Here is a 57,671-nt window from a genome sequence, read left to right on the forward strand (position 1 = left end):
CGGCTAGTTCACGGTAAGTTAAATAGCGATTATTTTCCTCTGGCACACGACGCCATGAACCAAGATGTACTTCATAAATAGAAATCGGACGATCGCGTTTGGTATAGAGATGTCTTTGACCGCCCCACTCTTGATCGCCCCATTGGTAGCGATCGTTATTAAAGACACAGGATGCTTGTTCGGGCGGTACTTGCGCAAAAAAGCCGTAGGGGTCGGCTTTATGTGGCAATAGCGATCCATCACCAGCACGCAGCTCGTACTTATACTGTGCATTCTCCGCAACACCGGGAATAAAAATCTCCCAGAGACCGCTGGGAACATGCTTACGCATCATATGACGACGGCCGTCCCAAAAATTAAAATCACCGACAACAGATACTCGGCGAGCATTAGGTGCCCAAACAACAAAGCTACAACCGGCTACACCATCTCGGTCGCACAGATGAGCCCCCATAAACGAATAAGCTGATTCGTGTGTGCCCTCACCAAAAAGGTAGAGATCTTGCTCGCCGATACTCGAGCCAAAACGATAAGGGTCTTCGAGAATTTCACAATGTTCGCCGTAGCAAACACGCAATTTATAATGGGGAATTACGTCAAGCCGAGCCACGTTCGAAAAGAATCCAGTGGTGTGAAGTTTTGTTAGAACTAAAAGCGTTTTTTCAGCCTTCTGGTCCAAAACTTCTACACTGTCGGCGTTGGGAAGAAAAGCGCGAAAAGCATAATAACCGGGGCTTACTTGATGGCAACCGAGATAGGCGAAGATGTCTTCGCAATCAGAATCGACTATGGACTGAATGACGTCGTGTGAAAGGGTATCCATCTTAGGATCGTATCTCCAATTTGTTATAACTTAAGTGTGTAAACCGCAGCGCACATTACGGCCCGCGCATAATTTATAGCGCACCGCCCGCTAGCAAAGGTTGCTTCTACGTACGCGGTCAATCAATTGCAATGTTTCAACCACCTCAGGAGAAGTAAAAATAGTACTGAGTGGTACAGCTATCTTACGCTGCCAATTCGGATATTCCTGATAGGTGCCGGGTACATTTACTGGAGCCGCCATCAACAGCAAATCCTCGAGTTGAATTACATATAGGCGCGACGAAACGCTCGCGACGCAAACTAAAATTGCGCTTATTAACTGAAAATCTGCGCCGCGTTCCATATTTCTATCTTGCCACGCGTCGGGTAAGTTACCGAGTTCACTTAGAAGATTAAAAACCATATGCTTTTCATGGCTACGCTGCTCAACCATCATTTGATAGTCTACGCCTTCCTCGAAAATATTCAGTCTATCACGCAAGCGTAAATCTGAACCGTCCCACCAACTGCTTAGCGTCGGTACATCGTGATTATTGACCATCGCCAATGCGTGGCGATCATAGTTAAAGGGAGATTTAAACGCATCGAAATGCTCCCGCTCAAAGTAAAACACTCTATTAGTGAAGATCTTTGCCGCGGTAATCGCATCTCTAAACTCTTGCGGTACGACACCCAAGTCCTCTCCGATTATAGTGCATTTATTTAGATGGCTCTCCAAGCATAAAATAGCCAACATATCTTCGAATGGATAATAAACGTAGGCGCCCTTATCCGCGGTAGAGCCTGGTGGACACCACCAGAGGCGCATGAGGCTCATGGCATGATCAATTCGCAATGCCCCGCAAGCGCTCATATTCTCGCGAAGAATCTCGATAAAGTGTGAATAGCCCGTCGCGCGCAGATGCGCTGGGTCCATAGGGGGCAGCCCCCAATTTTGGCCCTGCTCCGCGAGTGGATCAGGCGGCGCGCCAACAGATGCTCCTCGGCAGAATTGTAAAGGACGACTTGCGGCCTCAGCGCCACCTCCATCAGCACCTACAGCTAAATCACGAACTAAGCCTACCTTCATACCCAGACTTACAGCAAGGGCTTGGCAGGCTCCCAGTTGCAGGTGAGCCATCCATTGGATGTATACGTGAAAAAGTACGGCGTGTTGATTATCCTTCAACGCTGTAATGAAAATATCACTGTCCGCTCCGGCGGCAAGCACCTCAGGGCTAATATCCGCAAGGTAACGGGCGCCCTGCCAGCGATTATGGACAGCCTCGTAGAGCGCAAATTCCTGCAACGCAATGCCGCTCTTCGCTTGAAACTGCTGTAATTGTTTTGCCCTAACAGATTCTTGCTGCCACTCCTCCGACAAAAAACGGTCGAACATCAACTCAAAAACCTGATATTTAAGCTGTTTAACGGCTGTGTAGTCGACATTTTCGGAGTCGCGTACCTGCGCCAACAACTGTATAAATTGCGATGTTTTCAGCTTTTTAGTCACACTTGCCGAATCAGCAAAATCGAGTTCAATAGTTGGATCAATATACAACGGATTTATGAAGCGGCGATCTGACGGACTGTAAGGGCTACAATGATTTTGGATGTCTGGCATCAAAGCATGCACGGGGTTTAAACCTATCAGGTCAACGCCCGCCGCAACACCTAACTCGATAAGCTCTCTCAAGTCACTAAAATCGCCAATCCCCCAATCCTTACTCGTACGCAACGTGTACAACTGAACAATAAACCCCCAAAGCTGGTCTGGGCTTGCAACCCAAGCCGGCTGATAAACCGCACTAGGGGCAAGTGCTAGAGTGCAAGATATTCCTGCAATAGCCGGCTGTATAGGCGCTTCGTTCGTCGCAGGCATTGTTACCCTGACCGCGTAATAACCGAGATCTAAGTTGCCGACTAATATCTGCCGGCGAGAATAGCGAACAGCTTCGTATTGATAATCACCAACTTCACGCATATCACTGGGCAAGCAAGTCCCTGTGTCAACTAACCTACCTCCGCGATCAAACAATTCCCAAGTCAAAGTTTGCGATAGGCGCGCCGGATGAAGATTAATATAGAAGCTCGGCACTACACTTTCATGCAACACGCAGGTTTGCAACTCAGGGAAAAAATGCTTCCAAGGCCCGACATCTAACTCAAACGCCGCATCCGCGATAATCTTAGGCGTCGAAGCATCCAGCCCCATAGCGGCTAGTAATGCGAGCCTATTGCTCAACGGAACCTGTACGTGTTCGCCCCGATAATTGTTGTAGTCTGCGGCAATGCCGCGCCAATAAAATAACCGATCAAGATCGCTCATATAAAGTCCGTCTCAAAAATTCACACGTTAACCGAAGCAACAAGACTGCCAACAAGTACGTATTTTTAACATTGACGTAAAATGACAAGACAAAGCGTACAAAAATTAATTGGCATCGAGATAGATGCCCTCTGCGCTATTGGAATAGTAGCAAACTGTGGCTAATCGAGGTGCATACTCAGATCAAACAGAGCCAATAAAATCGGCTGGTATTGACGAGCATCACTATTACTGGGCAGTAAACAGCGCATGAAGGTAAAAATGCTGCGGTTTGGGGCGCGGCGGGATATACCGCTGGCCAAACAAAGAAAGGGAGTGGAAAATAAATAGGCCAAAAATATACGACAAAAAGCCCGCTACGAAAGTAACAGGCTTGTATCTCATAACTAATCTAAACTCTGCAGAGACAGACCCCTGCAGAATTTAAGCTTACTCGGCGGCGTCTACTACTTCGCCAACCTGCGGGCGATCAACCAACTCGACATAAGCCATAGGCGCTTTATCGCCAGTACGGAGTCCGCACTTCATAATACGCAAGTAGCCACCTGGGCGGCCTTCGTAGCGTGGGCCAAGCTCGTTGAAAAGCTTTCCTACACTAGCTTTACTGCGTAAACGATCAAACGCCAAACGACGATTTGCCACTGAATCAACCTTCGACAAAGTAATCAGAGGCTCCGCAAACCGGCGCAGCTCTTTTGCCTTTGGCAAGGTCGTTTTGATCAACTCGTGCTCTACCAATGAAGACACCATATTGCGAAACATGGCCTTACGGTGAGAACTATTTCTATTTAACTGACGTCCACTTTGACGATGACGCATGACTCAAACCCTTTAACCGATTGCTATCTCAGCAAACTTTTCTTCAGTGATACCCTGCTAAAAAACGCTCCGGGTACCGCGATAATTTAGTCGTTGTTTTTAAGACTGGCAGGTGGCCAATTCTCTAAACGCATACCTAAAGACAAACCACGTGACGCGAGAATATCTTTAATCTCAGTAAGAGACTTTTTACCTAAGTTCGGTGTTTTCAACAATTCTACTTCGGTGCGCTGAATAAGATCACCAATGTAGTAAATATTCTCTGCTTTCAAACAGTTCGCCGAACGTACGGTTAACTCTAGATCATCCACCGGACGCAGAAGCACGGGATCGATCTGATCTTCCTTCTGCTCTGGTTCAGCTTCTTTCTCGCCTTCCAAGTCTACGAACACAGCTAATTGCTGCTGCAGAATAGTCGCGGCGCGACGAATAGCTTCTTCAGGATCAATAGTACCGTTGGTTTCTAAATCCAATACCAGCTTATCGAGGTCTGTACGCTGTTCAACACGCGCGCTCTCAACCGTATAAGCCAAGCGGCGTACAGGGCTGAAAGATGCATCGAGCTGCAAGCGGCCGATTGCGCGAGTTTCTTCTTCATCGGAACTGCGCGCATCAACTGGCTGATAACCGCGACCACGACCGACTGTCAAGCGCATATCGAGCGTTACATTGCCGGTAATATTGGCAAGCACAAGCTCAGGATTAACAATCTCTACTTCATGATCTAACTGAATGTCACCTGCAGTCACAACGCCAGGGCCCTGCTTAACAAGAGACAATACAGCTTGGTCTTTACCGTGCATAACTACGGCTACGTTCTTAAGATTTAACAAAATCTCAATCACATCTTCCTGAACACCTTCAATCGCACTGTACTCGTGCTGAACGCCAGCGATCTCAACTTCAGTAACCGCACAACCCGGCATTGAAGACAACAATATACGACGTAGAGCATTACCGAGTGTATGGCCAAAGCCACGCTCCAGCGGCTCAAGCACTACTCTTGCTCGAGTCGGCGCTACCTCAGTAACGTCGATATGACGTGGAGTCAAAAATTCATTAACCGCACTCTGCATAGAAACACCTGTAAGTGGTAATTTTCCTAATGAGATAAACCTGCTCAGTAAAACTTACTTAGAGTAAAGCTCTACGATCAAGTTCTCGTTAATATCGGCTGGCAAATCAGCACGATCAGGTACGCGTTTAAACACACCTTCTTTCTTGTCGGTATTCACATCTACCCATTCAACATCCGAACGCTGCGCCGCAATACCCATTGAGTTTTGGATACGTAACTGAGCTTTCGCCTTTTCACGGATAGATACAACATCGCCTTCCTTCACTTGGTAAGAAGGGATATTCAAAGTTTTACCGTTTATCAAAATTGCTTTGTGAGAAACCAGCTGGCGCGATTCTGCACGAGTAGAACCGAAACCCATGCGATAAACAACGTTATCAAGTCGGCATTCCAACAATTTCAAAAGGTTTTCACCTGTTGCGCCTTTACGGCGTGCAGCTTCTTTGTAATAGCTACGGAATTGCTTCTCAAGTACGCCGTAAGTACGACGAACTTTTTGCTTCTCACGCAACTGGACACCGTAGTCGGATAAACGACCGCGACGCTGACCGTGTTGGCCTGGAGCTGCTTCTGCTTTACATTTTGACTCTAATGGACGTACGCCGCTTTTTAAGAAAAGGTCAGTGCCTTCACGACGAGATAATTTACAAGTAGGACCTATATAACGTGCCACTTTTGTTCCTCCTTATACTCGACGCTTCTTGGGTGGACGACAGCCGTTGTGTGGTATCGGCGTCACATCAGTAATATTGGTAATTTTGTAGCCAACATTATTCAACGCACGAACAGCCGACTCGCGACCGGGGCCAGGGCCCTTCACTTCAACATCCAAATTTTTCAAACCATACTCTTGAGCGGCTTGACCTGCGCGCTCCGCTGCAACCTGTGCTGCGAAAGGAGTACTTTTACGCGAACCACGGAAGCCTGAACCACCTGCAGTTGCCCACGACAGAGTATTACCCTGACGATCTGTAATCGTTACGATAGTGTTGTTAAACGAGGCGTGTATATGTGCGACGCCGTCAACAACGGTCTTTTTGACCTTTTTCTTGGTCGTGCTTTTACCACTTGGCTTAGCCATAGTAATAGTTTCCCAAACAAATTAGTGGAAAGTTGAACCGCAGCTTACTTCTTAATAGGCTTGCGCGGACCCTTACGAGTGCGAGCGTTGGTCTTGGTACGCTGACCACGCACTGGCAGATTGCGACGATGACGAAGACCACGTACACAGCCCAGATCCATCAAACGTTTGATGTTCATGGACAGTTCACGGCGTAAATCACCTTCTACTGTCAGCTTTGCAACTTCGTTGCGGATCGAATCCACTTGGGCCTCATCGAGGTCTCCAATCTTGGTAGATTCTGCGATACCTGTAGCCGCACAAATTTGCTGGGCTGAGGTTTTGCCAATTCCAAACACATAGGTTAGGGAAATAACGGCATGCTTATGATCTGGTATATTGACACCAGCGATACGAGCCATCCAACTTACTCCAACTAGACAAGATTTTCAGTGTTAACAGCAGCTTTGGCCACCCCACAGCCCCAAAAGGCGCGCAAGAATAGCCGCAAAACCACTAAATTGCAATAGTGTAGACGTTTCCATCTACACGACAGTTAACACCTCCGATTTATCAGGAACTGAATTCCCGAATGGCTTTAGGTAATAGCTACCCAACACCCTTTAAACACTACAGAAAAATTAGCCTTGACGCTGCTTGTGACGCGGCTCAACACTACAAATTACACGAAGCACACCCTTGCGACGTACAATTTTGCAATTACGGCAAACTTTCTTAACTGATGCACGAACTTTCATTATGATTACCTCAAAAATAAACCGGGAGCCTAGCGGGCGCCCCGCCCATAGGTTTGCAAATTAGCTTTCTTCATCACAGACTCGTACTGATGCGACATCAAGTGCGACTGTACCTGCGACATAAAATCCATAACCACAACCACAACGATCAGTAGTGAAGTGCCACCAAGATAGAAGGGTACGTTCGCTGAAACCATCAAAAACTGAGGTAACAGTGCGACAGCAGCGATGTAAATAGAACCAACTACAGTCAATCGGGTTAAAACATTATCAATAAACTTTGCTGACTGATCACCTGGACGAATACCCGGAATATAGGCACCACCACGCTTCAAATTGTCGGCGACTTCTTTAGGGTTATAGATCATCGCCGTGTATATAAAACAGAATGCTACGATCAAAAAACCGAATATTACAAAGTTAAGCGGTTGTCCCGGACCGATCATCAGAGCGACTTCTTGGAGAATCTCTGCAGCCTTGCCTTCACTCGCATTACCAAACCACTGCGCGATAGATGCTGGGAACAGTAATATGCTGCTCGCGAAGATTACCGGGATAACACCAGCCATATTAATCTTGAGCGGTAAATGGCTTGTCTGTGCTGGGCCTTGCCCCATACGACCCGCTTGCTGGCGGCGCGCATACTGAATTGTAATACGGCGCTGGCCGCGCTCCATTCGAACTACAAACCACACGATCGCTATCGCGGCGAATAAAAGAGCCAATAGCATCAAAATATGCAAGTCGCCTTGACGCGCACTTTCAAATGCCTGCCCTACTGCAGCTGGCAGTCCAGCTACGATACCAGCAAAGATCAACATTGAAATGCCGTTACCGACACCTCGCTCAGTAACTTGCTCACCGAGCCACATCATAAATACGGCACCGGTTACCAACGAAGTTACAGCGATCAAGTAGAAGCTAACCTGATGGAGACCTGCATAAGCCATGCCTTGGCCAGCCATACCAGCCACCATCACAAACGCCTGAACCAACGCGAGCAGGACGGTTAGATATCGCGTGTACTGGCTAATCTTACGCCGCCCCGCATCACCTTCTTTTTTTAGCGCTTCTAAAGTCGGCGATACCGAGCTCATCAATTGCATTATGATCGATGCAGAAATGTACGGCATAATTCCAAGAGCAAGGATACTCATGCGCTCTAACGCACCGCCAGAGAACATGTTAAACATGCCCAAAATCGTACCTTGATTCTGATTAAACAACTGCGCAACCTGCTCCGGATCAATACCAGGAACGGGTATGTGCGTACCCAAGCGATAAACAAGAATCGCCAAAAACAAAAATTTTAGGCGAGACCAAAGCTCGCCTAAACCTTTCTGACTACCTAGCGGCATATTACCCGGGGTTGCCATCTAATCCTCTCTTATTATGTTCGGACTTTGTTTACGGATTCGGCGATTACTCTTCGATCTTACCGCCAGCAGCTTCGATAGCAGCTTTGGCACCCTTGGTTACTGCGATACCTTTTAAGGTAACCGCTTTCTTAATTTCACCAGAAAGGAATACTTTAGCGCGCTTGATATTGGCATTTACCAAATCAGCAGCAACTAATGCAGCCAAATCAACTACATCGCCCTCGACGCTATTGAGTTCAGACAAACGAATCTCTGCTGAAACGCGACCCACTCGGCTAGTAAAACCGAACTTAGGCAAACGCTTCTGAAGTGGCATCTGACCACCCTCAAAACCTGGCTTAACTGAACCACCAGAGCGAGCTTTCAAACCTTTGTGACCGCGACCGGCGGTTTTACCTAAACCACTACCGATACCGCGACCAACGCGTTTTTTAGCGGAAGTGCTTCCAGGAGCAGGACTTAAAGTATTGAGACGCATCTTACTCTCCTTCCACTTTTACCATGTAGTTAACTTTATTAATCATGCCGCGTACAGAAGGGGTATCTTCCACTTCTACAGTATGATTAATGCGACGCAAACCCAAGCCCGCTACACAAGCTCGGTGAGCCTTCAAACGCCCAAAGGCGCTTTTTAGTTGAGTTACTTTAAGCGTTTTCTTAGCCATGTTATTCACCTTAAACCGGTGCTCACTTTCTTGTTAGTGCAGTTTCCCCGAAAGGACAAAACACCAAACTTAATTCAAGATATCTTCAACTGACTTGCCGCGCTTAGCAGCAACAGACTCAGGAGAAGCCATAGCGCGCAGTGCTTCAAAAGTTGCGCGAACAACGTTAACTGGATTTGTAGAACCGTAGCACTTTGCCAATACGTTCTGCACGCCGGCAATTTCCAACACAGAACGCATTGCGCCACCAGCAATTACACCAGTACCCTGCGATGCAGGTTGCATATATACTTTTGAAGCGCCGTGACGGCCACGAGTTGGGTATTGAATGGTATCTCCATTCAGCTCAACCTCGATCATATTACGACGCGCAGCTTCCATAGCCTTCTGGATAGCAATCGGTACTTCGCGAGCCTTACCACGACCAAAACCTACTTTACCGTTACCATCACCAACGACTGTAAGCGCAGTAAACGCAAATATACGTCCACCTTTAACAGTTTTAGCAACGCGGTTTACCTGTACAAGCTTTTCTTGTAAACCTTCGGCGGTACTTTCATCTACTCGTTTATTTTGCTGAGACATAAATCAACCTTTAGAATTCCAATCCGCCTTCGCGAGCTGCATCTGCCAATGCTTTTACCCGACCGTGATATTTAAAGCCGCTGCGATCAAATGCTACAGACGTTACGCCTGCGGATTTTGCACGCTCGGCAATTAACTTGCCTACTTGAGCTGCTGCTTCGACATTACCAGTTTTTCCACCGCGCAAGTCTTTCTCGAGGGTGGAAGCACTAGCCAACACTTTGCCGCCATTTGCGTCGATAACCTGCACATATATATGTCGAGGCGTACGATTGACGCAAAGGCGAGTAACACGCAGGTCACGGATCTTGGCGCGAGCCCGAGTTGCGCGACGTATTCTTGATTGCTTCTTAGCGTTCATATTTAAAAACCTATTTTTAGCTACGTTGCCTAGGGCTTACTTTTTCTTAGCTTCTTTACGACGTACGTACTCATCAGAGTAGCGAACACCTTTACCTTTATAAGGCTCTGGCGGACGGAAGGCGCGAATCTCGCTAGCTACCTGACCCAGCAGCTGCTTGTCGGCGCTCTTCAAAAGCACTTCAGTTTGTGTAGGCGTTTCAACCGTCACTCCCTTCGGTAACTCGTAATCGATTGGATGCGAAAAACCCAATGTCAAATTAACGACATTTCCGGCTGCCTTTGCACGATAACCAACGCCATTTAGCTGCAACCTACGCTCAAAACCAGCGCTTACGCCTTGAACCATATTCGCTACTAAAGCACGCATAGTTCCGGCAAGTGCACGCGATGACTTAGCACCATCACGAGCTGCAAACTTAATGACATTTTCTTCGATACTAACTTCCACATTGTTGTGGACTTGTAAAGCAAGCGTACCATTGCCACCTTTTACGGTTAGCTCTTGGCCGCTTTGCTTTACCTCGACGCCTTTAGGCATCTCAACTGGACTGCTTGCAACACGTGACATAACGAATACCCGTCAATACTATTCCTGTTACAGACTCTGAGTTGTTTCCTAAAATTAGAAAACTGTACAGAGAATCTCACCACCAACACCCGCAGCGCGAGCTGCACGGTCAGTCATAACACCTTTACTGGTCGAAACGATAGCGATACCGAGTCCACCGCGAACTGAAGGAAGCTCGTCCTTGCCAGCGTAGGCACGCAAACCTGGACGACTTACGCGATCCAGCTCTGCGATAACAGGCTTACCTTCGAAATATTTCAGCTCTACGTTTAGCTGGGTTTTAACACCATCTGAAACGGAGAAGTCAGCAATATAACCTTCAGTTTTCAATACGGCTGCCAAGCTTTTCTTCAACTTCGAAGAAGGCATAGCAACATTTACTTTACCGACCATTTGTGCGTTGCGAATGCGTGTGAGCATATCGGCGATAGGGTCTTGCATACTCATAGATTAAGCTCCTACTATTACCTGGATTACCAACTGGCTTTAACCAGGCCGGGCACGTCGCCGCGCATAGCAGCTTCACGCAATTTGTTACGGCACAATCCAAACTTGCGATAAACGCCGTGTGGACGACCAGTAATACGGCAACGATTACGCTGTCGAGCTGGGCTACCGTCGCGCGGTAGTTTTTGTAGCTGTTCTACAGCTTCCCAAACTTGCTCATCAGTGGAATCTACACCGTTGATAATTGCTTTCAGTTCAGCGCGCTTAGCAGCAAATTTGCTAACTGCATTAGCTCGCTTAACTTCACGGGCGATCATTGATTTCTTAGCCATGTCTCAATCAACTCCTAGCCTTTAAATGGGAAGTTAAACGCTTTAAGCAAAGCGCGGCCTTCTTCGTTAGTACGTGCAGTAGTCGAGATACAAATATCCAAACCGCGCAGCTTGTCGATTTTATCGTATTCAATCTCAGGGAAGATAATTTGCTCATCTACACCCATAGAAAAATTACCACGACCATCAAATTGCTTTGGACTAACACCTCGGAAGTCACGAATCCTAGGGATTGCGATACTTACTAGACGATCCAAAAACTCGTACATTTTTTCACGACGCAAAGTAACCTTACAGCCTACAGGCCATCCTTCACGTACTTTAAAACCTGCGATAGAGTTGCGAGCCTTAGTCACCACGACCTTTTGGCCAGCAATCTTCTCGAGGTCAGCAACAGCATTTTCCAATACTTTCTTGTCCCCAATCGCTTCGCCAACACCCATGTTTAAGGTGATCTTGGTGATACGCGGAACTTCCATCACGTTTTTCAAACCCAGCTCGTCTTTCAACTTTTGGGCGATTTCGTTTAGATAAATTTCTTTCAGCCTGGCCATTTTATTCACTCAGTCCGCTTATGCGTCTATCGATTCGCCGCTGGATTTGAAAACGCGAATCTTGTTTCCATCTTCCAACACTTTAAAACCCACACGATCTGCCTTCTTGCTGCTAGGGTTGTAGATCGCTACGTTAGAAACCTGTATAGGAGCTTCTTTTTCAATAATGCCGCCAGCAACACCTAACTGAGGGTTAGGCTTCTGGTGCTTCTTGATCATCTGTATTCCGGAGACGATTATTCGGTCTTCCGAAAGCACACGATTTACCTTTCCGCGCTTACCTTTGTCACGACCGGTGATTACCACCACTTCGTCATTACGTTTAATCTTACGCATAACTATATTTCCTCTTGACCTCTGGGCGCGTTAGAGTACTTCGGGAGCCAGAGAAATAATCTTCATGAACTTTTCACCACGCAACTCGCGGGTAACTGGTCCAAAGATACGTGTTCCTATGGGAGCATCTTGGGCGTTTAAAAGTACGGCTGCATTATCATCAAAACGAATGATTGAACCATCCGCACGACGTACGCCCTTCTTAGTGCGCACAACTACCGCTCTCATAACTTGGCCTTTCTTAACCTTACCGCGGGGAATTGCTTCCTTTACAGTAACCTTAATGACATCGCCCACTCTCGCATAGCGACGATGGGAGCCGCCCAAAACCTTGATACACATCACTCGGCGTGCACCACTGTTGTCGGCCACTTCCAAATAACTTTCTGTTTGAATCATCGTCTTTCTCCGAAACTCTACTTGTGCTCACTACCAAGGACCAAAGACCTCAAGGGTTAAGCACCTGGCGATTCGCTTAGATTTCTGTTGCGCGCTCTTCGATTTTAACCAGAGTCCAAGATTTAGATTTGGACAGTGGGCGCGATTCGGCGATAGTTACGGTATCGCCTGCTTTACTTTCGTTCGTCTCATCGTGCGCTTTAAGCTTTGATGACTTGCTTACGTATTTACCGTAAACAGGGTGCTTAACGCGTCGCTCGATAAGAACAACTATGGATTTATCCATTTTGTCGCTAACAACTTTACCAGTTAGCGTACGAACTAATTTTTCTGCTTCAGCCATGATCAATTACCTACGCTCTGCTTAGTTGCCTGCTTTTTGACGCAGCACAGTCTTAATGCGAGCTATGTCGCGACGGGCTTGCTTTGCCAAGTGAGTCTGATTCAGTTGGCCTGTTGACTTTTGCATGCGAAGCTTAAACTGAGCTTCCAGCTTAGAAAGCAGTTCGCCGTTCAGTTCTTCAACTGATTTTTCGTTAAGTTCTTTAGCATTCATCACATCACCGACCGCTTCACAAAAGTTGTAAGAATAGGCAGTTTCGCTGCAGCAAGAGCAAATGCCTCTCGCGCCAATTCTTCGGAAACACCTTCCATTTCGTAAAGGACTTTTCCTGGTTGAATCTGAGCAACCCAGTATTCAACGTTACCCTTACCTTTACCCTGACGAACTTCCAGAGGCTTTTCAGTAATAGGCTTGTCAGGGAAAACTCGTATCCAAATTTTACCACCACGTTTAACGTGACGAGTCATTGCTCGACGGGCCGCTTCAATCTGACGAGCAGTGAGACGACCGCGGACGACCGATTTCAGTCCGTATTCACCAAAGCTAACTTTGGAGCCGCGATGGGCTAGGCCGCGATTGCGACCCTTCATTTGTTTACGGAATTTTGTACGCTTTGGTTGCAGCATGTGCCTAACCCTTACCTAATTCGTCAAAATTTAGTTATGCGAACTACGAAATTACTTCGAGTTCTTCTTCTTCTGGTTGGACTCAACTTCTTCCATACCGCCAATAACTTCGCCTTTAAAGATCCAAACCTTAACACCAATGATGCCGTAGGTTGTGGCCGCTTCAGCTGTTGCGTAGTCAATATCAGCACGAAGCGTATGAAGAGGTACACGACCTTCTCGATACCACTCGGTACGTGCGATTTCTGCACCACCCAAGCGACCGCCCACCTGAATCTTCACACCTTCAGCACCTTGGCGCATAGCGTTCTGTACCGCACGCTTCATAGCGCGACGAAACATAACACGGCGTTCTAGCTGCTGAGCCACGCTTTGAGCCACTAATAAGGCATCAAGGTCTGGCTTGCGAATCTCTTCGATGTTGATGTGCACTGGCACACCCATCTGACGGCTAATTTCAGCGCGTAGCTTTTCAACGTCTTCACCTTTTTTACCAATCACAATGCCGGGACGAGCAGTGTGAATAGTAACGCGTGCAGTGTTAGCTGGACGCTCGATGTCTACTCGGCTCACTGAAGCGTGGGCCAATTTCTTTTGAATAAAGCTACGAACTTTTAAATCTTCGTTTAGCTTATTCGCGTAATCGTCTTTGCCTGCATACCAAGTTGAGGTATGTTTTTTAACAATGCCAAGACGGATGCCTGTTGGATGTACTTTCTGACCCATAAGTCTTTACTCTCTTATTGATCCGATACTTTTACAGTAATGTGGCAAGTGCGCTTCAAAATACGGTCAGCACGACCCTTGGCACGCGGCTTAATTCGCTTCATTGTCAAGCCTTCATCCACAAATATCGTGGAGATCTTAAGCTCATCTACATCAGCGCCTTCGTTGTGTTCTGCGTTTGCAATAGCAGACTCCAGAACTTTCTTGATGACAGCAGCACCTTTTTTAGGGCTGAAGGCCAACAAATCCAAAGCGTCTTCTACTGTTTTACCGCGGATCTGGTCTGCGACCAATCGAGCTTTCTGCGCCGACATGCCTGCACCGCGTAATTTAGCTGCTACTTCCATCATTATTCCTCGCTAAGTGCGCTTAGCGCTTCGCTTTCTTGTCTGCTACGTGACCACGGTAAGTACGAGTAACCGCGAACTCACCTAATTTGTGGCCTACCATCTCTTCGTTTACCATCACCGGCACATGCTGGCGACCGTTATGTACGGCAAGTGTTAGGCCGACCATACCCGGTAAAATCATTGAGCGGCGAGACCAAGTTTTAATTGGTCGACGATCGTTAGCCTCAACGGCAACTTCCACTTTTTTCATCAGGTGGTGGTCAACAAAAGGACCTTTCTTCAGTGAACGTGGCACTGTTCTTTCCTCTTTTAGCTAGAATGTCGTTGCTTACTTCTTATTGCGACGACGAATAATCATTTTATCTGTACGCTTATTGCTGCGAGTCTTATAACCCTTAGCTGGCGTACCCCAAGGTGAAACCGGATGACGACCGCCCGAAGTACGACCTTCACCACCACCATGCGGGTGATCCACCGGGTTCATCGCAACACCGCGAACGGTTGGGCGAACACCGCGCCAGCGCGTTGCGCCAGCCTTACCAAGCGAGCGTAAGTTGTGCTCGCCATTTGAAACTTCACCTAAAGTCGCACGGCAATCGGTAAGGACCTTACGCATCTCACCACTGCGCAAGCGCAGAGTAGCGTGACGACCTTCACGAGCAACGAGCTGTACAGATGTTCCCGCTGAGCGAGCAATCTGAGCACCCTTACCAGGCTTTAACTCAACACAGTGAATAACACTACCAACCGGAATATTACGGATAGGAAGCGTGTTACCTACTTTGATTGAGGCCATATTGCCAGACTCAATCACATCACCAGCTGACATGCCTTTCGGCGCAATAATATAGCGACGCTCACCATCCAAGTAACACACGAGAGCAATGTTTGCACTGCGGTTTGGATCGTATTCAAGACGCTCTACCTTTGCAGGGATACCATCTTTATTTCGCTTAAAATCAATAACGCGGTAATGCTGCTTATGACCACCACCAATGTGACGGGTAGTAATACGGCCATTATTGTTACGACCGCCAGACTTACTTTGCTTCTCCAGCAAAGGCGCGTAAGGAGCACCCTTGTGTAGATCAGGGTTCACTACGCTAACAACAAAGCGGCGACCAGCTGACGTCGGTTTACGTTTTACAATCGGCATGACATTCCGCTCCTTATTCCGCTATTTCAAAGTCAATCTCTTGACCTTGCGCGAGAGAGACATAGGCTTTTTTCCAGTCACTACGACGACCCATGCCGTGCTTAGTGCGCTTGGTTTTACCTTTTACGTTAAGAACGCGAACGCCGCTAACGTCTACTTTAAACAGTTTTTCTACTGCAGCCTTTACTTCAGCCTTAGTTGCTGTTTTAACCACCTTAAATACTACCTGGTTAGATAACTCAGCAATTGCTGCTGCTTTTTCAGAAACAACAGGGCTTAACAGAACTTTATATAGGCGCTCCTGGTTCATACCAGCACCTCCTCAAGTTTTTTGAGTGCAGACACAGTGATCACAACCTTTTCAAAACGAATCAGGCTAACTGGGTCAATTGCTTGTACATCACGCACATCAACTTTGTGTAGATTGCGAGAAGCCAAGTACAAATTCTCGTTAACCTCTGCAGACACAATTAAGACATCAGACAAATTGTACTGAGCCAACTTCTGCACCAAAGCTTTAGTCTTTGGAGTATCGAGATCAAACTCTTCAACCACCACCAAACGCTCTTGGCGCGCCAACTCAGAAAGAATGCAACGCAAAGCTGCGCGATACATCTTCTTGTTTAGCTTTTGCTCATAGTCGCGAGGACGAGCAGCAAAAGTAACACCACCCGAACGCCAAATTGGACTACGAATGGTACCTGCACGAGCGCGGCCTGTACCTTTTTGACGCCATGGCTTTTTACCGCCACCCGATACGTCTGAGCGTGTTTTTTGTGCCTTAGTACCCTGACGCGCAGCAGCCTGATAAGCCACAACCGCCTGATGCACTAGGTCTTGATTAAATTCTTTACCAAAAGCCACTTCCGATACCGCAACGGTACCTTTGGCGCCTTGAGGCGTAGCAATACTTAATTCCATGATTGACTCCCCCGGGACACTTAACCGTTGTTGCGCAATTTAACTGCTGGACGAACGATCACGTCACCGCCTGGAGCACCAGGAACAGCACCCTTAATCAACAGCAGATTACGCTCAACATCGACCCTGACAACTTCTAGATTCTGAGTAGTACAACGCTCAGCACCCATGTGGCCAGCCATCTTTTTGCCTTTGAAAACGCGCCCTGGAGTTTGACATTGACCAATGGAACCAGGGGCTCGGTGAGACAAGGAGTTACCGTGAGTAGCATCTTGCATGGAAAAATTCCAACGCTTAACACCACCAGCAAAACCTTTACCTTTAGAAGTGCCCGTTACATCAACTTTTTGACCTGCTTCGAATGTCTCAACAGTAAGCTGACCACCAACTTCAAATTGCTCACCTGTGGTGTTGCGCAATTCCCAAGAGCTACGACCTGCTTCGACTTGCGCCTTAGCATAATGGCCCGCTTCTGATTTGGTGACACGGGAGGCTCTACGAGACCCTACAGTTACTTGCACTGCTGCGTAACCGTCGGTTTCTGCGTTTTTAACCTGAGTGATGCGATTAGGATCAACCTCAATCACAGTGACAGGGACGGATATACCATCGTCAGTAAAAATGCGTGTCATACCGCTTTTGCGGCCGACAATTCCAATCGTCATTTCAATAACCTCTAAGTGTACGGGGCTTTCCCATCTTCTAATTGAAGAGGACCCGCTATGGCCGCCCATTTCAGAGCGTTACACGCCTTTCAACTCTACCAACAGCAAACTTGCTGCCAGCGCCAAAAGGCTGTACCTGAAGCCTTAGCCCAGACTAATTTGCACCTCAACACCCGCAGCTAGATCTAGCTTCATCAGGGCATCGACTGTTTTTTCGGTTGGCTCAACAATGTCGAGCAACCTTTTATAGGTGCGAATCTCATATTGATCACGCGCATCTTTATTTACGTGCGGCGAAATCAGTACAGTAAAGCGTTCCTTACGAGTAGGCAGCGGGATAGGACCGCGAACCTGAGCACCAGTGCGCTTTGCTGTATCAACAATCTCTTGCGTAGAGGCATCAATCAACTTGTGATCAAAAGCCTTTAAACGAATTCGAATACGTTGATTCTGCATCTGAACCAAACTCCAAATATTTTTAAAGAACAATCAACGCAACTCACGGCTGTGGGCTGGCTGAAATGAGGGCGCAATTCTAATGACAGAGTAGCCAGCTGTCAACATAGAAAACAATTAATTTTAATATGTCGATTTAAGCGGGTCGGAAGCCAAGTTTACGGCGCTCAGCACTTGGAAAAACGGCGCTCTACAGCATTTTTAATGCCGTGCTCGAGAATCTCTCGCAACCAAAATATAACACCAGAAGCAAAGCGTTCACTGTTAGGTAGGTCACGACCAAACACTAACTCAACATCGAGCAGCGCTGTAACGAGCGCTTGCACCGAGTTAGGCTCGCTAGCCGTTAGCGGATAGCGGTCAGATAAGCTGCGAAGCTCGATTGCCAGAGGGTCCTGAACATCGATTTCAGCCCCTCGCTCATCTACGCCCGAGATGTAGCGCGCCCAGGCCGCAATAGCTAAGCAGTGCAACTCGATATCACCACCGCGCGCAAGCTGATCGCGGGCACTGTCTAGAATCCGCTGCGGTAGCTTTTGCGATCCATCCATTGCGATCTGCCATGTGCGGTGCCGCAGCCCCGGATTTGAGAAGCGCTCTAGGAGCTTATATTGGTAACCCTGTATGTCAAAGCTCGCAGGCAAACTCAAGGTTGGCGCTGCATTTGTCGCCATGAACACAGCGCACATATTAACAAATGCAGCGTTTTGCATCACATCACTAATCGTTTCATAACCGGCCAGGTAGCCACTGTAAGCGAGTAGCGAATGACTACCGTTTAGCAAGCGCAGCTTCATCTGCTCGTAAGGCGCAACATCGCTCACGACCAATGCGCCAGCCTTTTCCCAAGCGGGACGCTCGCCACAAAAGCTGTCTTCGATGACCCACTGACTAAACGGCTCTGCCAAAACGACGCCTTCGTCTCGCACCCCCAAAGCACGCGCCGCCGCATCGCGATCGTCACTTGTGGTCGCCGGTACGATACGATCTACCATGCTCGATGGAAATCTAGTATTGATCGAGATCCAGCTCGCCAAATCAGGGTCAAGCGCCTCTGCGAAAGCGATAACAGCCGCTGCCAGCACTCTTCCATTGTGCGGCAGGTTATCGCAACTTAGCGCGGTAAAGCTGGGCACGCCAGCCGCGCGCCGAGCCGCCAAAGCAGCGACAAGCAATCCCAGCGCCGTCGACGGCGCTGCAGGACACTTTAAATCTGCCACTATAGCGGGATGCGCTAAATTTAACCGCCCAGTCGCAGGGTCTAGGCAATAACCCTTCTCCGTAATAGTAATCGATACCACCGAGACCCGCGGGTCGGCCATCGCCATCACCACCGCCTTTGGGTCGTCGGGCGCAACCAGCACACCAACAACAGAGCCAACTATTTGGCGGCGCTCACCCTCAGCCCCCCGCTCAACGAGTGCATATAAGCCATCCTGCTCGCCCAACTGCTCTCTGACATCAGAGGAGCGCAAGCTACACCCCAAAATCCCCCAGCGCGTATCGCCTCCAGCCAATACGGTATCCGTGTACCACGCTTGATGGGCGCGATGAAAAGCCCCGATACCAAGATGCACGATGCCAACGGTTAGGCTCGCTCGGTCGTAACGCGGCAACTTGGCAGCCGACACGCGCGCCAATGTTTTATTGCTGAGTCGATCCATAGCGTTAACCCCGATTAATTTGACGTAGCTAACGAGAAGCTAAATTCATTTGTAGCGTTAGGACTGAGGTTGAATTCAAACTCAGTCGCAGTGCCGTCTATCATTACCGTAGCTTTATAGTCTCCATAAAACCCGCGAGCCGCGACACGCCCCTCGGTATCAGTAACCAACCCAAAGTCATTCCACCAAGTGCTATAAATAAGCTCTTTCCACGCCTCACCGTTGGGCCGAAGCTGCCAGTCGCTGGTGTACATCGCCGCCTTGGGCAACCAATGAGCATTCGCCCAAAAGCCCCACAACTGGACACCCACGGTGGATGGATGGCTAAAAAAGATGGTTAAAAAGTCGCGGGTATAATCGGCCTGCAGAGCTTCGTCATCCGTATTAATGTCGAGCTCAGTGGCACGAATATCGAGCGCGGGAAAGGCCGAACTATAACGCTCTAACAAGGAGTAGACCTTAGCAATAGAGGTTGGACTTTCGCCGAAGTGGCTCTGCAAGCCGATACCGGTGATAGGCGCTTCGTTTTCAACGAGATAGCGAATGGTGTCTTCATAATGCTGTTGGTGAGCGGCATTCCGTCCGCCAGCGGACAGAATACTGTAGTCATTAATAAATAAGCCGTGACCGGGCATATTGGTACGCGCTCGACTGAACCAATCCAACATCACCCCGTTACCAAATGCGTCCATCAGATAATGATTATCGTAGGGCTCATTAACGACATCCCACTCGTCCACGTAATCTAAGGTCGCCGAGGCAATATCGTCGATATGATCAAGTACGACCTGCTTTGCCGCAGGGTCGGCATTGGCGGGGTCGTCGGGCAAATACTCCTGCATTAGCTCGGGCAGATTGCGCTTCGACGGCCATACCATGACATGACCACGGGTATATAAACCCTGATCGCGCAGCCACTGCAGCGCTGCCAACGTAGTCGTTTTATTAAACGATGCCCCCCACTCGCCCGCCCAAGGCCCCCACTTCAAATCATTTTCTGGGCCGCTCTGATTAAACATTTCGACGACTTTACTGCGATAGGTAGCGCTATCGGCGCTATCGCCCATGAGAATATTGCCCACAGTTACCGACCCAAAATGATATCGGTGTCGCTGAAACTCGACGGCAACTGCTTGCGAGGCGACCGGCGCACCGCTAGCATCTAAAATAGTTAAAGCAAAATCACCCTTGCGGTACTGTTCGATACGCGCCTCGGCTTCTGCGCGCCACTCGGCATCCAGCTCACGGCCCTCATAAGTAGGCTGAGTCATTGGCAGCTGTGCCGCAGTATAGGTGGAACCATAGCTGAGAAGCTCCACGCCCCCGACCTCGAAGACCTGCGCCCGATCGCCAGCACCAACACCAAACTTAAGAGCGATATTTCCCAATGACTCGGCGGCGGTTATGGTTACCGGGAGGTAATACTCTTGCCACTCGCTCGCCGCGCTAATTTCGCGATTTATATACTTATCGTAGGTATCATTCTCAATAAAAACGGTGGTAAAACTATTCCCCGACTCATAACTATTCTCAATCGAGCGGATATATAAGTGGATCAAAACAACGTCATTCTCAGCAACCGCGGCGTTAATATTGAAACTTAACTGGCCATTCCAAAACTCCCCCGTCGGGCTCTGAACACTGATACGCGTTGCCTCGGTGAATTCGCTATGATCCGCAACCACAACAGATCGCGTCGCCACAGGCTCGCCCTCGACTTCACTATTGCCACCCCAAAAGCTCGCCGCCGTCGGGGCACCATCAATAAGCACCACACCGCCTGCAGGCGCCGTTGCAGGGCGCGTTGGCGTACCGCTAGGCTCGACTGTAGGCTCATTTGAGGGAAGCATGGTTGGCTCCAGCGTCGGCGCTGCCGTTGGCTCCAACGTTGGCGCGGTGGTTGGTACCGGCGTTACTTTGCCACCATCAGAGGGTTTCGCCGACGAACCACAACCAACCAAAGCAACGCCCAACAACAGCGCGACCGCCAACGACCGCCCCGCAAGCGAGAGCCGCTTTAGTATCACCAACACCATCTCCAGCTTAAAAACATCTCGACCAAGCATAACTAACACCCATTTTGATTGCGGCCGAGGGTTGCCCCAACCTTAACTAAAGACAGCAGACAGTATGTAACTCACCCAAACCTTGCAAGTGGTTTTTCAATCAAGCCGGAGAGAAATACAGAGCCGTAAAATTTGACGCGGTTATCACAATGGCGCATTTACACTCATTAGATTTACTAACCCGAAAAACAAAAACCAATACTATTTAATTATTTTTAAAATGCAGTAACTAACACTATAATATCGATCTATATTCCTTTTTGATAATTATCGCGCCAAACACCCTAGAAGCAAGGATTAGATTTGCCTCCCCAAAAACATACCCTAATTGTTCCCCTATTCGTTATCTTCAGCTATCTCGCTGCCGCAGACTACGCTCATCCACAAGCAGCAGAACAGCAACCCTCGGTTCGTCTCGGGCCAACCACAAACGTCACTAGGCCTAGCAATGCAACCCCAACAACGAGTCTCGAACTAGAAGACATCGCCAACACGACCCTAAGCTTGTTTGAGTCCCAGGGCACTGGCGTGAAAATCCAAGGGCTGCCACAAGTTCGCACCGAACTGAACGGGCGCGACGTGTTTACCGTCCCCAACGGTCATGGGCTCAGCTGGTCGGACGTATCGCGCGAGTGGATGGAAGGCGTCGACACCTACAAAAGCCCCGATGCCAGCATGATTGAAGGCAGCGTCGGCGGCACTTACAACATTCGAACCAAACAACCCCTCAACCTAGGCTCTAACACCGCGCTTTATAATCTTGGTGTTAACTATGGAGATCTCGCACAAGAGTTGCGCCCACAGCTAAGCGCACTCAGCAGTCATCGCTGGGGAACGCAATATGGCAACTTTGGCTGGCTAACCACCATTAAATATCAAGAGACGGCACGCCAGACTGATAGCTTCCAACTCGAGCCCTATATTCGCCGATTCGACATCGACGACACACAAGCCTTTATACCCCGAGGCATCAAATGGAAACGGGAGAACCGCGACGAGCAACATCAAACCTTCGCCTCGGTTGCCCAGTGGGCTCCAACCCCACTGCTAACCCTAACCTTGCAAAATATTGTGGCCCTAGTTAACACCCACAACCGCAACTCGACCGTCGGCTTGCGCGACTCAGACACCGGCTTGGTTGCCGCTGAAAACAGCCATTTCGAACTGTCGCCCAACGGCCAATTTTTGTCTGGCCAGCTTGAATCAAATGCTTGGCGTGGCGATGTAGCCGGGAATGGCGTGCGCTTAAATGGCTCGACTCAAGTGGCCACACGAGACAACAAAACCCAAGAGCACAGCCTCGCTTTTGCTTGGGTAGCGAACAACAAACTCGCATTACAGGGCGACATACAGTACGTAAAAGCGAAAACAGAAACTCTAGACTTTAGCGTTACCACCAGCCGCTACGTCGAACAGTTCTATCTCGATCTGCGTAGCGCTCAACCACAACTATCGATTGACGCCAACACGCCCAATCACGACGAAGGTTACTTCTGGAACTCGGCAATGGACCATATTGAGTCCAGCCAAGCTGAGTTGAGCGCATTTAAACTCGATGGCGCATACCAATTGACGAATGACTTTGGCATTCGCGCACTGCGCTTTGGTGGGCGCCTCAGCCAAGAACAAACGGACCTTTTGGACGCGGGCTACAACTGGGGATCACTTAGCGACAACTGGAATTTACCACTGCAATACGTCAGCACGAATCACCCCGAGCACACGGAGTATCGTCGCTTCGATCACTTCTATCGCAGCGACAGCGCCGTCAAAACAGGTTTTGTCTTCCCCGCCTTCGCCTTGGTATCCGATATGGCGCTAGCCTCGCAGCTACTGCCTAACGAAATAAAATCCGGTGACGAAAACGAAGGCTGGCACGCCGACAGCTTTTCCTTTGAGGACGCCAAACAAGTAGAGCGCAATACCTCAGCCCTTTATTTAATGCTGAAGCTTGGCTACGAAGCGACACCGCTCGGCGCAAGTGAAGGACACCTTGGCTTGCGCCTCGTTGAGTCCAACGTAAATGCTCAAGGTTTTGGGGAATACGTTCTTCTGGAGGATGAAGGCGATACCCTCGACGATGCCGAACAGGACTTTGCCAATGGTTCGTTTACCGCACGTAAAGATACCGATCAGACAACGCACGCCCTCCCCAGTGCCTACATTCAATTTGAGCTGTCACCTCGCTGGCTGTGGCGTGTAGCTGGCTCTAGCACCTTGGCGCGCGCGCGCACAGATCAAATTCGTTCCTACGCTAGCGTTCGAGCCGAAACCGAAACAGTCGATGTTAATGGCGAGGGCGTTACGCGGGTTAAGCGCTGGCTGGGCAGCACTGGTAACCCACAGCTAAAACCGGTAAGAGTTGAACAATACGATACCAGCCTCGAATGGAACTTTGCCGAAAGCGGCAGCGCCTATACCGCCGCATTTTATAAGAAGCTTCGCGACTCGATCGAGCGCAGCGTGGTTGAGGAACAATTCACCAACAACGGTCAAACTCGACTGGTCGAAGTGGAAAAACTGATCAACGCCGGCGACTCAAATATTGAAGGTATAGAATTTGGCTTGCGGCAAAAGCTGGGATTTCTGCCCGGCGCCTTGCGGAATATAGCCTTGCAAACGGCCTACACCCATATGCGCAGTGAAAGCGGCACCCAAATCGCCGATGAAAAATTACCAATTGAAGGGCTCTCCAAAAATACTCTGTCGCTATCTGGAACCTACCAGAATCAACGACTCAGTATTACCTTCAACTACAACTGGCGAGACGACTCACTGCAGTCGGCAATCGACCTGGAAACCAACCGCCCCACATGGCAGAAATCCAGCGGCCGTCTCGGCGCCTCGGTGGCCCTGCGTTTAAGCGATCGATTGCAGATAGCCTTGGATGGCCAGAACCTTGGCGGCAGTGAATCTAGAACCGAGCGCGGCCCCTATGAATATGAAGATGGCTATTTCGATAACCAGCGCTACGCCAACCGTTTTGCCGTAGATGACCGTCAGTGGCGGCTCACCTTACGCGGCGAAATTTAAAACTAGATTACTCCGCAACAGGACGCTTACCCAATTTGCGCTGTAGAGTACGGCGATGCATTTTCAACTGTCGCGCCGTTGCGGAAATATTGCCGTTGTTTTCGTTCAACACCTGTTGAATATGTTCCCACTCCAAACGCCGCAAAGACGGGCCGGCCAAATCGTCACTTAAGCTACCGAGTTCACCATCCTGCGCTTCTTCGTGTTCGGTAAATGCCTGAATAATTTGATCGACAGTGGCAGGTTTTGGTAAATAGTTTGTCGCACCCAACTTAATCGCTTGCACCGCGGTGGCGACACTGGCGTAGCCAGTTAACAACACAATTTTTATTGCTGGGCTTTCCCGCAGTAGCGTTTCAATCAAGGGCAAGGACACACCGTCCTCAAGTTTTAAATCGAGCAACCCAAACTCAAAGCCACTCGCACCATTGGCTTTTTTGTAACGCTCAAAAGCACCGATAGACGCAAAATGTAGAACATCAAAACCTCGCCGAGTAAACGCCCGAGTGGTAACTGCCGCGAGCACTTCGTCGTCTTCAATATACAAAAGTTTGCTCACAGGGCCTCCAGTAAAAGCGGCAATTCGACGCGCACTTGTTTACCCTTCTCAGCGCCAATCAAAACCACCCTGCCACCCATTTTTTCGATTGTACTATTTGCTAGAAAAACACCGATACCTAAACCTCCGGGCTTACTCGACTGTACAGGCTTACCCCAATTTAAAGGTAAATCCGTGGGCCACACTCCGTCGTCTTCTATCTCGATAAATAAAACCGACTCGCTAGCGGACACTTTTATCAGCACCTGTTCACGAGCCGATTGCAGTGCGTTATCAATCAGATTGATCAGCGCGTGACGCAGAAGAAGACTGTAGCCAAGTGGCTTGCTCGCGGCGACTGCATCTATTCTGAACTCGGGTTGAGCATCGGGACTCATAATTCGGTAATGCTCTTTTAGGTCTTCCAACAACTGTTCAACCGGCTCGCGCTCTTGACCTTCGTCCTCCTGCTCCGCCAGCAAACTCAGCTTTTTCATGGTAGCTTTACAGCGCTCAATCTGATTCATCATCAGATGAATATCCGCCTGGGCTTCGCTTGTTTTTTCCCCTGCTAAACGCTCGCCGAGTAGCACCATCAAAGTAGATAGCGGCGTACCCAGAGCATGCACGGTCGAGGCCGCAAGTGTGCCTATGCCAACAAGCTGTTCACTCTTTAAATTATCTTCGCGTATTTCACTTAAGCGCTGCTGATACGCTCGCAACGCAATCGCGAGCTTGGACACAAAGTAGCTAACCACTAAGGCACTACCAAAAAAATTCACCCACATACCGAACAAATGCAAACGGTAATCACCGGTCATATGGTTAAAGTGATCCTTTAAATCTAGGTACATCAATACCGAATAAAACACCACGGTACTACCACTAAACCACCAGCAGACTCGAGTATTAAAAATGGTCGCGCTAATCGCAATCAAGACCAAGAAATAATAAATAAACGGATTGGTTGAACGCCCGGTCAACAACACCACAGCGATCAACCAAGCACAGTCCACCAGTAATTCGCGGAAAAGATGAGCGTCGCTCAACTGCTGCTCAAGTCGCAACGTGAGGTGAATCCAACCACTCCACGCTAGCCCAGTAAGCGTGATAGAAACAAGTAGCGAATAATTTAACGACAAGTCCAGCTGAAAATAACTGTATATCAAAGCTAAAAGCAGCAGCCCCAGCACAGCCAAACGCAGCTGCATAAGCTTGCGCATGATCAATACTCGGTTACCGGAAACCGCGTCGTTAAAGAGAATTTGTGAGGCCATGATCCTACTGTACTCGCTGCGATACCCTGTTACCAATCCGCCGCTATAGCAGGCGAATTAAGTGGCATCTAATGTAAAAATAAAAGTGTATCAGACCAACGAAAAACGCCCCTAACAAGGGGCGAAAATGTCACCATAAAATAACTTACCCTGTACATGAATAAGTGTACTCGCCGCCGAGCTTCCAGAGTCTTAAATCAACCGCAGGGCAAGTTTCGACACTATAGGCTAGCTGCCGAGTATGAAGAAGTGACAAATTGTCGCAGCAGCCGCAGAAACCCCACAGCATGCCATAGCGTCACACCCTAGCAACGGGAGCCTTATAAAGCAGCGTCAGAGCCAAAACTAAGGCCACCAACACTAAGGGTATACACATCAGGAGCTGCACCGACCAACCCATGGCATAGACCACCCAGCCAGCACTGAGCGAGGCGGTCGCTTGCATGGTAAACACCACGCCATCATTTAACGCTTGCACCTTGTGCCGCTCGCTAGCGAGATAGGTTTGCGGTAACAGCGTAGTGCCCCCCACAAACAAGAAGTTCCAGCCTACGCCAAGTAAAACCAAGGACCACCAGAAATGCATAACCTGATGACCCAGCATGGCAACCACAAGTACGAAAACATAGAAAAGTGCGCCGAGAAGCAAAACCCAAGCAATACCGATTTTCTCGATAAGCTTGCCGGTAACAAGTGAGGGTAAAAACATTGCCAGCAAATGCGCCTGTATGACCCATTTCGCATCGGCAACGGAGTGACCAAACCCTTGATGCATAACCATCGGAGTGGACGTCATCAAAAAGCTCATCACCGCATAGCCAACCGCCGCTGCTGCCAACGCCACTAAAAATAGAGGCTGCCGAGCTATCTCCAACAACGGGCGCACCGGCTCAGAGCTATCATCTAGCTCTACCAGAGGCGCCCTAAACCCGCTAAGCACAATTGCTGCAATCATAATTACCACAACAAACAAAACAAATGAGCCACTGAAGTTCTCTGCACCACCAAACATTCCCTGACCGCGCAAACCAAGCTCAGTGCCCAGCAGGACGCCGACGGAACTTCCCAACAACAATAGCGAGAGTGCCGAAGCGATCTGACTTTTAGTTTGAACACTCTCGATTACAGCGAAGCGAAACTGCTGCGTAAACGAGGAGCCCAAACCGAGAATGACAGCCCCGCCACACAAAACCGCAAAGCTACTAATATAGCAGCCCCAGGCACACACCAAGCCACTCAGAGCCAAACAACACAGACCGACATAGGAACCGGCTTTGCGGCCGAGATACTTGAGTATATAGATCGCAGGGACCATACCTGTGGCCGCCCCCAAAACAACGCAAGCTATTGGTAACGTGGACCACTTTGGTGACGGTGCAAGTTCAGCTCCCGCCAGCCCGCCCGCTAAGATAAATAGCGGTGCAGCGGCCATGGCCAATGCCGAAACGAGTGTTAATAACCAAATATTCCTAGGAAACCGTTTACATTCAATCATGTTTTTCTCAAACACTACCTGCAATCCTTTATATTAAACACAGCATGACTCGGATACGCGCAAAGCGCTACGACTATTCATTTCATCAGCCGTAATATGAACCGGAATTAACCATGTATTTTAGCCAATATAAAACACCCGCCCTCATCATTAAGCGATCGACCTCGGATAAGATTTACCGGTACTCAATCGTGCAAATGATGTTTTTTTTGCTCATCAGTATTAGCACCAAATCTTTCGCCGATGTCACTCTACCGCGACTTCTAAGTGATGGCGCAATCTTACAGCAAGGCAGCGTACTAACATTGTGGGGGCAAGCCGATAAGGGCGAGCACATCAGCTTGCTGCTAAACGGTAAAGAGGTAGCCACTAGCCATGCAAACCCAGAAGCCGGCGGTTGGCAACTGATACTACCCGCGCAAAAAGCAGGGGGCCCGCACCGGCTAGCCTTTAAAGGCCGCAATACAGTGGTACTTAACGATATCTATTTTGGCGAAGTTTGGCTCGCCTCTGGCCAGTCGAATATGCAGTTGCCAATGGGCCGAGTCAGCGACCTATTTAGCCGCGATATAGAAAGTGCTAATGACAATACCATACGAATGTTTAATGTTCCGCTTGGTTACGACTTTAATGCTCCAGCGACAGACTTTCAAAAAGGTAGCTGGGAAAAAACCACACCAGAATCGGTAACCCAGTTCTCAGCCGTTGCCTATTTTTTTGCTAAAGCGTTACAACAAAAACTACAAGTTCCCATCGGTATAATTAACGCAAGCTACGGAGGGTCTACGGCCGAAGGTTGGATGAGCGAATCGGCACTGCGACAGTTTCCATTCCACTTAAACACCGCCAAAAAATTTCGTTATGCACCCTATTTGGATGAACTTAAACAACAAGACCAAGCGAATCAAAACCATTGGTATCAACAACTCGATGCGAATGATCTGGGTTTAACATCCACGCCAAGATGGTACGACACTGCAGCGAACGACAACAGCTGGCAATCGATTTCTATGCCGATGCTCTGGCCCGAAGCCAACCTTAACGACAGGCCCGGTAGTCGATGGCTACGCAAAACCGTACAGCTGCCACCGCAAGATAAGGACACACAAGGTCTGCTATATCTTGGTCGCATCGTCGATGCCGATACCGTCTATGTAAATGGCGTAAAAGTTGGCGGCACAACCTATCAGTATCCACCACGACGCTACAAAATTCCGCAGGGCATACTAAAAGCTGGCGCCAACACGATTGCGGTTCGCGTTATTAGCAATGGTAGTAATGGCGGTTTGATTACCGACAAACCCTACTTTTTAAAAACGGACAACACCCACATCGATTTACACGGCGACTGGAAAACCAAACAGGGCACGGCTTTAGATCCCCTACCGGCACCACTATTTCAGCAGTACACTCAACCGCTAGGTTTTTACAACGCAATGCTGGCCCCTGTTCAAAAGATGCAAATCAGCGGTGTCATCTGGTATCAAGGCGAATCGAATGTTAGCCGCGCGGACGAATACAAAAAGCTGTTTCCCGCAATGATTAATGACTGGAGGCAAGGCTGGCAGCAAAAGGATCTGCCGTTTATTTTTGTACAACTGGCCAATTATCTTGAACAACAGGAAACGCCACAGGAAAGCGACTGGGCCGAACTACGAGACGCTCAAGCTAGCGCATTAGCACTGCCAAACACCGCAATGATTACGGCAATAGATTTGGGAGAGTGGAACGACATTCACCCACTCGACAAAAAAAGTGTTGGTGAGCGCCTAAGTTTGGCCGCACGCAAGCTGGTCTATGGGGAAGCGACATTATTAGCTCAGGGCCCTACGGTAGAAAAAATTCAAGCAAAAGGTACCCGCTTAATTGTAACGTTCGGCAATACCGGCGATGGTTTAGCCATTGCTGAGGAGCAAAAAAAGAAAATCAACGACGCTCAAGGTTTTGCTATATGCGGGGCCGATGGGGTTTATTATTGGGCGCAAGCTCAGATTCGCGGTAATAAAATCGAGCTAAGCCATCCCAAGGTTTCGGCTCCCATTGCTGTTCGCTACGCTTGGGCAGACAACCCCAAGGCTAATATCGTTAACAGCGCAGGGCTACCGGCCTTTCCGTTTCAAATACAATTAAAAAGCCGTTAGCACACCCGATACTACATAAGCATATGCCATGGATGGCGCTTAGGGTTTTTCGTATAAACCAAATGCAATTGGCAGATACTCGCTCACCGCGGGAACATAGGTCACAATTAAAAGCGCGACAAACATCGCCGCATACAGCGGTAGTAACGGTCGGACTAACTTGGCAATAGTTGTTTGCGCAATACTGCAGCCTAAAAACAGCACGCTGCCAACCGGAGGTGTGCACAAACCAATACACAGATTCAACACCATCATAATGCCAAAATGCAGCGGCGACAGGCCGAGCTGAATGGCAACCGGTAGAAATATGGGGGTAAAGATAAGAACCGCCGGAGTCATATCCATAAATACACCAACCAACAATAGAATGAGATTGATGGTAAGCAGGATAATAATTGGATTCTCACTTAAACCAAGCAAGGCCGTGCTAATCGCTTGGGGAATATTTTCGTAGCTCAACATCCACGATAGCGCCGTCGATGCGCCGATAAGTAACATCACAATTGCAGTAGTTTCAACTGACTTAATAAAAATACCGGCCAAGTCGCCAATTTTCACTTCTCGATACACCAGCATTGAAAGTAGTAGCGAATATAAAACAGCGATTACGCTTGCTTCGGTAGCCGTGAAATAGCCACCGATAATTCCGCCAATCACCAGAACAATTAAAAATAAGCTCGGGAGCGCATCAAGGGTTTTTACGACCGCTTCTTTTGCCGTGGGCATCTTACCAACGGGCAAACCGTTACGCTTTGCATAAATGGCGCAAACGGCCATCAGGCTGCCAGCCACCAACAACCCAGGTAAATAACCCGCAATAAATAACGCAGCTATCGATACGCCGCCACTCGCTAAAGAATAGATAATGAGAATATTACTGGGCGGAATTAACAAACCTGTCGTCGATGCGGTAACGGTTAACGCCGTTGTAAAGTTGCGATCGTAGCCTTCTTTTTCCATGGTCGGAATCATAAATCCACCCACAGCTGAAGTCGCCGCAACCGCCGAACCGGACAGCGCGCCGAATAAGGTACAACTAATAATATTTACGAAAGCTAGGCCCCCGGGCAGCATTCCCATGATCACTTTCGAAAACTCAATCAAGCGAAAAGCGATACCACCGCGCCCCATTATCAGCCCCGACAAGACAAAAAATGGGATCGCCAAGAGTGCAAAGCTATCTATACCACTGCCCATCCGTTGCGCGATTGTTATCGCCGCTGGCGTAAAGTCGATGGTGAAAATCATCGCGGCAAACGTTGCCAGAGCAATACAAATTGAAATCGGCACATGCAGAAATAGCAACACCACAAAGGTCAACAATAAAACGATAACTGACGCTTCCATTTTAAAGCTCCTCCGGGTTTTTCTGCGCTAGCGCATTTGAGTCACCAGCGATGTTGCTGACGGATGTAAATATTCGCTCGAGGGAAAACAACGCAATCAACACGCCACTTATAGGAAGCGCACAGTAGACGTAGCCCATCTTCACTTGTAGTGCCGCCGAGGTTTGGTTTAACTCTAGCGTAAGCATCACCAGTTTCAGACCCCCGTAGAGCAATATCACAACGGCGAAAAACAAGCAGACAACTTCTATAAAAAGTGCAATCCACTTTTGCACACTTACATTGAACTGAGTCACTAGAATATCGAGACCGAGATGCGCGCGAGTACGATACGCGTAGGCTGCGCCAAGCAAGCTAATCCACACGAGTAAAAATCTCGCCAACTCCTCGGTATAGGAACTCGGCTGGGACATAATAAAACGCGTTATCACTTGCCAAGTTACGTCGACAACCATCAACGCCATTAAGAAGCCAACAAAATAGGCAAGTACACGCTCGAGCTTAGAAAAGAATATCGTCATGATTACAGCGCCTGAATTTTTTGCATTAGAGTGAAAGCATCGGTGCCACGAAAGCTTTCATGTAATTCCGTTACTCTCGCCATAAAAGGCGCTTTATCTGGGATTATCACCTCGACACCCGCCGCCTCTACCGCCGCCAGCGCTGCGGCTGTCTGCTCTTGCCACAGTTGCCTTTGGAAGACTACCGATTCGTCCATGGCAGTTTGCAACCACACCTGCTGCTGTGGAGTCAGTGACTGCCAAACGTAGGTACTAATCAGCACGATATCGGGTACAGAGGTGTGTTCATTCAAGGTGTAATAACGGGAAACCTCATAGTGCTTAGATGAGTAGAAGCTAGGAGGGTTATTCTCTGCACCATCAACAACGCCCTGCTGCAGGGCCGTATAGAGCTCACCCCAAGCGATGGGAGTTCCCGAGCCTCCTAGCGCACGTACCATCTGCAGTGCCGTTTGACTATTTTGGACACGAACTTTTAAACCGTTTAGGTCTTCTGGCGATTCAATACGCTTGTCTTTGGTATAAAAACTGCGGCTGCCTGCATCGTAGTACCCGAGCCCGCGCAATCGTACGCTTTCGCCCGCGAGCAACAACTCTCGACCAATCTCGCCATTAAGCACTCGCCAATAGTGTTCGTTATCACGGAACACATAGGGCAAATTGAAGACCTTCATCGCGGGTACAAAACCCTCCATAGGGCTAGACGACACCTTGGTCATCGCCAGGCTGCCGATTTGTAATAGCTCCATCAATTCACGCTCGGAGCCCAATTGGCCACCGGGGTATATGTCGACCCTCATGCTGCCAGCGGACAGACTATCGAGACGTGCGGCCATAAACTCGATGGCTTTGTGGACGGGATGATTCTGGTCGAGGCTGTGCGCCATTTTTAGCACACGAACATCTGAACGCTGAGTACAGCTGACAGCAAAAATGCAAAGCACCGTGACTAACACCGCACGGCATACCTTTTGAAGAGAGGTCATAACAGGGAACCTTAAGGTTTCTTTATTATAATTGCCCGAACCGACATCATCGCCGGTGAGCTAAACTGATAGCAACGCTAACATTAATCGGGCTTATGGTCATTATAACTAAATCCCCGCGTAAAAGGAGTTTAGTCGCAGCCGCTAAAATACGCGGCTATGGCGTAAATATCTCTTGCAAGAATACAACTAACTGTCACACTCGCGCAGCGAAAAACTAGCCTTAGTTTTGCGTTCGCATACCTTCTCAGGATTCTTGGATGAGCACTATTCGTGCAGCAACAAACGACGATTTAAACGCGCTTTTAGAGCTTGAACAGCAAAGCTTTAAATCGGACCAGCTGAGCCGTCGTAGCTTTAAACGCTTTATTCAAAACGAACAAGATGCACTACTGGTAATCGGTACCCCCGTTGTCGCCTACGGGCTGCTACTGTTTCATCGCGGCACATCACTCGCACGCATATACTCACTCGCAGTCGCCGAAGACCAGCAGGGCAAGGGCTATGCCCGCACACTAATCGAATCCCTCGAGACCAGCGCACTAGAGCGCGACGCATTATTTATTCGCTTAGAAGTGGCCAATAACAACACCCGCGCGTACCTCCTTTATCAAAAACTCGGCTATAAAGTGATCGCGACAGTGCCCAATTACTATGCGGATGGCGGCACCGCCACACGGATGGAAAAGCGTTTGAAGCGCCACCCGGACCGACCGTCACGACTGGCGTTCTACGCTCAAAATACCGAATTCACCTGCGGGCCCGCGTCGCTGCTAATGGCGATGCACAGCTTAGATCGCAAGGTGAAAATGCACCTCCCAGAAGAGCTACAAATCTGGCGTGAATCCACCACCATTTACATGACTTCAGGCCACGGCGGTTGCTCCGCACAAGGTTTAGCCGGGGCTGCGGCAAGACGGGGCTTTAAAGTTGAGCTTTGGGTATCACGTGTTGAATCGCCATTCCTTAGCGGCGTAAGAAATCAGCATAAAAAAGATATTATTCAAGCGATCCACAACGACGATCAATACAAACTCGATGCACTCGCGGTTCCTCAAATAGCGGGTGCAATTCACGTCGGCGGCATACAGACCGCACTCGCCGACGGCTACGCGGTAGTCCTACTCATTAGCACCTACCAACTTAATCGCAACAAGGCTCCGCACTGGGTATGGCTGGTGAGTATCGATGACAATTACGCTTACATTAACGACCCCTATGTCGATACCGACGAATATCGCATCGACGACGATCAAATCTATGTCCCGGTGCCGCTCGCGGTTTTTGCACGGATGATCGGTTATGGCACGGTACGCTACAGCGCCGCCGTTTTAATCAAACAAACATCAGAGAACGACTAATGAAAGTCTTCGCATACTGTCTTGCCAAGCAATTTGATACCAACCCGTTGAGTGAATACCTACATCGTAACCACAATGGCATTCGCTACAAAGATGCTTGGTGGGTTGAGAAACTAGAGGCAAATTTCGCACTGTTTGATTATGGGGTTGTTGTGGTCTGGCAGACTACGGAAACGCCATTCGACCGAAAATTCACATGGCTTCAAGACTTCTGCATTGATAGCCTTGAACAATTCGAACTCGATACATTTAGCTACGAGCCCGACTCCAAAATCTTCCGCATACATAAAGATTTAATTCAACTTGCCGAGCCAAGCGCCTTATCGTGCTTGGCATTAAGCCACGCCCTAGCGCAAAGCTGCAAGCTCGCCACCTTTGAATTAAGTGCACGGGATATTATCGAACGCTGCGCGTCGGTGACTGACCAGATAATGCAATACGGCACCACCAAAATGTCCGCGAAACAAGTCGCCAAACTTCGAGGTACTCTATTTAAGTCAAAAACAGATATTCTTTTAAAGTTTGATTTACTCGATACACCAGAATTCTTTTGGGAATACCCCGAGGTTGAAGACTATTACACCAAAATGATTAGCTATCTTGATGTACCTCAGCGCTTGCGGCTGATCCAGCAAAAACTAGACACGCTTAACGATCTAATGGCAATGCTTGGAGACGAACAAAAACATCGCCACTCATCTTTTTTGGAGTGGATAATCATTTGGCTGATCGCAATTGAAATTGGCATTTTCTTCGGCCACGACTTCTTCAAATTGTTTTAGTGGACGACGAAGTATTGTTGCCAGCAGAATCAATAAGACAAAAAAAAGACCGCCGAAGCGGTCTTTTTTTTGTGCAAATCAACGATTACTCGAGGATTTTAGCAACAACACCAGCACCTACAGTACGGCCACCTTCACGGATGGCAAAACGTAGGCCTTCTTCCATCGCGATTGGAGCGATCAAAGTAACAACCATTTGAACGTTGTCACCAGGCATAACCATCTCTACGCCTTCAGGAAGTTCACATGCACCAGTTACGTCAGTTGTACGGAAGTAAAACTGTGGGCGGTAACCTTTAAAGAATGGAGTGTGACGACCACCTTCATCTTTCGACAAAACGTAGATTTCAGACTCAAACTTGGTGTGTGGCGTGATAGTGCCAGACTTAGCCAATACCTGGCCACGCTCAACGTCGTCACGCTTAGTACCACGTAGAAGAACACCAACGTTCTCACCCGCACGGCCTTCGTCCAACAACTTACGGAACATTTCAACACCGGTACAAGTAGTTTTAACAGTGTCTTTAATACCAACGATGGAGATTTCTTCACCAACTTTAACGATACCACGCTCAACACGACCGGTAACAACAGTACCACGACCAGAAATTGAGAATACATCTTCGATAGGCATCAAGAATGGCTGATCGATAGCACGCTCTGGCTCAGGGATATAAGAGTCAAGAGTTTCAACCAACTTCTTAACAGCAGTAGTACCCAACTCGTTGTCATCTTCGCCGTTAAGAGCCATCAAAGCAGAACCAGCAATGATTGGAGTGTCGTCGCCAGGGAATTCGTAAGTGTCTAGCAACTCACGCAATTCCATTTCAACCAATTCCATCATCTCGTTGTATTCTTCAGTACCAACGCCGCCACAATCTTCAGCAAGAAGATCAGCTTTGTTAAGGAATACAACGATGAAAGGAACACCAACCTGACGAGAAAGCAGGATGTGCTCGCGCGTCTGAGGCATTGGACCATCGGTAGCACCACATACTAAGATCGCGCCATCCATCTGAGCAGCACCAGTAATCATGTTTTTCACATAATCGGCGTGTCCGGGACAGTCAACGTGCGCGTAGTGACGAATAGGTGAATCGTACTCTACGTGTGACGTTGCAATAGTAATACCGCGCTCGCGCTCTTCAGGAGCGTTATCGATACCGTCAAATGCAACGGCTGCGCCGCCCCATACTTCGGAACATACCCGAGTCAAAGCTGCTGTAAGAGTAGTTTTGCCATGGTCAACGTGGCCGATAGTACCAACGTTTACGTGGGGTTTGTTACGTTCAAATTTTTCTTTAGCCACTGTTCTATTCCTCTAAATTTTCGAACTTAAATACAAAATGAATTATCCACCGGTTTTGTTCTTACTAATGATTTCTTGCGCGATATTGCTAGGTGCTTCAGCGTAACGCTCGAACTCCATGGTGAAGGTCGCACGACCTTGAGTTGCAGAGCGTAAATCAGTGGCATAGCCAAACATTTCAGCCAGAGGCACCTGCGCATCTACAACCTTACCCGAAGGATTCTCGTCCATACCCTGAATAAGACCACGACGCCGGTTCAAATCACCAACCACGTCACCCATGTTCTCTTCAGGAGTTACGACTTCGACCTTCATCATTGGCTCAAGCAAGACTGCACCGCCTTCCTGTGCCAATTTCTTAGTCGCCATAGAGGCTGCAATTTTAAAGGCCATTTCGTTGGAGTCAACATCGTGATATGACCCATCGTAAATAGTCGCTTTAAGCCCCAACAAGGGATAGCCCGCTAACACACCATTCTGCATTTGCTCAGCTATACCCTTTTCAATCGCGGGGATGTATTCCTTCGGAACCACACCACCTACGATCTCATTGACGAACACTAACTTGTCTGCGTTTGAGTCCTCGGCCGGCTCAAATTTGATCCATACATGACCAAACTGACCGCGTCCACCGGACTGACGCACGAACTTACCTTCTATCTGCGAGCTACGTGTTATGCGCTCGCGGTAAGCCACTTGTGGCTTACCGATATTTGCTTCAACGTGAAACTCTCGACGCATCCGATCAACTAGAATATCGAGGTGTAATTCACCCATTCCAGAAATAATCGTCTGCCCAGTTTCCTCGTCGGTTCTCACTCGGAACGATGGATCCTCTTGCGCCAACTTACCAAGCGCAACGCCCATTTTTTCCTGGTCTGCTACGGTGCGCGGCTCCACAGCAACCGAAATAACCGGCTCGGGGAATTCCATGCGCTCCAAAATAATTCGATCGTTCTCGGCACATAAAGTATCACCGGTGGTGACATCCTTAAGACCAATTGCGGCTGCAATGTCGCCAGCCAAAACCTCTTTAATTTCTTCACGACTATTAGCGTGCATCTGTACCATTCGGCCAATACGTTCTTTTTTCATTTTCACCGAATTATACACTGCAGTGCCACTTTCTAGGCGGCCAGAGTATACACGGAAGAACGTCAATGTGCCCACGAATGGATCTGTCGCTATCTTAAATGCCAGAGCTGCAAAGGGAGCGCTATCATTGGCTGGTCGAGTGGCATGAGTTTCGCCATCTTCGAGCAAGCCATCTATCTCTTTCACTTCCGTTGGCGCGGGCAAATACTGAACAACAGCATCGAGCATTGCCTGCACACCTTTATTCTTAAACGCTGAACCACCAATAACTGGAACCAGCTCGTTAGCTAGTGTGCGCTTACGAATCCCGAAGACTATCTCTTCTTCACTCAGCTCACCGCCTTCAAGATACTTATCCATCAACTCGTCAGTTGCTTCTGCGGCACACTCGATCATGTATTCGCGCATCTTTTGACAGCGCTCCAACAAATCGTCCGGAACCTCGCCATAATCAAAGGTCATACCCTGATCTGCAGCGTTCCAATGAATCGCCTTCATCTTAACGAGGTCGACTACGCCTTCAAACTTATCTTCTGCACCTATAGTCATTTGTAGCGGTACAGGAACAGCGCCTAAACGTGTTTCAAGCTGCTTCACCACCATCATGAAATCAGCACCAGCGCGGTCCATCTTGTTTACAAACACAATCCGTGGAACGTGGTATTTATTTGCTTGACGCCACACAGTCTCGGTTTGAGGCTGTACCCCGGAGGAACCGCAAAGAACAACCACAGCGCCATCGAGCACCCGCAAAGAGCGCTCAACTTCAATAGTGAAGTCAACGTGTCCAGGCGTATCAATAATATTGACGCGGTGCTGTTCAAATTGCTTCTGCATTCCAGACCAGAAACAGGTCGTAGCGGCCGAGGTGATGGTAATGCCTCGCTCCTGCTCCTGCTCCATCCAGTCCATGGTAGCTGCACCGTCGTGAACCTCACCAATTTTGTGAGATAGCCCGGTGTAAAAAAGTACGCGTTCGGTTGTGGTGGTCTTACCTGCATCAACGTGCGCACAGATACCGATATTTCGATAACGTGCTATTGGCGTTTTACGTGCCACTCTAGTGTCCCCAATTCGCGTTTTTTCTCGTAAATATAAACCCTCGCCGCCGAACAAACTGCAACCAAGGCTTAACAAATTCTGTATGTAAACAACTGCGTTTTCGCACTTTTCAAACGGTAAAAGGCAGCTTTTAGGCTGCCTTCTGCTGCATAAAAATAACGCTTAAAAATATGCGAAACGCAGTAGAGAACTTAGAAACGGAAGTGCGAGAACGCCTTGTTGGCTTCTGCCATACGGTGTACGTCTTCACGCTTCTTAACAGCACCACCTTTACTCTGGGATGCATCGATCAACTCACCGGCCAAACGCTGAGGCATAGACTTTTCACCGCGACTGCGAGAATAATCCACTAACCAACGCATCGCGAGAGCTTCACGTCGTGATGGGCGAACTTCAACCGGAACCTGATAAGTCGCACCACCTACGCGGCGGGATTTTACTTCCACCAAAGGAGCGATGTTCTCAAGTGCTTCGCTAAAAACTTCTAGCGGGTCGCGGTTCGTTTTTTCTTCAACCTGCTTTAGAGCACCGTAAACGATTTTCTCTGCAACTGATTTTTTACCACTAACCATTACGTGGTTCATAAATTTGGCCAAAGTCACGTTACCAAATTTGGGATCTGGCAATACTTCGCGCTTGGCGACGACTCTTCTTCTAGGCATGTTACTAACTCACCAATTTACTCACAATTCAGGTTTTCCCGGGACGCTGAGTAATGATCCGCCCGGCCTTACTGGTTCTACCTTAAAACGCTTTCCGGGCCTATTAGGCCTTAGGACGCTTAGTACCGTATTTAGAACGAGCCTGTTTACGGTTGTTAACGCCGGAAGTATCCAAAGAACCGCGTACTGTGTGGTAGCGAACACCTGGCAAATCTTTTACTCGACCGCCACGAATCAATACAACACTGTGCTCCTGCAAATTGTGGCCTTCACCACCGATGTAGGAAGAAACCTCAAAACCGTTAGTCAAACGCACACGACATACTTTACGAAGTGCTGAGTTTGGCTTTTTAGGTGTAGTCGTATAAACACGAGTACAAACACCACGGCGCTGAGGACAGGCTTCCAAAGCACGTACGTCACTCTTTTGAACCTTGCGTTTTCTCGGCTTACGAACCAACTGGTTGATCGTTGCCATGAAAATAAACTCCAACTATTACTTTATGTCCCCTTCTGAAACACAAGTGTATCAGGGACGATTTACTTGAATGGGGCTATGAATAACCCCCCACTGAAAACAGCGGGTGGCGCATTGTAATGACACCACCCGCTATCGTCAACTTCTTGTACCGCGAGCAGTGAAGATCGCGGATTCTGACGCAAAAAAACCGCTTTTTAGCTCGATTTTAATGCTTCAGTCAACGCGGCTTCGATCTCTGCCGCACTAACGGTATCTGAGCTAGAACCGGAAGCTTGCTCTTCGCGTCGTCGTCGTCGCTCGCTGTGGTAAGCCAAACCTGTACCGGCTGGAATCAAACGCCCAACGACAACGTTTTCCTTCAAGCCGCGCAGGTTGTCCAACTTTCCGGTTACAGCAGCTTCAGTTAGGACGCGCGTAGTCTCTTGGAACGAAGCCGCAGAGATAAACGATTCAGTCGCCAACGAAGCCTTGGTGATACCGAGTAATTGACGTTCGTAGTTCGCCGGCTGGCGACTATCGGCACGTAGTTTTTCATTCGCTTCCAGCACAGCGTTGAACTCAACCTGCTCGCCTTTAACAAAATCAGAATCGCCCATGCTGCCAATCTCAACTTTACGCAGCATCTGACGAACAATAACTTCGATGTGCTTATCGTTGATTTTTACACCCTGTAAGCGGTATACCTCTTGAATTTCATTCACGATATAACGCGCCAACATAACAACGCCTTGTAAGCGCAAAATGTCATGTGGGTTGCTAGGACCATCAGATACGATTTCACCCTTTGCAACTGTCTCACCTTCGAACACTGTCAAATGACGATGTTTAGGGATCAACACTTCATAGTGGGTGGAGCCGTCAGCCAGCAACTCACCGTTAGCAGGGGTGATCACTAGGCGACGCTTACCTTTGGTTTCTTTACCAAACGAAACGGTACCGGAGATCTCAGCCAAGATAGATGGCTCTTTAGGGCGTCGAGCCTCAAACAGGTCGGCAACGCGTGGCAAACCACCGGTAATATCGCGAGTCTTTGAACTCTCTTGCGGAATACGCGCAATAATGTCACCGACACCAACCATATCGCCGTCCGCTAGAGACGTCATGATGGCTTTGCCTGGAAGCATGTAGTGAGCTGGCTGCTTGGAGTTCGCCAAGGTCAATTCATTACCTTTTTCATCCAGCAGGGTTACGCCTGGCTTCAGGTCTTTACCTGCAGCTGGACGTTCACCTGGATCGAGAATTTCGGTATTCGACAAGCCTGTCAGCTCATCCGTCTGCTTGCGAACAGACAGACCTTCTTCCATACCGGTTAGAGCAACTCGACCAGCAACTTCAGTAATAATGGGGTGCGTGTGCGGATCCCATTTGGCAACAATACTGCCGCCTTTAACTTCTTCGCCGTCTTTAACTGTAATAGCTGCACCGTAAGGAACTTTGTAACGTTCGCGCTCACGGCCGGCCATATCGGCAACGGCCAACTCACCAGAGCGAGATACCGCCACTAGCTCGCCGCTCTTACGCGTTACAACTTTAATGTTGTGAAGACGTACAACACCATCCTGCTTAACCTGAATACTGTCTGCTGCCGAAGCTCGGCTAGCGGCACCACCAATGTGGAAGGTACGCATGGTTAGCTGAGTACCCGGCTCACCAATAGACTGTGCAGCGATAACACCGACAGCTTCGCCGATATTGGCGCGATGACCTCGAGCCAAGTCGCGACCGTAACACTGCGCACAGATACCGAAACGGGATTCACATGAAATCGCTGAGCGAACAGCCACTTCATCGATACCCATTAGCTCGACACGCTCAACCCACTTCTCATCGATCATGGTACCGGCGGGGATTAGAATCTCATCACTGCCTGGACGCATAACGTCGCGTGCAACAACTCGTCCAAGGATTCGATCACCCAAGGATTCAATGATGTCACCACCTTCAATTACCGGTGACATGGTGAGACCTTCATCGGTACCACAGTCAACGGAGGTGATAACAACGTCCTGAGCAACGTCAACCAAACGACGCGTTAGGTAACCAGAGTTAGCCGTTTTCAGGGCTGTATCCGCCAGACCTTTACGCGCTCCGTGAGTCGAAATAAAGTACTGAAGTACGTTCAAACCTTCACGGAAGTTTGCGGTAATCGGGGTTTCAATAATCGAACCGTCTGGACGCGCCATCAAACCACGCATACCGGCAAGCTGACGGATCTGAGCGGGAGAACCACGAGCACCAGAGTCGGCATACATAAATACCGAATTATAGGATGCTTGCTGCTCTTCTTCGCCGTCGCGGTTGATAACCGCCTCTTTCGAAATACCTTCCATCATGGATTTGGCAACCAAGTCGTTGGCGCGTGACCAGATGTCGATAACCTTGTTGTACTTCTCACCTTGAGTAACCAAACCGGAAGCAAACTGGCTTTCAATTTCTTTTACTTCTTCTTCAGCACTATCGATGATGCCGGCTTTGGCATCGGGGATAGCAAAGTCGTTCACACCAATAGATGATCCGGACTTAGTACTGAAGTCATACCCCATGTACATCAACTGATCGGCAAAAATAACCGTGGCTTTTAGGCCAACGATCCGATAACAGAAGTTGATAATACCGGAGATAGCCTTTTTCACCATCGCGCGGTTAACCATTTCAAAGGGGATTCCCTCTGGAACAATTTCCCACAACAACACACGGCCGACAGATGTATCGACGATTGACGTAGTAACTTCTTTCTCGCCGTCTTCACGCATTCTAACGTCGCGAATACGAACTTTAATTCGAGCCTGCAGGCCTACTTGTTTCGAATAAAATGCGCGCGACACTTCTTTCGGATCAGAGAAGACCATGCCTTCACCAAGATCATTTACGCGATCACGTGTCATCCAGTACAAGCCCAAAACAACGTCCTGAGAAGGCACGATGATTGGCTCACCTGAGGCTGGCGAAAGAATGTTATTGGTCGACATCATCAATGCGCGCGCTTCTAGCTGCGCTTCAATCGTTAGCGGTACGTGTACCGCCATCTGATCACCATCGAAGTCGGCGTTATAAGCCGCACAAACCAATGGGTGCAACTGAATCGCTTTACCTTCAATCAATACGGGCTCAAACGCTTGAATACCTAGACGGTGAAGAGTCGGTGCCCGGTTCAATAGAACTGGATGCTCGCGAATCACATCATCAAGAATATCCCAAACGACCGGCTCTTCACGCTCGACCATTTTCTTAGCGGCTTTGATGGTAGTCGCAAGACCACGCAACTCAAGCTTGCTAAAAATAAACGGCTTAAATAGTTCTAAAGCCATTTTCTTTGGTAGACCGCACTGATGCAGGCGTAAAGTTGGGCCGGTTACAATTACCGAACGACCAGAATAGTCAACGCGCTTACCCAGTAGGTTCTGACGGAAACGGCCCTGCTTACCTTTGATCATATCGGCCAAAGACTTCAGTGGACGCTTGTTTGAACCGGTGATAGCGCGACCGCGACGACCGTTGTCTAACAGAGCGTCTACCGCTTCTTGCAGCATGCGCTTTTCGTTACGAACAATAATGTCCGGCGCGTTCAAATCGAGCAAACGCTTTAAACGGTTGTTGCGGTTAATAACGCGACGGTAGAGATCATTAAGATCCGACGTTGCGAAACGACCACCATCCAAAGGTACTAATGGACGCAAATCAGGCGGGAGTACCGGTAACGCTTCCATCACCATCCACTGAGGCTTGTTGCCAGACTGGATGAAAGCTTCCAAAAGTTTCAGGCGCTTAGAAAGCTTTTTAATTTTAGTTTCAGAGTTGGTGGTTGGAATTTCTTCGCGAATATGCTCCGCTTCGGATTCCAGATCCATATCCATAATTAGACGCTGAATAGCTTCGGCACCCATCTTGGCATCAAACTCGTCACCAAACTCTTCCATCGCCTCGAAATACTGCTCGTCAGTCAATAACTGACCGCGTTCGAGGTTTGTCATACCGGGCTCGGTAACAACAAATGATTCAAAATAAAGGACGCGCTCAATACTGCGCAAGGTCATGTCGAGCAACAAACCAATACGACTAGGAAGCGACTTTAAGAACCAGATGTGTGCAACAGGGCAAGCCAACTCGATATGGCCCATACGCTCACGACGAACCTTGGCCAAGGTAACTTCAACGCCACACTTCTCACAGATAATACCGCGATGTTTCATGCGCTTGTATTTTCCGCACAAGCATTCGTAATCTTTTACTGGGCCAAAAATTTTGGCGCAGAACAAACCTTCGCGCTCAGGCTTGAAGGTACGGTAGTTAATTGTCTCCGGCTTTCTAACTTCGCCAAACGACCACGACCGAATCATCTCAGGAGATGCCAAACCAATACGAATTCCATCGAACTCGTCGGTGGTACCCTGATTTTTCAACAAATTAAGTAGGTCTTTCAAAACTTTTCCTCCAGTGGGTGCTTATGCACAGTGGGCGCGTACCATACGGTGGCGCCCACCACCGTTTATGCGAATATTAGGAGTCTTCTTCCAGTTCGATGTTGATACCGAGAGAGCGAATTTCTTTAACAAGTACGTTAAAGGATTCTGGCATTCCCGGTTCCATACGATGGTCGCCATCCACAATGTTTTTATACATTTTGGTACGACCATTTACATCGTCCGACTTAACAGTAAGCATCTCTTGCAGGGTATAAGCTGCACCGTATGCTTCCAGAGCCCACACTTCCATCTCTCCGAAACGCTGGCCACCGAATTGAGCTTTACCGCCCAATGGCTGCTGCGTAACCAAGCTGTAGGAACCCGTGGAACGTGCGTGCATCTTGTCGTCAACCAAGTGGTTAAGCTTCAACATGTACATGTAACCTACGGTCACAGGACGCTGGAAGGAATCGCCGGTACGACCATCAAACAAGGTCATCTGCCCTGAATCTGGTAGATCAGCTAAACGCAGCAACTGCTTGATCTCTACTTCCTTGGCACCGTCAAATGCACGGGTCGCCATAGGCACACCTTCACGAAGGTTGTCAGCCAGTTCAAGTATTTCACTATCACTGAAGCTGTCTAACTCTTCCTTCTTGTAGGAATCGCCGATCTGGTTGTAGATCTCATCCAAAAGCTTACGCAAGTCGGTAACAGCTTTTTGCTGCTTCAACATCTCGTCGATCTTACGACCAAGACCTTTCGACGCTAGACCTAGGTGAGTCTCAAGAATCTGACCAACGTTCATTCGCGACGGAACACCTAGCGGGTTCAATACGATATCGACAGCTTCACCATTTGCATCGTGAGGCATATCTTCAACCGGCATAATCACGGAGATAACACCTTTGTTACCGTGACGACCAGCCATCTTGTCACCAGGCTGAATACGACGTTTGATCGCAAGATAAACTTTAACGATTTTCAATACGCCCGGAGCCAGATCATCGCCAGTAGATACCTTGCGTTTCTTATCTTCAAAACGCTCATCTAACTGTTTGCGACGCTCGGCTAGCTGCACTTCAGCGGCATCTATCTGCTCGTTGAGCGCATCGTCTTCCATGCGGATCTTAAACCAGTCTTCTTTTTCCAATGAATCCAAGTTTTCGTCTGTTACCGCGACACCGCGCTTAACACCCTTACCATTAGAGGCATTCTGGCCGACTAACGCTGCACGTAAACGCTCAAAGGTTGCACCTTCAACAATACGATACTCTTCGTTTAGATCCTTACGAACCTTATTCAACTGTGCCTTTTCGATATCCAGTGAACGCTGATCTTTTTCAAGGCCATCGCGGGTAAATACCTGAACATCAATTACCGTACCCTTCACACTTGAAGGAACGCGCAAGGAAGTATCTTTAACATCAGATGCCTTCTCACCAAAGATGGCACGTAACAGTTTTTCTTCCGGTGTCAGCTGGGTTTCGCCCTTTGGCGTAACCTTGCCTACCAGAATATCGCCAGCACCCACTTCGGCACCAACATAAACGATCCCTGATTCGTCCAGCTTCGACAATGCACCTTCGCCCACGTTAGGAATATCAGCTGTAATTTCTTCGCTGCCTAACTTGGTATCACGTGCAATACAGGTCAATTCTTGGATGTGAATCGTGGTAAAACGATCTTCTTGTACAACACGCTCGGACACCAAGATGGAATCCTCGAAGTTGTAGCCGTTCCAAGGCATAAATGCGATACGCATATTCTGCCCTAAAGCTAGCTCACCAAGGTCCACAGATGGGCCGTCGGCTAGAATATCGCCACGAGAAACAGACTCGCCTGTACGTACGATTGGACGCTGATTAATACAAGTATTCTGGTTAGATCGGGTGTACTTAGTGAGGTTATAAATATCCACACCCGCGTCACCAGTGGCAACTTCATCGTTGTGCACTCGAACAACAATGCGAGCCGCATCAACACTTTCGATTTCGCCACCGCGTTTTGCAACAACGCAAACACCGGAGTCGCGCGCTACGTTGCGCTCCATACCGGTACCTACCACAGGCTTCTCAGCCTTTAGCGTTGGTACGGCCTGACGCTGCATGTTCGACCCCATTAGGGCTCGGTTTGCATCATCGTGCTCAAGGAATGGAATCAATGACGCGGCAACAGAAACAACCTGTCGTGGCGATACATCCATATACTGAACGTCGCTAGGCGCTTTCAGGTTAAATTCGTTTTGATAGCGCACTGACACGAGTTCTTCGATCAGCTCACCTTTTTTGTTAGTCTCGGCAGACGCTTGAGCAATAACGTATTGCGCTTCGTTGATCGCGGATAGATATTCAATATCATCTGTAACTTTGCCGTCGACAACTTTGCGGTGCGGACTTTCGAGGAAACCATAGCTATTAGTGCGCGCATAGGTTGCCAATGAATTTATCAGACCAATGTTCGGACCTTCAGGCGTTTCGATTGGGCAAACACGACCGTAGTGAGTCGGATGCACGTCACGTACTTCAAAGCCAGCACGCTCACGAGTCAGACCACCAGGGCCTAAAGCCGATACACGACGCTTGTGGGTCACTTCCGAAAGCGGGTTGTTCTGATCCATAAACTGCGATAGCTGACTGGAACCGAAAAACTCTTTAACGGCAGCGGCTACAGGCTTAGCATTAATCAAATCCTGCGGCATCAAGCCTTCACTTTCAGCCATCGACAAGCGCTCTTTAACTGCACGCTCGACCCGAACCAAACCTACGCGGAACTGGTTTTCGGCCATCTCGCCAACAGAACGAACACGACGGTTACCAAGGTGATCGATATCATCGACAGTTCCCTGACCGTTACGAATATTAATCAAAGTTTTCATTACTTCGACAATATCTTCACGAGACAAGGTGCCTTCACCCGTCTCGTCTTCAAGATCTAGGCGACGGTTAAACTTCATTCGACCAACAGCGGACAAGTCATAGCGTTCAGAACTAAAAAACAAGTTCTGAAACAGGCCTTCAGCCGACTCTTTCGTTGGTGGCTCCCCCGGACGCATCATACGGTAGATTTCTACCAATGCTTCCAGTTCAGTTTTTGCCGGGTCATTGCGCAAAGTATCAGCGACAAACGGACCACAATCTAAATCGTTGGTATAAAGAGTTTCGAATTCCGTTACGCCGGCCTTTAAGAGGTCCGCCATAACTTCGTCAGTAATTTCGGTGTTGCACTCGAACAACAACTCACCCGTGTTCGTGTCGATGATATTTTTGGCCAGCGCGCGACCAACCATATACTCAACAGGAACATCGAGCTCGGACACATTAGCTTTCTCCATTTGTCGAATATGGCGAGCAGTAATTCGACGCCCCTCTTCAACAATAAGATTGCCTTTTTTGTCTTTAATTTCGAACGTCGTAACATCACCACGCAGGCGCGCAGGAACAAGCTCCAACTTGATGGTGCCATCAGCTGCAATTTTATATTTCGACGACTCGAAAAACATATCGAGCATTTCTTCTGAGGAATAGCCCAGCGCTCGCAACAGAATGGTCGCAGGAAGCTTACGGCGACGGTCTATACGTACAAATACATGATCTTTAGGATCGAATTCGAAATCCAACCATGAACCGCGATAAGGAATAATTCGTGCGGAATAAAGCAGTTTACCGGAGGAGTGAGTCTTACCTTTATCGTGCTCGAAAAACACACCCGGCGAACGGTGTAGCTGGGAAACGATTACTCGCTCAGTCCCGTTAATAACGAACGTACCGTTATCAGTCATCAATGGGATTTCACCCATGTAGACTTCTTGTTCTTTAATATCTTTAATCGCCTTGCTAGACGACTCGCGATCATAAATGATCAGGCGAACTTTAACCCGTAAAGGTACAGCGTAGGTTGCACCGCGCAACACACATTCGCTCACATCAAATACAGGCTTGCCAAGGGCATAGCTAACATACTCAAGGGCAGCATTGCCCGAGTAGCTCACTATCGGAAACACAGACTTAAAAGCTGCCTGCAAACCGATATCAATTCGGTCATCGTCGAGCTTGTCTGACTGGGTGAATTTTCTATAGGAATCTAATTGAATTGCCAGCAGGTAGGGGACATCCATGACGTCTGGCAGTTTTCCAAAATCCTTACGGATACGTTTTTTCTCAGTATATGAGTAAGCCATTAGTGTTCCTCAGCTTGTTCACGGAGTGCATAAATCGCAATCACGCAAGACCTGGTTGGCCTTGATTGTTCTAGTACCGTGTTTTACTTAAACGCCCATCAACAAAAAGACTGCAGATGTACTTCGATCATGCGTCGACCGCAAACGGGAAAAGGCCAGTGGGCAAAACCCACTGACCTTGTTCTCTTCGAAGACCTCGAATCGAGCATCTTCAAACAACAACTTACTTAAGCTCGACAGATGCGCCAGCTTCTTCAAGTTGCTTCTTAGCTTCTTCAGCGTCAGCCTTAGGAGCGCCTTCTTTAATCGTGCTTGGAGCGCCGTCAACCAACTCTTTAGCTTCTTTCAAGCCAAGACCAGTGATTGCACGAACAGCCTTAATCACGTTAACTTTCTTCTCGCCAACAGAGGTCAAAACTACGTCGAAATCAGTTTTTTCTTCTGCAGCAGCACCAGCGTCACCAGCAGCTACAGCTACAGCGGCAGCGGCAGATACACCGAACTTTTCTTCCATAGCTGAGATCAGTTCGACAACGTCGGTTACTGACATTTCAGCGATTGCATTGATGATATCTTCTTTAGTCAGAGACATGACTCAATTCCTAAATTATGTGAGCTTTCGCTCTAAATTGTTTAACTCAACAGAAAACCAAAAAGGTTATGCTGCTGCCTGCTCTTTCTGGTCGCGAATGGCCGCAATAGTGCGTACCAATTTGCCCGCAGCTGCTTCTTTCATAACACTCATCAACTTGGCGATTGCTTCGTCGTAAGTTGGCAGACTTGCCAACAGACCAACATCAACCAAACTGCCTTCGAAAGCGGCCAACTTAAGTTCCAACTTGTCGTTTGTCTTAGCGAAATCACGCAGGATACGCGCACCGGCGCCTGGATGTTCGTTAGAAAACGCGATTAAAGTTGGACCTACAAACGCATCATTAAGACACGTATAGTCGGTACCCTCTACTGCGCGACGAGCCAATGTATTACGTACGACACGAATCCATACGCCATTTTCACGGGCTTCTTTACGCAGCGCTGTCATGTTGCTCACGGTTACACCGCGAGCATCAGCAACAACAGCTGACAGAGCGTTTTTAGCAGCTTCATGGACCTCAGCGACAATCGCTTTTTTGCCTTCGAGTCCTAATGCCACGATATTACTCCTGGATTTGATTAGCTAAGCTAATCGTTAACAAATCGACCCCATAAAACTGGAGTCGCTCTTTTCGGTGTATCAAATCCAGCGAAAAACTGAATTGGGCCACCGTCTGCGTAGGCTTCAGCTTGCGCATCCATTAAAAGTAGACTTAATAATAAGTGCCACTCACCTACGGTCTTTGACGGCCTGAAAGACACTGGCTCGATAACGACTTGTTATTTGCAGCGACGTTTCAGACCCCAAAGTTCGGGTTTCAACCTACTGGAATTAAACTTCCAGAGTAGATTGATCAATCGTTATACCTGGGCCCATAGTGGTGCTCAGGGAAATCTTCTTTAGGTAAACACCTTTCGCTGTTGCTGGCTTAGCTTTCTTCAGGTCGGCAATTAGCGCCTCCAAGTTAGCTTTGATCGCAGCCGAGTCGAACGCAACCTTACCAATACCGCCATGAATAATGCCGCCTTTATCTGCGCGGAATCGCACCTGACCAGCTTTAGCATTTTTAACAGCAGTAGCAACATCTGGTGTTACGGTGCCAGTTTTTGGGTTTGGCATTAGTCCGCGCGGACCAAGCACCTGACCAAGCATACCAACAACACGCATAGCCGCTGGGTCAGCAATAACCACGTCAAAGTCCATCATGCCGCCTTTGATCTGCTCGGCAAGATCTTCCATACCAACAAATTCTGCGCCCGCTTCTTTAGCCGCCTCAGCTGCAGCGCCTTGACTAAAAACAGCAACACGAACATCGTTACCCGTACCGTGCGGCAAGCTAGTTGCTCCGCGCACTGCCTGGTCAGATTTACGTGGGTCAATACCCAAGTTAATAGCCGCATCAACGGTTTCACTGAACTTCACGGTAGACAATTCTTTCAGTAGAGCAACAGCTTCTTCAATACCGTATGCTTTAGCTGTATCAACTTTTTCATTAATCAGTTTTTTGCGCTTAGATAATTTAGCCACGTTACACACCCTCCACTTCAAGACCCATCGCACGCGCAGAGCCTGCGATAGTGCGAACCGCCGCATCCATATCTGACGCAGTCAAATCCGGCGCTTTAGCGGTAGCAATCTCTTCAAGCTGAGCACGATTAATCTTGCCAACTTTCTGAGTATTTGGTCGACCACTACCACTCTTAATACCAGCAGCCTTCTTTAACAAGAAGGAAGCGGGTGGAGTTTTCATGGTGAAAGTAAAGCTGCGATCAGAATAGACTGAAATCACAACAGGAACGGGGGAGCCAGGCTCTAAACCCTGAGTTTGCGCGTTAAACGCCTTACAAAACTCCATGATATTCACACCCTTTTGACCCAGAGCTGGACCAACGGGGGGACTTGGATTTGCCTGACCGGCTTTTACTTGCAGCTTAATATAAGCGTCAACTTTCTTTGCCATGATGATTTACTCCCAATTATGGGTAATAGCGCCTCCAGACAGTGGCATACCGTCCTTCACTGGCTCCCCAGCCTTACAAAAGAGATCAAATCGACCCCTTACAATAAGACGCGAAAAGCCCTCCCCCGATATGACGGAAGAGAGCCACCAAAAAAATTCTTTTGCTCGCCGCCACTACGGCTGCAAAACCACCCCAATCAACCACATTTAAATGAGCAGCCGAACCAGAGTTTTAAACACCTAATCAGGTTTTTTCTACCTGCCCAAATTCCAACTCCACAGGAGTGGAACGCCCGAAAATAAGCACAGCGACCTGCAACCGGCTCTTCTCGTAGTTAACCTCTTCAACAACACCATTAAAGTCGTTAAAGGGGCCATCAGTAACTCGAACCATTTCACCCGGCTCAAATAGAGTCTTAGGTTTTGGTTTATCAACCGAGTCGTCTACACGCTGCAGAATTAAATCTGCCTCTTTATCGGAAATTGGGGCAGGCTTATCTGCTTTCCCACCAATAAAGCCCATCACGCGAGGGGTTTCTTTTACAAGGTGCCAAGCGTCATCATTCAGCTCCATCTGCACCAAAACGTACCCAGGAAAAAACTTACGCTCAGACTTTCGCTTCTGCCCGCCGCGCATTTCCACAACTTCTTCAGTTGGCACCAAAACATCGCCAAAGCTGTCCTGCATGCTATGAAGCTCGATTCGCTCTTTCAAAGCGATCGCCACTTTCTTTTCGTATCCTGAGTAGGCGTGTACCACGTACCAGCGCTTTGCCATGAAGCCGAACCTCTAACCTATGATGAGGGATGCCAAATATCCCAAGCCCGTATCCAACCCCCAAAGTACCGCACCGGTAACGATTACCACGGCAACAACAATGAGAGTGGTCTGGGTTGTTTCTTGACGATTGGGCCACACAACTTTGCGCACCTCAACCTGAGCTGCTTTCATCAGCTCCCAAAACGAATGACCCTTCTCGGTGTTGACGGCAACAAATACAGCCGCAACTCCAATCACTACCATCACCAAAACACGAATGATCAATTCAAACTGATCCGCATAGTAGGAGTTTGCGACTGCACCACCCAAAACTAGAGCCGCTACGACCAACCACTTCAGGCCGTCAAGGCGAAATTCTATTTCTTCAGTTTTTGTACTCATTGCGCCACTCAATAATCACTATCTATACCCGCTTCGTACGCGAGTTGTTTTTTATATGGCAGGCCAGGAGGGACTCGAACCCCCAACTTTCGGTTTTGGAGACCGACGCTCTACCAATTGAACTACTGGCCTGTTGAACGCTTTAGATACACAAAAAGGCCGGCAACAAAAGCCAACCTTTTTATATTGACGCTTTCGCGCCCATACTCCAGAGAGTTACCAAACTGGAGCTCATAACCGGAGTTGAACCGGTGACCTCACCCTTACCAAGGGTGTGCTCTACCAACTGAGCTATATGAGCATCAAACTTCCGAGCCACTGCTGCGGCACATAGCCTCACCTAGCTCACTTGATCCGTCAAACATTCGCTAAAACACAGCAAACATTCACACACAAACACTAGCTTAAAACTTGGAGCGGGCAGCGGGAATCGAACCCGCATCATCAGCTTGGAAGGCTGAGGTTCTACCACTAAACTATGCCCGCTTTTAAACTATACTTAACTCGTACAAAGCACCTCAAGGCGCCCAGCTCGCCAAACAACAGCAAGACTAACTTACAACAAAATGGTGCAGGGGGGTGGATTCGAACCACCGAAGCTTGCGCGTCAGATTTACAGTCTGATCCCTTTGGCCACTCGGGAACCCCTGCGAAAAACTTGGGCATTTAAGGCCTGAAAAATGGAGCTGGTGAAAGGAGTTGAACCCTCGACCGGCTGATTACAAGTCAGCTGCTCTACCAACTGAGCTACACCAGCTCTACATTACTTCTCTGCCTCCATGGCAATCCAGAAAGCTTTCGCTTAATGGCGGCTCAATTTCCAATCAAGCCTTACACCTCATCTCGAAAACGCGTTTTAGGTCGCTCCCTTAATGTGGAGGCGGGATTCTAGTGAATGTTGTCCTACGAAGCAACATCTAAACAGAAATTTTGTCGTCTCTCGAGTAAATCTAACCCTTCAAGTACTCTTTCCCACGCTAAATTGGTCATTTTTCCACCTTCTCCGGGATTTAACATGACCCAAATCTCCCAGTAGGTACGCTCAATTACTTTTAGCCGAGGGGACAGACCAATAGCCTTCATATCTGCCACATGCTGTTTCGCGAGTTTCTCCTGACTAAACATTCCGAGCGAAATGCCGTTCTCAAACTCACCTGACGGAATGATATAGCTATCAACCTTTTTTGCCTGCAATTCGGAAAGGCGTCGCAAAGCTGAGCGGTAGGAATCCTCTGGCACCAAATAAACCTGATAGCGTGAACCCGCGGGTAACTCCAGCTCATGGACGGCACTATCGATCTCATATGTAGCCGCTAGCCGCTCTACAAACCCCTCTGCGGCATCCCGCCCAGCAAAAGCACCCACCATTTCACATAAGGGCTTACCGTCTCGCATGGGGATAGTAGCGCCTTGCGGGGTATCAGATTCTGGTGCGGCAACCTCTGATTCGCCCAAACCCGAATCCTCCAGGCTCGTGACTGAGGGGCGCACACCTCTTATCGGATTGCGGTCAGGAAGATCATCCCCAACAGCCTCCCCTAACAAAACCAGCGCAGCGGCCCCCTTAAACGGCAAGCTTGATATTGCTCCTGAATTGGTCGAACTAGAATTCTCTGGCTGCAGACCAACATCGCCAACACTAGAGCTTCGAACCACAAAACCCCAAGCGAGCGCCACAATATTTAGTATTAGCAGTGAAAAAAAGATCCAGCGCATAGCTTTCTACGATCCCTATCATTATTATTGCCGCTGACTATAAAAAGGCAGCTTAATTAAAACCACGTAACACCTACACAAACACGCTGGGCGCGCTTAATCCCCAAAGGTTCAACCCCTGTAAAACGAGATCATCGACCACGCTTATATCATGAGTTTCGGGCAACGAAAATAAAACCGCATCGCCTCCGGTAGCAAACCAAGCGGCCTGCTTAAACTCGCTTTCGAGCAAATCAACATTAGCGCTCAGCTGGGCACAAAAACCCTGCAACATTGTAGCAACCCCCTGCTCAACGCAGCCTAGGGTATCCTGCCCCGGCCGCCACGTCTGCGGCAGAGTTAACGGCTTAACCTTAACAAGTGCCGTATTACTATATAATGCCCGCTGCATCATCTTTACCCCTGGCGCTATCAAGCCGCCCAGATGACGCCCAGCGCTAGACACGTAGTCCACCGTAATCGCACTACCCGCATCGATCACAACAATAGCTCTTTGCTTGGCTCGATATCTCGCTGCGAGCATGGCCAGCCAGCGATCCACCCCCAACTGCTGAACATCATCATACGCCGGCTGCAGACCTAACAAGTCGGACTGCACACGCGCAAACCGAACAATACAACCCCACGCCTTAGTCACAGCTTTAGTTAGGCTACCTTGAAATTCCAAACTGGCCACCGACGCCACCCAAACCTCTACCGGCGCAGTTGTACCAGACATCACAGCCACGAGATTGTCACCATCCTGTCTCGGAGAGCTCCGCCCAAAAACACCGGCAACACAACCCTCGCCAAACCCTAAACTCCATTTAATACGGGTATTCCCGACATCCACCAATAGAATCATGAGCGCCCCTCGAAGGCGGTTGTCGCTGTGCGCAAACTGAGTTCGCCGCCAACGAACTGGCGGCGCTGCCCGTCCACATCAAGCTCTAACGCACCACTATCATCCACCCCCAAAAGCACGCCGCAAATACTTTCACGAGCAGAGCTGACACTTACCAACTGGCCGCGATAACAGTTTAACGACTGCCAGCTATCACGCCACGGCGCAAAGCCAGTCCGCTCATAATCCATAAGCATTGGCACCAGCTGCTCGAGCATGGCGGCAATTACAAGGTTCCGATCTAGCGTCGGCGTAACGAGATCGACATTAGATGACGCTAGCTCTGCTGCGGATTCCGATGCCGACACCAATGCAGCGAGATCGGTCCAAGGCTGATCAATCGATTGCCCTGCTGCGTCGGGCATCCGTACATTTAAACCAATACCAATCACCACATAACATTCGCCGCTGGCATCGCCCGCAATCTCAAGCAGTACCCCTCCGAGTTTTTGGTTTTGCCAGAGCAGGTCATTCGGCCATTTTAGGCCCACAGCGGGGAACCCCAAAACACTAAGCGCGCGACTCACGGCAACGCCTACAGCAAGGCTCAAGCCCTCAAGGGCGGCCACGCCAGTCGCAAAGCGCCAAGCCATAGAGAAATAAATATTGGCCCCAAACGGGCTCTGCCACGGCCGGCCACGGCGACCGCTACCAGCGCTTTGCTGCTCCGCAATACAAACCTGCCCGCGAGCGTCCTCACCGCGATGAATTGCATCCATCAAATACTTATTCGTAGACGGAATTTGCTGCACACCGCGGACACTTACCGAACGATACACCTCGGTACTTAGGCTCGCACAAATACGATCAACATCGAGCAGGATGAGAGGCCGAGATAACGCATAACCGCGTCCGCGACAACGTTCGATATCGATTCCCAAGCCCTGCAGCTGCTGCAACTGCTTCCACACGGCAGCTCGACTTATACCCACGCACTCACCAAGCGCTTCCCCCGAGTGAAATGCACCGTCTGCCAAGGTACCCAACAATGCACTGAGCGTATCACTCAGTTTAACCTCACTCGACATAAACCCGCCTATAACGCGCGCCGAGAGACGTAAGCACTTCGTAATCGATCGTCTCCGCCGCCCGAGCAAAATCGGCGAGCGTCACATTCGCCCCCAACATTTCAACTGCGCAACCTGGCGCGACCACGCCCGCAGGCAAATCGGTAATATCAATCACCGTGGAATCCATAGAAATCCGCCCCACAACCGGCGCGAACCAGCCTCCAGTATCGGCACTATTTGGATCGGTCACCCAGGCTTTAGCTCGGCCTGTTAGCCTGCGAAATAAACCATCCGCATACCCCCCAGCCAACACGGCTAACTTGCGTGGAGAGCTAGCCACAAAGCTCGCGCCGTAGCCAACCGATTCACCCGCATTTAAATTGCGCAATTGCAGTACGGGAAGATGGAGTTTGACCACCGCCTGCAGCTGTTGCGGAAAACTTGGTCGAGGATTCCCGCCATACAAGCCGATACCCGGGCGCGTGCGCTGAAAATGATAAGCCTCGCCCAGCAATACGCCGGCTGAATTTGACAGACAACCCTGCAAGTCTGGGAGCTGCTTACGAGCACTCGCAAGCATCGAACTAAAACGCGAAAGCTGCTGCTGATTTAACGGGTGTTCAGGCTCATCAGCGCAAGCCAAATGACTCATCAAGGCTATAACACCCAAGTCGGAACGTAAATTTTTCGATTGAAGAAGACTTTCAAGCTCTTCGCCCTCCAAACCAAACCGCCCCATGCCTGAATTTACTTTTAAATGCGCACGCGCACCGGCGCTCGCAGCATCAGACCAACGCTCCGCCATTTCCAGAGAGATCAAAACAGGTAAGATTTGACGCTCGACAAACTCACGCTCATCGCCACGCGCACAGCCCGACAGCACACTAATTTCAACTCCTGCAGCATCGACTTGAGCGTCGGCAAGAATAGACTTTAAGGCAATCGCTTCTTCTAGGTTAGCAACGTAAAAATGTTTGCAGCCAGCATTCAACAAACAGGGTGCCACTTGAGCCAAACCCAAACCGTAAGCATTGGCTTTCACAACAGCACCAGCAATGGCTAGTGGCTGGCTACAGCTATTCAGAAACCGCCAATTGGCGGCAATCGCGTTGAGATCGACTACCAAGTGCGGAGCCGATAAATTAGAGGTGTTACTCGATAGGCTGTTCGAAAGCATGAATAGGCGTGCGCCCCAGATAGAAAACCACGTTAATAAACAGCAGCGTTTATAACACTAGGACAGCAGTCATACCAGCAAACTAAGCTCCCGCACTTGGACGGGAGCCATTACCAATAGCTTAAGCAGGCGCCTGCGTTTTAGTACGCAAACGTATGTGCAGCTCCTGCAATTGCTTAGTATCAACTGCGCCGGGAGCGTCAGTCATTACACAGGCGGCGGACTGCGTTTTCGGAAAGGCAATCACATCACGAATACTATCGGAACCGGTCATCAACATAATCAGTCGATCCAAACCGAACGCCAAACCGCCGTGAGGAGGAGCACCGAACTTCAGCGCGTCCAACAAAAAGCCAAACTTCTCGCGCTGCTCTTCTTCGCTAATCCCCAATATTTCAAACACTGACTGCTGCATATCTTGATTGTGGATACGCACAGAACCACCACCCAACTCCGTACCGTTAAGTACCATATCGTAGGCGCGCGACAGGGCCGTCGCAGGGTTGGCTCGCAACTCTTCTGGCGAACAGCTGGGCGCGGTAAAGGGGTGGTGCAATGCAGTTAATGCGCCGCCATCTAACTCTTCGAACATTGGGAAGTCGACAACCCAAAGCGGCGCCCACTCACAGGTGTAAAGATCAAGATCTTCACCCAGCTTGCAACGCAGTGCACCAAGCGCTTCGGTAACGACTTTATGGGTATCAGCACCAAAGAAAATCAGGTCGCCATTTTCCGCCCCAACCCGATCTAAAATTGCCCGGCACACCTCTGCTGGTAAAAACTTAACGATTGGAGACTGCAAACCATTTTCCAGATCATCCTTATCGTTAACTTTGATATAGGCCAGCCCCTTAGCCCCATAGATAGACACAAACTTGGTGTAGGCGTCGATTTTTTTACGTGGAATCTCTCCACCTTTGGGGACGCGCATGGCCGTAACGCGGCTTTTCGGATCGTTTGCTGGCGCGGAGAACACTTTAAACTCCACATCTTTCATTAGATCTTTTATTTCGATCATTTCCAACGGAATACGCATATCAGGCTTGT

General features: G+C 48.9%; 59 protein-coding genes and 5 tRNA genes (2 of these 64 running past the window's edge). 4 read left to right on the top strand and 60 right to left on the bottom strand.

Annotated features, from left to right (window positions below):
- The 32 genes from glgB to IDZ20_RS02220 all read right to left on the bottom strand — a co-directional run.
- Positions 1-823, bottom strand: the 5' end (the start) of a protein-coding gene (gene glgB, locus IDZ20_RS02065) for a 1,4-alpha-glucan branching protein GlgB (RefSeq protein ID WP_188149769.1). It extends 1,373 nt beyond the left edge of the window; the window shows 823 of its 2,196 coding nt (coding positions 1-823); its start codon is at positions 821-823; its stop codon lies off the left edge, out of view.
- A gap of 90 nt (positions 824-913) precedes the next feature.
- On the bottom strand, positions 914-3,133 hold the full coding sequence (malQ, locus tag IDZ20_RS02070) for a 4-alpha-glucanotransferase (RefSeq protein WP_188149770.1): 2,220 nt from the start codon (positions 3,131-3,133) through the stop codon (positions 914-916).
- Positions 3,134-3,562: 429 nt separating this feature from the next.
- Positions 3,563-3,952, bottom strand: a complete 390-nt coding sequence (rplQ, locus tag IDZ20_RS02075) for a 50S ribosomal protein L17 (protein ID WP_188149771.1) — start codon at positions 3,950-3,952, stop codon at positions 3,563-3,565.
- An 86-nt stretch (positions 3,953-4,038) separates the two neighbouring features.
- A complete protein-coding gene (locus IDZ20_RS02080) occupies positions 4,039-5,028 on the bottom strand; it encodes a DNA-directed RNA polymerase subunit alpha (protein ID WP_188149772.1) in 990 nt (329 codons plus the stop codon).
- A 54-nt stretch (positions 5,029-5,082) separates the two neighbouring features.
- Positions 5,083-5,703: a 30S ribosomal protein S4 gene (rpsD, locus tag IDZ20_RS02085; RefSeq protein ID WP_188149773.1), complete on the bottom strand. Its 621-nt coding sequence runs from the start codon at positions 5,701-5,703 to the stop codon at positions 5,083-5,085.
- Positions 5,704-5,715: 12 nt separating this feature from the next.
- Positions 5,716-6,111 carry a 30S ribosomal protein S11 gene (gene rpsK, locus IDZ20_RS02090; RefSeq protein WP_188149774.1) on the bottom strand — a complete coding sequence of 132 codons (396 nt, stop codon included), beginning with the start codon at positions 6,109-6,111 and terminating at the stop codon, positions 5,716-5,718.
- A gap of 44 nt (positions 6,112-6,155) precedes the next feature.
- Positions 6,156-6,512, bottom strand: coding sequence for a 30S ribosomal protein S13 (rpsM, locus tag IDZ20_RS02095; RefSeq protein ID WP_188149775.1), 357 nt, complete (start codon positions 6,510-6,512; stop codon positions 6,156-6,158).
- Between the two features lie 219 nt (positions 6,513-6,731).
- Positions 6,732-6,848, bottom strand: coding sequence for a 50S ribosomal protein L36 (gene rpmJ, locus IDZ20_RS02100; RefSeq protein WP_080516688.1), 117 nt, complete (start codon positions 6,846-6,848; stop codon positions 6,732-6,734).
- A 29-nt stretch (positions 6,849-6,877) separates the two neighbouring features.
- The gene (gene secY / locus IDZ20_RS02105; protein ID WP_188149776.1) at positions 6,878-8,224 is read right to left on the bottom strand and encodes a preprotein translocase subunit SecY; all 1,347 of its coding nucleotides are present in this window, start codon (positions 8,222-8,224) and stop codon (positions 6,878-6,880) included.
- 46 nt (positions 8,225-8,270) lie between these two features.
- Positions 8,271-8,705 carry a 50S ribosomal protein L15 gene (rplO, locus tag IDZ20_RS02110; protein WP_188149777.1) on the bottom strand — a complete coding sequence of 145 codons (435 nt, stop codon included), beginning with the start codon at positions 8,703-8,705 and terminating at the stop codon, positions 8,271-8,273.
- Position 8,706: 1 nt separating this feature from the next.
- Positions 8,707-8,892 (bottom strand): 50S ribosomal protein L30, encoded by a 186-nt coding sequence (rpmD, locus tag IDZ20_RS02115; protein WP_188149778.1) that lies wholly within the window; start codon positions 8,890-8,892, stop codon positions 8,707-8,709.
- A 69-nt stretch (positions 8,893-8,961) separates the two neighbouring features.
- Positions 8,962-9,477: a 30S ribosomal protein S5 gene (rpsE, locus tag IDZ20_RS02120; RefSeq protein WP_188149779.1), complete on the bottom strand. Its 516-nt coding sequence runs from the start codon at positions 9,475-9,477 to the stop codon at positions 8,962-8,964.
- Between the two features lie 10 nt (positions 9,478-9,487).
- Positions 9,488-9,838 carry a 50S ribosomal protein L18 gene (gene rplR / locus IDZ20_RS02125; protein ID WP_188149780.1) on the bottom strand — a complete coding sequence of 117 codons (351 nt, stop codon included), beginning with the start codon at positions 9,836-9,838 and terminating at the stop codon, positions 9,488-9,490.
- Between the two features lie 36 nt (positions 9,839-9,874).
- Complete coding sequence (rplF, locus tag IDZ20_RS02130) at positions 9,875-10,408, bottom strand: 50S ribosomal protein L6 (RefSeq protein ID WP_188149781.1); 534 nt, start codon at positions 10,406-10,408, stop codon at positions 9,875-9,877.
- A 54-nt stretch (positions 10,409-10,462) separates the two neighbouring features.
- Positions 10,463-10,855, bottom strand: coding sequence for a 30S ribosomal protein S8 (gene rpsH / locus IDZ20_RS02135; protein WP_188149782.1), 393 nt, complete (start codon positions 10,853-10,855; stop codon positions 10,463-10,465).
- 26 nt (positions 10,856-10,881) lie between these two features.
- A complete protein-coding gene (rpsN, locus tag IDZ20_RS02140) occupies positions 10,882-11,187 on the bottom strand; it encodes a 30S ribosomal protein S14 (protein WP_188149783.1) in 306 nt (101 codons plus the stop codon).
- Positions 11,188-11,201: 14 nt separating this feature from the next.
- Positions 11,202-11,741 (bottom strand): 50S ribosomal protein L5, encoded by a 540-nt coding sequence (gene rplE / locus IDZ20_RS02145; RefSeq protein ID WP_188149784.1) that lies wholly within the window; start codon positions 11,739-11,741, stop codon positions 11,202-11,204.
- A gap of 18 nt (positions 11,742-11,759) precedes the next feature.
- A complete protein-coding gene (gene rplX, locus IDZ20_RS02150; protein ID WP_188149785.1) occupies positions 11,760-12,077 on the bottom strand; it encodes a 50S ribosomal protein L24 in 318 nt (105 codons plus the stop codon).
- Between the two features lie 30 nt (positions 12,078-12,107).
- Entirely contained in the window at positions 12,108-12,476 is a 369-nt protein-coding gene (rplN, locus tag IDZ20_RS02155; protein ID WP_188149786.1) for a 50S ribosomal protein L14, read from the bottom strand.
- A 76-nt stretch (positions 12,477-12,552) separates the two neighbouring features.
- Positions 12,553-12,819 (bottom strand): 30S ribosomal protein S17, encoded by a 267-nt coding sequence (gene rpsQ / locus IDZ20_RS02160; RefSeq protein ID WP_188149787.1) that lies wholly within the window; start codon positions 12,817-12,819, stop codon positions 12,553-12,555.
- Between the two features lie 21 nt (positions 12,820-12,840).
- Positions 12,841-13,032, bottom strand: a complete 192-nt coding sequence (rpmC, locus tag IDZ20_RS02165; RefSeq protein ID WP_188149862.1) for a 50S ribosomal protein L29 — start codon at positions 13,030-13,032, stop codon at positions 12,841-12,843.
- Positions 13,032-13,445 carry a 50S ribosomal protein L16 gene (gene rplP / locus IDZ20_RS02170; RefSeq protein WP_188149788.1) on the bottom strand — a complete coding sequence of 138 codons (414 nt, stop codon included), beginning with the start codon at positions 13,443-13,445 and terminating at the stop codon, positions 13,032-13,034. Before rplP ends, rpmC begins: the two co-directional genes overlap by 1 nt.
- Positions 13,446-13,496: 51 nt before the next feature.
- On the bottom strand, positions 13,497-14,171 hold the full coding sequence (gene rpsC / locus IDZ20_RS02175; RefSeq protein ID WP_188149789.1) for a 30S ribosomal protein S3: 675 nt from the start codon (positions 14,169-14,171) through the stop codon (positions 13,497-13,499).
- Positions 14,172-14,185: 14 nt separating this feature from the next.
- The gene (gene rplV, locus IDZ20_RS02180) at positions 14,186-14,518 is read right to left on the bottom strand and encodes a 50S ribosomal protein L22 (protein WP_188149863.1); all 333 of its coding nucleotides are present in this window, start codon (positions 14,516-14,518) and stop codon (positions 14,186-14,188) included.
- A 22-nt stretch (positions 14,519-14,540) separates the two neighbouring features.
- Positions 14,541-14,816, bottom strand: coding sequence for a 30S ribosomal protein S19 (rpsS, locus tag IDZ20_RS02185; protein ID WP_188149790.1), 276 nt, complete (start codon positions 14,814-14,816; stop codon positions 14,541-14,543).
- Positions 14,817-14,849: 33 nt separating this feature from the next.
- Complete coding sequence (gene rplB, locus IDZ20_RS02190; protein ID WP_188149791.1) at positions 14,850-15,677, bottom strand: 50S ribosomal protein L2; 828 nt, start codon at positions 15,675-15,677, stop codon at positions 14,850-14,852.
- 13 nt (positions 15,678-15,690) lie between these two features.
- A complete protein-coding gene (gene rplW, locus IDZ20_RS02195) occupies positions 15,691-15,987 on the bottom strand; it encodes a 50S ribosomal protein L23 (protein WP_188149792.1) in 297 nt (98 codons plus the stop codon).
- Positions 15,984-16,598, bottom strand: coding sequence for a 50S ribosomal protein L4 (gene rplD, locus IDZ20_RS02200; protein WP_188149793.1), 615 nt, complete (start codon positions 16,596-16,598; stop codon positions 15,984-15,986). Before rplD ends, rplW begins: the two co-directional genes overlap by 4 nt.
- Positions 16,599-16,618: 20 nt before the next feature.
- Positions 16,619-17,263, bottom strand: coding sequence for a 50S ribosomal protein L3 (gene rplC, locus IDZ20_RS02205; protein WP_188149794.1), 645 nt, complete (start codon positions 17,261-17,263; stop codon positions 16,619-16,621).
- 144 nt (positions 17,264-17,407) lie between these two features.
- Positions 17,408-17,719, bottom strand: a complete 312-nt coding sequence (gene rpsJ, locus IDZ20_RS02210; protein ID WP_085158858.1) for a 30S ribosomal protein S10 — start codon at positions 17,717-17,719, stop codon at positions 17,408-17,410.
- Positions 17,720-17,886: 167 nt separating this feature from the next.
- Complete coding sequence (locus tag IDZ20_RS02215) at positions 17,887-19,383, bottom strand: mannitol dehydrogenase family protein (protein WP_188149795.1); 1,497 nt, start codon at positions 19,381-19,383, stop codon at positions 17,887-17,889.
- Positions 19,384-19,397: 14 nt separating this feature from the next.
- The gene (locus IDZ20_RS02220) at positions 19,398-21,449 is read right to left on the bottom strand and encodes an endo-1,4-beta-xylanase (protein WP_245792055.1); all 2,052 of its coding nucleotides are present in this window, start codon (positions 21,447-21,449) and stop codon (positions 19,398-19,400) included.
- Between the two features lie 303 nt (positions 21,450-21,752).
- Here IDZ20_RS02220 and IDZ20_RS02225 point away from each other — a divergent pair, with 303 nt between their 5' ends.
- A complete protein-coding gene (locus tag IDZ20_RS02225; RefSeq protein WP_188149796.1) occupies positions 21,753-24,482 on the top strand; it encodes a TonB-dependent receptor in 2,730 nt (909 codons plus the stop codon).
- 7 nt (positions 24,483-24,489) lie between these two features.
- On the opposite strand, the gene IDZ20_RS02230 is transcribed toward IDZ20_RS02225, so the two are convergent.
- The 3 genes from IDZ20_RS02230 to IDZ20_RS02240 all read right to left on the bottom strand — a co-directional run bounded on the left by IDZ20_RS02230 (position 24,490) and on the right by IDZ20_RS02240 (position 27,807).
- Positions 24,490-25,041: a response regulator transcription factor gene (locus IDZ20_RS02230; protein WP_188149797.1), complete on the bottom strand. Its 552-nt coding sequence runs from the start codon at positions 25,039-25,041 to the stop codon at positions 24,490-24,492.
- Positions 25,038-26,297: a sensor histidine kinase gene (locus tag IDZ20_RS02235; RefSeq protein ID WP_188149798.1), complete on the bottom strand. Its 1,260-nt coding sequence runs from the start codon at positions 26,295-26,297 to the stop codon at positions 25,038-25,040. The genes IDZ20_RS02230 and IDZ20_RS02235 overlap by 4 nt, the downstream gene beginning before the upstream one ends.
- A 298-nt stretch (positions 26,298-26,595) precedes the next feature.
- On the bottom strand, positions 26,596-27,807 hold the full coding sequence (locus IDZ20_RS02240; protein ID WP_245792056.1) for an MFS transporter: 1,212 nt from the start codon (positions 27,805-27,807) through the stop codon (positions 26,596-26,598).
- A 182-nt stretch (positions 27,808-27,989) separates the two neighbouring features.
- On the opposite strand from IDZ20_RS02240, the gene IDZ20_RS02245 reads away from it, so the two are divergent.
- A complete protein-coding gene (locus IDZ20_RS02245) occupies positions 27,990-29,933 on the top strand; it encodes a sialate O-acetylesterase (RefSeq protein WP_245792064.1) in 1,944 nt (647 codons plus the stop codon).
- 39 nt (positions 29,934-29,972) lie between these two features.
- On the opposite strand, the gene IDZ20_RS02250 is transcribed toward IDZ20_RS02245, so the two are convergent.
- Genes IDZ20_RS02250 through IDZ20_RS02260 form a run of 3 tightly spaced genes read right to left on the bottom strand, consistent with a single transcriptional unit; the run spans position 29,973 to position 32,687 of the window.
- A complete protein-coding gene (locus IDZ20_RS02250; RefSeq protein WP_188149800.1) occupies positions 29,973-31,280 on the bottom strand; it encodes a TRAP transporter large permease in 1,308 nt (435 codons plus the stop codon).
- Position 31,281: 1 nt separating this feature from the next.
- Complete coding sequence (locus tag IDZ20_RS02255; protein ID WP_188149801.1) at positions 31,282-31,800, bottom strand: TRAP transporter small permease; 519 nt, start codon at positions 31,798-31,800, stop codon at positions 31,282-31,284.
- A gap of 2 nt (positions 31,801-31,802) precedes the next feature.
- Positions 31,803-32,687 carry a TRAP transporter substrate-binding protein gene (locus tag IDZ20_RS02260; protein WP_245792065.1) on the bottom strand — a complete coding sequence of 295 codons (885 nt, stop codon included), beginning with the start codon at positions 32,685-32,687 and terminating at the stop codon, positions 31,803-31,805.
- A gap of 359 nt (positions 32,688-33,046) precedes the next feature.
- Between IDZ20_RS02260 and IDZ20_RS02265 the strand changes: the two genes are divergently transcribed.
- Both IDZ20_RS02265 and IDZ20_RS02270 read left to right on the top strand, forming a co-directional pair.
- The gene (locus tag IDZ20_RS02265; RefSeq protein ID WP_188149803.1) at positions 33,047-34,147 is read left to right on the top strand and encodes a GNAT family N-acetyltransferase/peptidase C39 family protein; all 1,101 of its coding nucleotides are present in this window, start codon (positions 33,047-33,049) and stop codon (positions 34,145-34,147) included.
- Positions 34,147-34,929, top strand: coding sequence for an RMD1 family protein (locus tag IDZ20_RS02270; protein ID WP_188149804.1), 783 nt, complete (start codon positions 34,147-34,149; stop codon positions 34,927-34,929). The genes IDZ20_RS02265 and IDZ20_RS02270 overlap by 1 nt, the downstream gene beginning before the upstream one ends.
- 85 nt (positions 34,930-35,014) lie before the next feature.
- Here the strand turns inward: IDZ20_RS02270 and tuf are convergent, their stop codons facing one another.
- From tuf to aspS, 22 genes are all read right to left on the bottom strand, one after another.
- The gene (gene tuf / locus IDZ20_RS02275) at positions 35,015-36,238 is read right to left on the bottom strand and encodes an elongation factor Tu (RefSeq protein ID WP_188149805.1); all 1,224 of its coding nucleotides are present in this window, start codon (positions 36,236-36,238) and stop codon (positions 35,015-35,017) included.
- Positions 36,239-36,280: 42 nt separating this feature from the next.
- On the bottom strand, positions 36,281-38,392 hold the full coding sequence (fusA, locus tag IDZ20_RS02280) for an elongation factor G (protein ID WP_188149806.1): 2,112 nt from the start codon (positions 38,390-38,392) through the stop codon (positions 36,281-36,283).
- Between the two features lie 194 nt (positions 38,393-38,586).
- Positions 38,587-39,057: a 30S ribosomal protein S7 gene (gene rpsG / locus IDZ20_RS02285; RefSeq protein ID WP_188149807.1), complete on the bottom strand. Its 471-nt coding sequence runs from the start codon at positions 39,055-39,057 to the stop codon at positions 38,587-38,589.
- A gap of 103 nt (positions 39,058-39,160) precedes the next feature.
- Positions 39,161-39,535 carry a 30S ribosomal protein S12 gene (gene rpsL / locus IDZ20_RS02290; protein ID WP_188149808.1) on the bottom strand — a complete coding sequence of 125 codons (375 nt, stop codon included), beginning with the start codon at positions 39,533-39,535 and terminating at the stop codon, positions 39,161-39,163.
- Between the two features lie 197 nt (positions 39,536-39,732).
- Entirely contained in the window at positions 39,733-43,959 is a 4,227-nt protein-coding gene (rpoC, locus tag IDZ20_RS02295) for a DNA-directed RNA polymerase subunit beta' (protein ID WP_188149809.1), read from the bottom strand.
- A 76-nt stretch (positions 43,960-44,035) separates the two neighbouring features.
- The gene (gene rpoB, locus IDZ20_RS02300; RefSeq protein WP_188149810.1) at positions 44,036-48,121 is read right to left on the bottom strand and encodes a DNA-directed RNA polymerase subunit beta; all 4,086 of its coding nucleotides are present in this window, start codon (positions 48,119-48,121) and stop codon (positions 44,036-44,038) included.
- 223 nt (positions 48,122-48,344) lie between these two features.
- The gene (rplL, locus tag IDZ20_RS02305; protein WP_188149811.1) at positions 48,345-48,713 is read right to left on the bottom strand and encodes a 50S ribosomal protein L7/L12; all 369 of its coding nucleotides are present in this window, start codon (positions 48,711-48,713) and stop codon (positions 48,345-48,347) included.
- Between the two features lie 66 nt (positions 48,714-48,779).
- Entirely contained in the window at positions 48,780-49,274 is a 495-nt protein-coding gene (rplJ, locus tag IDZ20_RS02310; protein WP_188149812.1) for a 50S ribosomal protein L10, read from the bottom strand.
- A gap of 273 nt (positions 49,275-49,547) precedes the next feature.
- The gene (rplA, locus tag IDZ20_RS02315; RefSeq protein ID WP_188149813.1) at positions 49,548-50,243 is read right to left on the bottom strand and encodes a 50S ribosomal protein L1; all 696 of its coding nucleotides are present in this window, start codon (positions 50,241-50,243) and stop codon (positions 49,548-49,550) included.
- A 1-nt stretch (position 50,244) separates the two neighbouring features.
- On the bottom strand, positions 50,245-50,676 hold the full coding sequence (gene rplK / locus IDZ20_RS02320; RefSeq protein ID WP_188149814.1) for a 50S ribosomal protein L11: 432 nt from the start codon (positions 50,674-50,676) through the stop codon (positions 50,245-50,247).
- 244 nt (positions 50,677-50,920) lie between these two features.
- Positions 50,921-51,454 (bottom strand): transcription termination/antitermination protein NusG, encoded by a 534-nt coding sequence (gene nusG, locus IDZ20_RS02325; RefSeq protein WP_188149815.1) that lies wholly within the window; start codon positions 51,452-51,454, stop codon positions 50,921-50,923.
- A gap of 12 nt (positions 51,455-51,466) precedes the next feature.
- Positions 51,467-51,838 (bottom strand): preprotein translocase subunit SecE, encoded by a 372-nt coding sequence (gene secE / locus IDZ20_RS02330; RefSeq protein WP_188149816.1) that lies wholly within the window; start codon positions 51,836-51,838, stop codon positions 51,467-51,469.
- A 56-nt stretch (positions 51,839-51,894) separates the two neighbouring features.
- A tRNA-Trp gene (locus IDZ20_RS02335) sits at positions 51,895-51,970 on the bottom strand.
- A 93-nt stretch (positions 51,971-52,063) separates the two neighbouring features.
- Positions 52,064-52,139 (bottom strand) — tRNA-Thr (locus tag IDZ20_RS02340).
- Between the two features lie 111 nt (positions 52,140-52,250).
- A tRNA-Gly gene (locus IDZ20_RS02345) sits at positions 52,251-52,324 on the bottom strand.
- Positions 52,325-52,405: 81 nt separating this feature from the next.
- Positions 52,406-52,489 (bottom strand) — tRNA-Tyr (locus tag IDZ20_RS02350).
- 30 nt (positions 52,490-52,519) lie between these two features.
- Positions 52,520-52,595: transfer RNA gene (locus IDZ20_RS02355), tRNA-Thr, on the bottom strand.
- Between the two features lie 146 nt (positions 52,596-52,741).
- The gene (locus tag IDZ20_RS16290) at positions 52,742-53,554 is read right to left on the bottom strand and encodes an SPOR domain-containing protein (RefSeq protein WP_245792057.1); all 813 of its coding nucleotides are present in this window, start codon (positions 53,552-53,554) and stop codon (positions 52,742-52,744) included.
- A gap of 73 nt (positions 53,555-53,627) precedes the next feature.
- Positions 53,628-54,398 (bottom strand): type III pantothenate kinase, encoded by a 771-nt coding sequence (locus IDZ20_RS02365; protein WP_188149817.1) that lies wholly within the window; start codon positions 54,396-54,398, stop codon positions 53,628-53,630.
- The gene (gene birA, locus IDZ20_RS02370; protein WP_245792058.1) at positions 54,395-55,465 is read right to left on the bottom strand and encodes a bifunctional biotin--[acetyl-CoA-carboxylase] ligase/biotin operon repressor BirA; all 1,071 of its coding nucleotides are present in this window, start codon (positions 55,463-55,465) and stop codon (positions 54,395-54,397) included. Before birA ends, IDZ20_RS02365 begins: the two co-directional genes overlap by 4 nt.
- Entirely contained in the window at positions 55,455-56,624 is a 1,170-nt protein-coding gene (alr, locus tag IDZ20_RS02375; protein WP_188149818.1) for an alanine racemase, read from the bottom strand. The genes birA and alr overlap by 11 nt, the downstream gene beginning before the upstream one ends.
- Before the next feature lie 121 nt (positions 56,625-56,745).
- A protein-coding gene (aspS, locus tag IDZ20_RS02380) for an aspartate--tRNA ligase (RefSeq protein WP_188149819.1) crosses the window boundary here: on the bottom strand, positions 56,746-57,671 show its 3' portion. The gene runs 850 nt beyond the window's last position; only the last 926 of its 1,776 coding nucleotides appear in the window; its start codon lies beyond the right edge, outside the window; it ends in the stop codon at positions 56,746-56,748.

Origin of the sequence: Teredinibacter waterburyi (assembly GCF_001922985.1) — a bacterium.
In the GTDB taxonomy this organism is placed as follows: Bacteria; Pseudomonadota; Gammaproteobacteria; order Pseudomonadales; family Cellvibrionaceae; genus Teredinibacter; species Teredinibacter waterburyi.

Excerpts from the sequence above, each read along its gene's own strand:
- rpsH (WP_188149782.1), bottom strand. The coding sequence starts at position 10,855 with ATGAGTATGCAAGACCCTATCGCCGATATGCTCACACGCATTCGCAAC.
- IDZ20_RS02270 (WP_188149804.1), top strand. The coding sequence starts at position 34,147 with ATGAAAGTCTTCGCATACTGTCTTGCCAAGCAATTTGATACCAACCCG.
- rplW (WP_188149792.1), bottom strand. The coding sequence starts at position 15,987 with ATGAACCAGGAGCGCCTATATAAAGTTCTGTTAAGCCCTGTTGTTTCT.
- rplP (WP_188149788.1), bottom strand. The coding sequence starts at position 13,445 with ATGCTGCAACCAAAGCGTACAAAATTCCGTAAACAAATGAAGGGTCGC.
- rpsQ (WP_188149787.1), bottom strand. The coding sequence starts at position 12,819 with ATGGCTGAAGCAGAAAAATTAGTTCGTACGCTAACTGGTAAAGTTGTT.
- IDZ20_RS02250 (WP_188149800.1), bottom strand. The coding sequence starts at position 31,280 with ATGGAAGCGTCAGTTATCGTTTTATTGTTGACCTTTGTGGTGTTGCTA.
- rplL (WP_188149811.1), bottom strand. The coding sequence starts at position 48,713 with ATGTCTCTGACTAAAGAAGATATCATCAATGCAATCGCTGAAATGTCA.
- malQ (WP_188149770.1), bottom strand. The coding sequence starts at position 3,133 with ATGAGCGATCTTGATCGGTTATTTTATTGGCGCGGCATTGCCGCAGAC.
- rplN (WP_188149786.1), bottom strand. The coding sequence starts at position 12,476 with ATGATTCAAACAGAAAGTTATTTGGAAGTGGCCGACAACAGTGGTGCA.
- secY (WP_188149776.1), bottom strand. The coding sequence starts at position 8,224 with ATGGCAACCCCGGGTAATATGCCGCTAGGTAGTCAGAAAGGTTTAGGC.
- IDZ20_RS02220 (WP_245792055.1), bottom strand. The coding sequence starts at position 21,449 with ATGCTTGGTCGAGATGTTTTTAAGCTGGAGATGGTGTTGGTGATACTA.
- IDZ20_RS02215 (WP_188149795.1), bottom strand. The coding sequence starts at position 19,383 with ATGGATCGACTCAGCAATAAAACATTGGCGCGCGTGTCGGCTGCCAAG.
- rpsN (WP_188149783.1), bottom strand. The coding sequence starts at position 11,187 with ATGGCTAAGAAATCAATGATCGCCCGTGAAGTTAAGCGAGCTAATGCA.
- rpsC (WP_188149789.1), bottom strand. The coding sequence starts at position 14,171 with ATGGGTCAGAAAGTACATCCAACAGGCATCCGTCTTGGCATTGTTAAA.
- rpsE (WP_188149779.1), bottom strand. The coding sequence starts at position 9,477 with ATGTCTCAGCAAAATAAACGAGTAGATGAAAGTACCGCCGAAGGTTTA.
- rpmC (WP_188149862.1), bottom strand. The coding sequence starts at position 13,032 with ATGAATGCTAAAGAACTTAACGAAAAATCAGTTGAAGAACTGAACGGC.
- secE (WP_188149816.1), bottom strand. The coding sequence starts at position 51,838 with ATGAGTACAAAAACTGAAGAAATAGAATTTCGCCTTGACGGCCTGAAG.
- rplV (WP_188149863.1), bottom strand. The coding sequence starts at position 14,518 with ATGGAAGTAGCAGCTAAATTACGCGGTGCAGGCATGTCGGCGCAGAAA.
- rpsM (WP_188149775.1), bottom strand. The coding sequence starts at position 6,512 with ATGGCTCGTATCGCTGGTGTCAATATACCAGATCATAAGCATGCCGTT.
- rpmJ (WP_080516688.1), bottom strand. The coding sequence starts at position 6,848 with ATGAAAGTTCGTGCATCAGTTAAGAAAGTTTGCCGTAATTGCAAAATT.
- birA (WP_245792058.1), bottom strand. The coding sequence starts at position 55,465 with ATGTCGAGTGAGGTTAAACTGAGTGATACGCTCAGTGCATTGTTGGGT.
- rpsL (WP_188149808.1), bottom strand. The coding sequence starts at position 39,535 with ATGGCAACGATCAACCAGTTGGTTCGTAAGCCGAGAAAACGCAAGGTT.
- rpsK (WP_188149774.1), bottom strand. The coding sequence starts at position 6,111 with ATGGCTAAGCCAAGTGGTAAAAGCACGACCAAGAAAAAGGTCAAAAAG.
- rplK (WP_188149814.1), bottom strand. The coding sequence starts at position 50,676 with ATGGCAAAGAAAGTTGACGCTTATATTAAGCTGCAAGTAAAAGCCGGT.
- rplF (WP_188149781.1), bottom strand. The coding sequence starts at position 10,408 with ATGTCACGTGTTGCAAGCAGTCCAGTTGAGATGCCTAAAGGCGTCGAG.
- rplX (WP_188149785.1), bottom strand. The coding sequence starts at position 12,077 with ATGCGTAAGATTAAACGTAATGACGAAGTGGTGGTAATCACCGGTCGT.
- IDZ20_RS02080 (WP_188149772.1), bottom strand. The coding sequence starts at position 5,028 with ATGCAGAGTGCGGTTAATGAATTTTTGACTCCACGTCATATCGACGTT.
- IDZ20_RS02265 (WP_188149803.1), top strand. The coding sequence starts at position 33,047 with ATGAGCACTATTCGTGCAGCAACAAACGACGATTTAAACGCGCTTTTA.
- IDZ20_RS02255 (WP_188149801.1), bottom strand. The coding sequence starts at position 31,800 with ATGACGATATTCTTTTCTAAGCTCGAGCGTGTACTTGCCTATTTTGTT.
- rplR (WP_188149780.1), bottom strand. The coding sequence starts at position 9,838 with ATGAACGCTAAGAAGCAATCAAGAATACGTCGCGCAACTCGGGCTCGC.
- rplQ (WP_188149771.1), bottom strand. The coding sequence starts at position 3,952 with ATGCGTCATCGTCAAAGTGGACGTCAGTTAAATAGAAATAGTTCTCAC.
- rplD (WP_188149793.1), bottom strand. The coding sequence starts at position 16,598 with ATGGAATTAAGTATTGCTACGCCTCAAGGCGCCAAAGGTACCGTTGCG.
- rpsJ (WP_085158858.1), bottom strand. The coding sequence starts at position 17,719 with ATGCAGAATCAACGTATTCGAATTCGTTTAAAGGCTTTTGATCACAAG.
- IDZ20_RS02365 (WP_188149817.1), bottom strand. The coding sequence starts at position 54,398 with ATGATTCTATTGGTGGATGTCGGGAATACCCGTATTAAATGGAGTTTA.
- rplB (WP_188149791.1), bottom strand. The coding sequence starts at position 15,677 with ATGCCGATTGTAAAACGTAAACCGACGTCAGCTGGTCGCCGCTTTGTT.
- IDZ20_RS02260 (WP_245792065.1), bottom strand. The coding sequence starts at position 32,687 with ATGGCGCACAGCCTCGACCAGAATCATCCCGTCCACAAAGCCATCGAG.
- rplO (WP_188149777.1), bottom strand. The coding sequence starts at position 8,705 with ATGCGTCTCAATACTTTAAGTCCTGCTCCTGGAAGCACTTCCGCTAAA.
- rpmD (WP_188149778.1), bottom strand. The coding sequence starts at position 8,892 with ATGGCTAAGAAAACGCTTAAAGTAACTCAACTAAAAAGCGCCTTTGGG.
- IDZ20_RS16290 (WP_245792057.1), bottom strand. The coding sequence starts at position 53,554 with ATGCGCTGGATCTTTTTTTCACTGCTAATACTAAATATTGTGGCGCTC.
- rpsG (WP_188149807.1), bottom strand. The coding sequence starts at position 39,057 with ATGCCTAGAAGAAGAGTCGTCGCCAAGCGCGAAGTATTGCCAGATCCC.
- IDZ20_RS02245 (WP_245792064.1), top strand. The coding sequence starts at position 27,990 with ATGATGTTTTTTTTGCTCATCAGTATTAGCACCAAATCTTTCGCCGAT.
- rplE (WP_188149784.1), bottom strand. The coding sequence starts at position 11,741 with ATGGCCAGGCTGAAAGAAATTTATCTAAACGAAATCGCCCAAAAGTTG.
- rplC (WP_188149794.1), bottom strand. The coding sequence starts at position 17,263 with ATGACGATTGGAATTGTCGGCCGCAAAAGCGGTATGACACGCATTTTT.
- rpoB (WP_188149810.1), bottom strand. The coding sequence starts at position 48,121 with ATGGCTTACTCATATACTGAGAAAAAACGTATCCGTAAGGATTTTGGA.
- alr (WP_188149818.1), bottom strand. The coding sequence starts at position 56,624 with ATGCTTTCGAACAGCCTATCGAGTAACACCTCTAATTTATCGGCTCCG.
- nusG (WP_188149815.1), bottom strand. The coding sequence starts at position 51,454 with ATGGCAAAGCGCTGGTACGTGGTACACGCCTACTCAGGATACGAAAAG.
- IDZ20_RS02235 (WP_188149798.1), bottom strand. The coding sequence starts at position 26,297 with ATGGCCTCACAAATTCTCTTTAACGACGCGGTTTCCGGTAACCGAGTA.